We start from the raw sequence: 57,671 nt of genomic DNA, 5'->3' as shown, positions 1-57,671 counted from the left end.
CGGTGCCGCCGCCGTCGGGCCTCGCTGCGCCACCGCGAGAGCCCGAGCCCGCGGTGGAGGCGGACCAACCGGGCACGCGCTTGAGCGGTGTGCCGACGTTCGGTGGGTCCCGGCTCGACCGCCTGCGGGCGTGGCTGTACGTACGGTGCGGCCTGGAGTTGAAGACCGTCCTGGCCCTCGCGGTCGTGCTGGTGGTGGCCGCAGGGCTGGCCTTTCACCACTACTGGACGGGCCGGCCGCGAACCGTTCCCGTTCCACCCCCGCTGGCCGCTCCCGCCCCGCCCAGGCAGGCGGCCCGCGCAGCTCCGCAGGAGCTCACCGTGGATGTCGCGGGCAAGGTCGCCAGGCCCGGCCTGCGCAAGCTGCCCAAGGGCTCCCGGGTCGCCGACGCGCTGACAGCAGCGGGAGGAGCGTTGCCGGGGGCGAACACGACCATGCTCAACCTGGCCCGCCCCCTCACGGATGGTGAACAGATCCTGGTCGGTGTCGCCCCGCCTGCTGCCGGCCCGGCCCCGCTACCGGGCGAACCACAGGCTGGGGCCGCCCCCTCGACGCCGCTCGACCTCAACACAGCCACGGCCGCCCAGCTCGACGCACTGCCCGGAGTCGGTCCCGTGCTGGCCCAGCACATCATCGACTTCCGTACCCAGCACGGCACCTTCACCTCGCTTCAGCAACTCCGGCAGATCCCTGGCATCGGCGACCGCAAGTTCAGCACCATCAAGCCCCTGGTCCACCCATGAACGCCCGCACTGGACCCAGCGACGGCCGGCGCGCCGAGAGACGCACCCTTATTGCTCCGCCACGGCCCGGCATGACTGGAACTGCACCCGTCAGCTCAGCAGTCCGCCCGGCCGAGGCCGCCCCGGGACCGGGACACCGGACGGTGACGCTGCCGACCGCCGGTGAGGCACGGGCCGCGGTGCACGCGGAGGCCGCCTCCCCGCTCGGGGCGTCGCATCCGCGGCAGGAAGGGCCGCCGGACTGGCGGCTGGTCGGACCCGCCGTGTCGGTATGGGCCGCGGCGGCGGTGGCGCCCGGGTTCGGCCCCGGACGGGTCCTGGCAGTGGCGGGTGCGGTGGTGGCGCTCGGGGCAGTGCTGATCGGCCTGCGCAGGGGCCTGGCGCTGGCGGCAGCGGCAGCCCTGTTCTGCGGGGCGGCGGGCGCCGGGGCGGCGGTGCTGAAAGAGGCAGACGCGCGGCGCGGACCGTTGCCCGGGCTGGCGCGGGCGCGGGCCACCGCCGAGGCGGAGATCACGGTGACGGGGGACCCGTTCGAGGTCAGGCCGCATGTGCTGGGGGCGGTCAAGGCGCCGCGTACCGTGGTGATCCCGGCGGTGGCCCGGAAAGTGGGCAGGACCCGAATCCGGACCCCGGTCACGGTGTTCGCGCAAGGCGCCACTGCCGATGCCTGGCTGCGCCTGGTCCCGTCCACGCGGGTGGTGGTGAACGCACGCTTGGCCCCGCCGAACACGTTGCAGGCCCGGGGATCCCCGAGGATCACGGCCGGTCCGAGCGCCGTGCAGGGGATCGCGGCCCGGTTGCGGGCCGGGCTGCGGACGGCGGCGACGCCGTTGCCGCAGGACGCCCGGGCACTGCTTCCGGGGCTGGTGGTGGGGGACACGAGCGCGGTGACACCGGAGCTGAAGAACGCCTTCAAAGCGACCGATCTGGCGCATTTGACGGCGGTTTCCGGGGCGAACCTCACCATCATCCTGGTGCTCCTGATCGGCCCAGCGGGGATGGCGAGCCTGGCGGAGCGGCGGGGACTGGCCGCGGCGCTGGGGTTGCCGCTGCGGTGGACGGCGTTCCTGGGGGTCGGGCTGACCGTCGCCTTCGTCCTGGTGTGCCGGCCGGGTCCGAGTGTGCTGCGCGCGGCGGCCTGCGGGCTGATCACGCTGCTGGCGATCGCCACGGGCCGCCGTCGATCGCTGCTGCCGGCCCTGCTGACGGCGGTGATCGGGCTGGTGCTCTACGACCCGGATCTGGCGAGGTCGTACGGGTTCGCGCTGTCGGTTCTCGCCACCGGCTCCCTGCTGACACTGGCCCCCAGGTGGAGTCAGGCGCTGCGCGCCCGAGGGGTGCGGCCCCGCCTGGCCGAGGCGCTGGCGACGGCGGCCGCCGCGCAGGCGGTGTGCGGCCCGGTGATCGTGCTGCTGTCGGCCCGGCTCAGTCTGGTGGCGGTCCCGTGCAATCTGCTGGCCGAACCGGCGGTGGGGGCCGCCACCGTCATCGGGTTCGCGGCGATGGCGGCGGCTCCGTTCGCCCTGCCGGTCGCGCAGGTCCTGGCCTGGACGGCGGGGTGGCCGACGCTGTGGATCGCGGCGGTGGCCCGTCACGGGGCGGCGCTGCCGGGCGCGGATATCCGCTGGCCCGGGGGCTGGCCGGGCGCTGCGCTGCTCGTGGTGGTGACCGTTGCGGCGGTGGTCTGCGGGCGGCGGATCGTCGGGGTGGCGCGGCGGCCGTGGGCGGTGGTGGTGGGTGCGCTGGTGCTGCTGCTGTGGGTGGTCCGGCCGGTGCCGCTGCCGTTGCCGGCCTCGGGGTGGCCGCCGACGGGGTGGCGGATGGCGATGTGCGACGTCGGGCAGGGCGACGCGCTGGTGCTGGCGGCGGGGCCGGGCACCGCGGTGGTGGTGGACACGGGGCCCGATCCGGTCCTGGCCGACCGTTGTCTCAGGCGTCTGCGGGTCACTGCGATCCCGCTGCTGATCCTCACCCACTTCCATGCCGACCATGTCGACGGTCTGCTCGGGGTGCTGCGCGGGCGGCGGGTGGGCGCGATCGAGACCACCGTTCTCGCCGAACCGGCACCGCAGGCCGCCCAGGTCCGGCGCGAGGCGGTGGCGGCCCGGATCCCCCTGGTCCAGGCGGCGGCCGGTGAACAGCGCCGACTCGGCCCCCTGGAGTGGCGGGTCCTGTGGCCGCCGCCCACCGCGGACGACCTGCCCGACGACGGCCCGAACGACTCCAGCGTCGCCCTGCTGGTCCGCACCGGTGGCCTGACCCTGCTGCTGATGGGCGACCTCGAACCGCCCGCCCAGGAGGAACTGCTCACCACGGTGCCCGACCTGCCACGGGTGGACGTGCTGAAGGTCGCGCATCACGGTTCGGCGTACCAGGACCCGGCGCTGCTGGCGCGGCTCCACCCGCGACTGGCGCTGATCAGTGTCGGGGCCGGTAATCCCTACGGGCACCCGGCGGTGCGCACGGTCGGGGAGTTGCGGGCGCTGGGAGCGGTGGTGCTGCGGACGGACACCGACGGTCCGGTGGCGGTGGCGGGGGACGGCCCGGCGGGGCTGCGGCCGGTGGTGGCCGGGCACGGCGGCATATGAGAGGGCATCTAAAGAAACCGTTGTAAAGGAGTCTTTAGAAAGGTAGCTTGAGATGCATGACGGACAAGCCCGGGAACCGACAGGTACGACTGACCGATCCGCGCGCGCTGCGGGCGTACGCGCATCCGACGCGGATGGCGTTGGTGGGGCTGCTCAGGCGGGAGGGGCCGTTCACGGCGACGCGGGCGGCGGAGCTGACGGGGGAGTCGGTGGCGAGCTGTTCGTACCACTTGCGGATGCTGGCGAAGTACGGGCTGGTGGAGGAGGCGGACCCGGAGGGGCCGGGACGGGAGAAGCCGTGGCGGGCCACCGCGGAGTTCACGGACTGGCCCGGTTATTCCGCGGACCCGGCGGTGGCCCAGGCGGCCGAGGCGCTCACCCTCGCCGTCGCCGAGAACTACTTCCACCGCATGACCAGGGCCCTGGAAGCCCGCCGGGGCCTGTCCAGGCAGTGGCAGGAGGCCGAGCGGTTCAGCGACGTGACGCTGTACCTCACCCCGGAGGAGTTGGTCGGCCTCGGGCAACGGGTCGACGCCCTGGTGGCGGAGTACATCGACCGGGCCACCGATCCGTCGCTGCGGCCGGAGGGGGCGCGGAGGGTGCCGTATCTGCAGATCGCCTACGTCGACCTCGAGACACCGGACAAGGACGGGCCGGAGGAGCGGTCGTGAAGGCCGCGGTTCGGGTCCTGGGCGCCCGGGTGCCGCTGTTGCTGAGGGAGACGCAGTTCCGGCGCTATTGGACCGGGCAAGGCGTTTCGCTGCTCGGCGACCAGGTCACCTTCCTGGCGCTCCCGCTGGCCGCCGTGCTGGTGCTGCACGCCGGGCCCGCGCAGATGGGCTGGCTGTCGACGGCGGGGCTGCTGCCTGCGTTGCTGTTCTCGCTGCCCGCGGGGGCCTGGGCGGACCGCCGCGGCCGGCGCCGGCACATCATGATCGCCGCCGACCTCGGCCGGGCAGCGCTGATGGCGTCGGTACCCATCGCCTACGGGCTCGGTCACCTGACGCTCCCGCAGGTGTACGTGGTGGCGTTCGCGGTCGGCACGCTGGCAGTGGCCTTCGACGTGTGCGACGCGACCCTGTTCGTGTCGCTGATCCGGCCCGAGAGCTATGTGTAGGGCAACGCGCTGACGAACGGCAACAGGGCGTTCTCGTTCGTGGCCGGACCGAGCGTCGGCGGCCTGCTGGTACAGGTGCTGGCCGCACCCGTGGCGCTGGCGGTCGACGCGGCCTCGTATCTGGTGTCGGCGGGGCAGTTGTCCAGGATCGCCCCGGTGGAGCCGGAGGCCGCTGCCCCGAGCAAGGGGCACTTCACGGCGGGGTTGCGTTTCATCGGCCGTTCCCCGGTGCTGCGCGCGCTGGTGGCGTCGGCGGCCACCGTGAACTTCTTCAACTTCGTCTTCCACACCCTGGTGGTGCTCTACGCGGTGCGCGAGCTCGGTCTGAGTGCCGGAACGCTGGGTGTGGTGCTGGGCGCGGGCGCGGTCGGAGGAGTGCTCGGCGCGCTGGTCAGCGGCCGGGTGGTACGCCGGCATTGTGCTCGGCTTCGTCGGCTTCCCCGCACCACTGATCCTGGTGCCGCTGGCGGGCGGGCCGGAGCCGCTGATCTGGGCGGCGTTCTTCGGCTCGGAGTTCCTGTCCGGCCTCGGGGTGATGTTCCTGGACATAGCCAGTGGGTCGTTGCAGGCCGCCGTGGTGCCGGGGGCGCTGCGGTCGCGGGTGAGCGGCGCGTTCCGGACCGTGAACTACGGGATGCGCCCGCTCGGCGCGGCGGTCGGGGGCCTGCTCGGCAGCAGCCTGGGCCTGCGCCCCACCCTGTGGATCGCCACCGTCGGGGGTGTGCTCGGCGTCCTGTGGCTGCTGCCGTCGCCCATCCCGCGCATACGCGAACTGCCGGTCGCGGAGAGCCAGGGCCGGGAGGACGACCCGGGGGAGTCGTGGCAGCCCGCGCCGCAGTCCGCGTAGCGGCCCGGCGTCACGGCCGGCGGGACGCCAGGGCGTCGGGGCGAGGGGGACGCCCAGGGACAATGGCCGGGTGCGCGATACGACCCATGTCCTGGTGCTGCCCGACCGCGACGCCGCCGAGGAGGTCGCCGACCTGCTCGCCGCCCGCTTCACTCTGGACACCGAGCCGCTCCTGGTCCGCGACGCGCTCGCCGGGGAGGACGACGCGGAGGACGCCCAGTGGCTGATCGTGCTGGAGGACCCGCGCGACGTGCTGTCCCCCGCAGACCTCGACGCCATAGCGGCGGACTTCGACGGCTGGCTGGAGTAGCCGGCTTCGTATCCCCGCGGTACCTGTCGGTCGGCCTGCCTCCGCCGACGCCGGGCCCGTCATCCTGGATCCGACGCCCGACGCCCGACGCCCGACGCCCGACGCCCGACGCCGCCCCGGGCTCCCGGTGTCGTACGCCCGTGGGATGCTGGACGGCGATGGCCAGGAAGACCGCCCCCGACGACCTGCTCGCCCCGCTCACGCTTGCGGTGGGGCAGGAGGACCTGCTGCTCGACCGTGCCGTGCGCGAGGTGGTGACGGCTGCCCGGGCCGTCGACGCGGACACGGACGTACGGGACCTGACACCCGAGACGCTGCAGCCCGGTTCGCTGGCGGAGATCACCAGCCCGTCGCTGTTCGCCGAGCGCAAGGTCATTGTGGTGCGGAACTCCCAGGACCTGTCCGCGGACACGGTCAAGGAGGTCAAGGCATACCTGGGTGCTCCCGCCGAGGAGATCATCGTGGTGCTGCTGCACGCCGGCGGGGCCAAGGGCAAGGCGCTGCTGGACGCCGCCCGCAAGGCCGGGGCGCGGGAGGTGGCGTGCCCGAAGATGACCAAGCCGGCGGACCGGCTGGCGTTCGTGCGGGCGGAGTTCCGTACGCTCGGCAGGTCGGTCACGCCCGAGGCCGCGCAGGCGCTGGTCGACGCCATCGGCAGCGACCTGCGGGAACTCGCCAGCGCCTGCGCCCAGTTGGTGGCCGACACCGAGGGCACGGTCGATGTGGCGGTGGTCGCCCGCTACTACACGGGCCGGGCAGAGGCCACCGGGTTCGAGGTCGCCGACCTGGCGGTGACCGGCCGGGCCGCCGAGGCGCTGGAGCGGCTGCGCTGGGCGCTGTCCGTCGGCCAGCCCGCGCCCGGTATCACCTTCGCCCTGGCCTCCGGTGTCCGCGCCATCGGCAAGCTCGCCTCCGCCCCCCGCGGCGCCAACCCCGGCCAGCTCGCCCGGGAGCTGGGCATGCCGCCGTGGAAGATCGACCGGGTGCGGCAGCAGATGCGCGGCTGGAGCGCGGACGGCGTCTCGGTCGCACTGCGCGCGGTCGCCGAGGCCGACGCGGCCGTCAAGGGCGGCGGCGCCGATCCCGCCTACGCCCTGGAGAAGGCGGTCGTCACCATCGCCCGCGCCGCCCGTAGCTGAGAGCTGCAGGCACGACCGGCAGGCACGACGGCAGGTACGGCGGCGGCCCGGTGACGCGGGCCCGGCGCCGTACACGGAGAGCGGGGATCGGCCGCCAGGACTACTTCAGCTTGGCCAGCGTCGCCCGGGTCGAGGTCTTCACCCAGTCCGTCCCATCGTCGATGCTGGGCGGGGTCTTGCCGGCGCCGGTGTCGTACGAGGTGGCGTAGACGCTCCAGTTCATGGAGTACGTCATCCAGCCGTCCCGCACGGCGAGGGTGACGTAGCGGTCGCCGGAGCCGGAGGAGTCCACGGTGTCCTCGGTGACCAGATACGCCTCGTCGCCGAAGCCGCTGACCGGGACGACGTCGTACGACGTGCCGTGTTGCTTCCAGCCGAGCCAGGTGTCGGCGAACTCCGGTGCCGGGTCGGTCTTCTTGTGCAGGTCGACCTGGATGGAGAGGTAGGCGTCGGAGTAGCTGGACCCGGACATCTCCAGCCCCTCGTTGCACGACATCTCGTCAAGCGTGTCTCCCTTGGCGGTGTACGTGGTGGGGGAGTTGTCGGCCTGCGGGTACTTTGCGCGGAAGGCGGACACGTCGGCGGTCGCGCACAGGTCGTTCTTGAGGGTGTAGCCGCGCAGGTCCGCCGACGAGCCCGAGTCGTTGCGGGTGAGCAGCACCCCGCCGCCCCACGCCGCCGACGCCACCAGGGCGCCGGCAAGCGCCCACAGCACCGCCCGCCGTCCCCGGCCACCGCCCGCCGGCGCGCCCGCGGTCGGCGCGGGCCACCCGGGCATCCCCGGCGTACCGGACCCGCCCGACGGCGGCGCTGCTCCGTAATAGCCCTGCGACCTGTACGGACTGTCCTGGGGGCCGTAGGCGCCGTCCTGCGGCGCGTACGGATTGTCCTGCGCGTACGGATTGTGCTGGGCCGGTACCGGCGCTCCGTACCCACCCGGCGCGGAGTACGGCGACGGCGCGGGCCCCGGCGGCGGCGACCCGGGTGCGCCGGACGGCGACGGCGACGAGGACGGTGACGAGGGCGAGGAGGACGACGAAGACGCGCTCGGCTGGTCAGGCGGAGTCGACATGAGCCGAGAGTAGCCCCGCCACCCCCGACAAGCCCTTGTCACAAGGGAATTGGGGCCGCGGGAGCCGAGCCGGACCGGCGGCCGGGCGGGCGGGACCGGCCGGGGCCGCGGCAACCCCGGAAAGCACCCGGAAAACACCGTTGCCCGCCCGGGCGAACCCGGGCGGGCAACGGAGGAGCTCCTGTCACCCTCCCCCGGCTCCCCCCGAACGCCGCAAGCACGCGTGGCGAACGTCCGCGTGCGGCGCGCAACTGGCTGGCCGGGCGATGCCGGTCCGGGCGGTAGAGGGGCCGCTGAATCCGGTTTCCGGCGGTGCCGACCCGTGGGGGTGGCCCGAGGAAGGGCCCGGGGACCTGAGAGAGCAGGACCCGGGGGAAAGACCTGGAGGAACTGAAGAAAGGAGAAGAAGGATCAGCCCTGGAGCGCGGAGACCGACTGAGCCAGCGCCGACTTCTTGTTGGCGGCCTGGTTCTTGTGGATCACGCCCTTGCTCACGGCCTTGTCGAGCTTCTTGGCGGCCAGGCGGGCGGCGGCGGTGGCCTTCTCGGCGTCGCCGGTGGCCACGGCCTCGCGGGTACGGCGGATCGCCGTCTTCAGCTCGGACTTGACCGCCTTGTTGCGCTGGCGGGCCTTCTCATTGGTCTTGTTCCGCTTGATCTGGGACTTGATGTTCGCCACGAAAGAGCCTCATCGATTGGTCTACGGTCACGGTGAGCGCGCCTCGAACGAGCCGGCCCCCGGCCGCTCGGGGAGCGGGCACAGGGAGCCACCAGGCGCAGCAGCTCAGGTTACCAGCCGTGCTCGGCCCCTCCCAAACCGGCGCAGGGCCCGCGCCATGGGACTATGGGAAGCGACACACGCGTCTGAAGAAACCTCTAGAAACTGGACCCTGCGTGCCCGCGATCCCTTCTCATGTGCCGCACCACGTGCCGGAGCCCAGCCGTACCGATCCGGCGCTGATCCGCAATTTCTGCATCATCGCCCACATCGACCACGGCAAGTCGACGCTGGCCGACCGGATGCTGCAGCTCACCGGTGTCGTCGACCAGCGGCAGATGCGCGCTCAGTACCTCGACCGGATGGACATCGAGCGTGAGCGGGGCATCACGATCAAGTCGCAGGCCGTCCGGCTGCCATGGGCGCCGACCACCGGCGACCAGGCGGGACGTACCCACATCCTGAACATGATCGACACGCCGGGCCACGTCGACTTCACCTACGAGGTGTCCCGGTCTCTGGCCGCCTGCGAAGGCACGATCCTGCTGGTCGACGCGGCTCAGGGCATCGAGGCGCAGACCTTGGCCAACCTGTACCTGGCCATGGAGAACGACCTGACCATCGTGCCGGTGCTGAACAAGATCGACCTGCCGGCCGCGCAACCGGAGAAGTTCTCCGAGGAGCTGGCCAACCTCATCGGCTGCGACCCCTCCGACGTGCTGCGGGTCTCGGCGAAGACCGGCGTGGGCGTCGACGCGCTGCTGGACCGGGTGGTACGGGACGTGCCGGCGCCGGTCGGCGTCGCGGACGCGCCCGCCCGCGCGATGATCTTCGACTCGGTGTACGACTCCTACCGCGGCGTGGTCACGTACGTCCGCGTGGTGGACGGGCAGCTCACCAAGCGCGAGCGGATCCGGATGATGTCCACCGGCGCCACCCACGAACTGCTGGAGATCGGCACCAACTCGCCAGAGATGCTGCCCGCCGACGGTCTGGGCGTGGGCGAGGTCGGTTATCTGATCACCGGAGTGAAGGACGTCCGGCAGTCCAAGGTCGGTGACACCATCACCGCCCAGAGCAACGGCGCCATCGAACCGCTCGGCGGTTACAAGGACCCCAAGCCCATGGTGTTCTCGGGGCTCTATCCGCTGGACGGCTCGGACTACCCGGAACTGCGCGAGGCCCTGGACAAGCTCCAGCTCAACGACGCGGCGCTGGTCTACGAGCCGGAGACGTCCGCGGCGCTGGGCTTCGGCTTCCGCTGCGGCTTCCTCGGCCTGCTGCACCTGGACGTGATCCGCGAGCGCCTGGAGCGCGAATTCGGCCTCGACCTGATCGCGACCGCGCCCAACGTGGTGTACCGGGTGGTCATGGAGGACGGCGCCGAGCACACCGTCACCAACCCGAGTGAATTCCCCGAGGGCAAGATCGCCGAGGTCTACGAGCCGGTGGTGCGCGCCACCGTGCTCGCGCCCACCGAGTTCATCGGCGCGATCATGGAGCTGTGCCAGAACCGGCGCGGCTCGCTGCTCGGCATGGACTACCTCTCCGAGGACCGGGTGGAGATCCGTTACACCCTGCCGCTCGCCGAGATCGTCTTCGACTTCTTCGACCAGCTCAAGTCCAAGACCCGCGGCTACGCCTCGCTGGACTACGAGCCCACCGGCGAACAGAACGCCGACCTGGTCAAGGTCGACATCCTGCTGCACGGCGACAAGGTGGACGCGTTCTCGGCCATCACCCACAAGGAGAAGGCGTACGCCTACGGAGTGCGCCTGGTGGCCAAGCTGCGCGAGCTCATCCCGCGGCAGAACTTCGAGGTGCCCATCCAGGCCGCCATCGGCTCCCGGGTGATCGCCCGCGAGACGGTACGCGCGATCCGCAAGGACGTGCTGGCCAAGTGCTACGGCGGTGACATCTCCCGGAAGCGCAAGCTGCTGGAGAAGCAGAAGGAGGGCAAGAAGCGGATGAAGATGGTCGGCAGCGTCGAGGTGCCGCAGGAGGCCTTCATCGCGGTGCTGTCCACCGACTCCGAGGGCGGCGACGCCAAGGCGAAGAAGTAACCAGGACGGGAGACTCGGGGAGGCGCCACCCGCCGAATCCGGCCACCGGGCCCACGATGTGTGCAGATTCTGTACGCGCCGTGGGCCCGTGGTGTGTACGGATCACCCGTACGCGCGACATCGGGCAAATGCGACGGCCTCACCCTCTTACGTGCTCGCCACTGGCCCTCTACGCTGATCCGGCGGATAGTTACTGGTGAGTTAAGAACGCCCGTGCGCGGAGGTTGGCGTGAGCGAGACCCAGACGTTGATCCAGAATCGGCCGCCGTCCGTGGCCACCCTCTTCCTGGAACGCGTGGCCGCGACGCCGGATGCCGAGGCCTACCGCCGCCCGGTGCCCGCGGAGAGCGGCGAGGGGCCCGATGGCTGGAAATCACTCACCTGGGCGGAGGCCGCGGCCCGCGTGTACGCCATCGCCGCCGGGCTGATGGACCTCGGGGTACGGCCGGAGGAGCGCGTCGCCATCGCCGCCGAGACCAGCGTCGACTGGATCCTCTCCGACCTCGGCGTGCTGTGCGCCGGCGCGGCCACCACCACCGTGTACCCCACCACGAACGCCGACGAGACCGCGTTCATCCTCGCCGACTCCGGCAGCCGGGTGCTCATCGCCGACACCGCCGAACAGCTCGCCAAGGTCCGCGACCACCGCGCCGAGCTGCCCGACCTCGCCCACGTGGTGGTCATGACGCCGGGCGACGCGGCGGACCCCGGCGACGGCTGGGTGCTGTCCCTGGACGAGCTGGAGAAGCGCGGCGCCGCCTACCTCGAGCAGCACCCCACCGCGGTGACCGACGTGGTCGGCTCGCTCACCAAGGACCAGCTCGCCACCCTCATCTACACCTCCGGCACCACCGGCCGGCCCAAGGGCGTGCGGCTGCCGCACGACGCCTGGTCGTACATGGCCCGCGCCATCGAGGCCATCGACCTGCTCGACGAGAACGACGTGCAGTATCTGTGGCTGCCCCTCGCGCACGTCTTCGGCAAGGTGCTCACCGTCGGGCACATCGCGGTCGGGCACGTCACGGCCGTGGACGGGCGGGTCGACCGGATCGTGGCGAACCTGCCGGTGGTACGGCCCACGTACATGGCCGCCGTACCGCGCATCTTCGAGAAGGTCTACAACGGGGTCGCCGCCAAGGCCCGCGAGGGCGGCGCCGCCAAGTACCGGATCTTCCAGTGGGCCACCGAGGTCGCCCGCGACTACGCCCGGACCACGCAGAACAGCATGCGGCTGACCGGGATCGCCAAGGCCCCGGCCGGCCTGCGCGCCAAGCACGCGGTCGCCGACCGGCTGGTCTACGGCAAGCTGCGGGAGGCGTTCGGCGGGCAACTGCGCGCCTGCGTGTCCGGCTCGGCAGCGCTCGCCCCGGAGATCGGCTACTTCTTCTCCGGCGCCGGCATCCACATCCTGGAGGGCTACGGGCTCACCGAGTCCAGCGCGGCCAGCTTCGTCAACCCCGGGGAGGCGTACCGCACCGGCACGGTCGGCAAGGCGCTGCCCGGCCTGGAGGTACGGATCGGTGAGGACGGAGAGATCCTGCTGCGCGGGCCCGGCATCATGCAGGGCTACCACGGGCAGCCCGGGCTCACCGCGGAGGTGCTGGAGCCGGACGGCTGGTTCCACACCGGGGACATCGGGGAGCTCTCGCCCGACGGCTTCCTGAAGATCACCGACCGCAAGAAGGACCTGATCAAGACCTCGGGCGGCAAGTACATCGCCCCCGCCGAGGTCGAGGGCAGCTTCAAGGCGGTGTGCCCGATGGTCAGCAACGTCCTGGTGCTCGGCGGGGGACGCAACTTCTGCACCGCGCTGATCGCCCTGGACGAGCCGGCCATCCTCGGCTGGGCCGCCGAGAACGGGCTCGAGAGGCGCCCGTACGAGGAGGTCGTCGCCACCGATGAGGTGCGCGACCTCATCACGGGCTACGTGGACCAGCTCAACGAGGGGCTCCAGCGCTGGCAGCAGATCAAGAAGTTCCGGATCCTGCCGCGCGACCTCGACGTGGAGCACGGCGACCTCACGCCCAGCCTCAAGCTGAAGCGGCCGGTGGTGGAGCGGGAGTTCGCGGGGCTCATCGAGGAGATGTACGCGGGGGCGCGGGAGGCGTGACGGTTCGCTTTTCCGTTGCGTCGCCGTCCTTCCCGGCTTGGGTTCGTCCTCTCGCTCGGCTTCTTCCCGGGTGAACTGTCCGGTGGTGGGGGCGGGTTCGGCACCGCCGGTCCCCGCCGCGGGGCTTCCCGCCGTCGCGGCGGTTCACGGGGGCTGCCGCCCCCGCGGGCCCCGTCGCGTGCGGGGCCGCGCCCCGCCAGGGCCGCACAGGCGGAAAAAGGTGAACCGTAACCCACCCCGTAAGGAGAAATCGCACGGGTCGGGGGTAATTCACGCGGATGAGGGGCCCGGGCGTAACTGAGCGCACGCGGGGCGGGACGGTGTGTCACGCTCGGCGATGTGAGCCCACCCACCGTTAGCAGGACAAGTCTGCGGGGCAATGAGAAGGCCGCGGGCGAGGCACGGAGGTTTTTGCGGAGCACGCTGGCCGCGTGGGCGGCGCCGTGCTTCGGGGAGCGGGTGGTGGACGACGGCACCCTGCTGATCAGCGAGCTGGTGACGAATGCCGTCGTGCATGCCGGCACGTCCGTGGACGTGGTGTGCCGCCTGGACGCCGGACTGGTCATAGAAGTGTCGGATCATCATCCGGCGCGGGTGGTCCGGGAGGACCGGGGGGACGAGGGCGGCCGCGGCCTGCACCTGGTGGCGGCGCTCTCCGACGAGTGGGGCATCACCTACCGCCGGGACCGCAAGACGGTCTGGTGCCGCATCGACCTGGACCACGAGGAGGAGGAGACGGCGGTCGTACCCCCGCGGCGGGCGCCGGAGGCGCAGCTGCTGGCGCCCGCCCTGGTGCCGGCCCGCAGCCGCAGCGACGCCGAGTGGATCAGCCGCGGCTCGGCCTCCTTCCTCGCCGAGGCGTCCGACCTGCTGGCCGGCCAGCTGGACGAGGACAACGTCGCCTCGCTCGCCGCCCAGCTCCTGGTGCCGCGGCTGGCCGACTGGTCCGCGGTATGGCTGCACCCGACCGGCGGCGTGCCCCGGCTGTCCCGGGTCTGGCACTGCTCGGAGGCCCGTATCGACGCCCTGCACACCGCCCTGGAGAAGGCCCCGCCGGAACCGACCACCAGACCCGGCGCCCGGCGCACCGACTGGCCCGCGGCCGAGGACGCGCCGGACGAGGAGGGCGGCGCGCTGACCGTGCCGCTGATCGCCGCCGGCCGCTGCCACGGCACCCTGCTGCTGGGCCGCGCCGGGCAGGAGGGCCTGTCCGACGACCTGATCCACTTCGTGGAGGACTTCGGCCGCAGGGTCGCCCTCGCGCTGAGTACCGCGCGGCAGTACGCCCGCCAGGCCATGATCAGTACGGTGCTGCAGCGCGGCCTGCTGCCGCCCGCGACGGGCCGGATCCCCGGCGTGGAGCACGCGGTGATCTACGAGCCGCTGGCCGGCGACTGGGTCGGCGGCGACTTCTACGACCTGTTCCCGGCCGGCGACGGCCGCTGGTGCTTCGCCCTCGGCGACGTCTGCGGCAACGGCCCCGAGGCCGCCTCCCTGACCGGCATCGCCCGCCCGGTGCTGCGGCTGCTGGCCCGCGAGGGCTACGGCGTCTCCGACGTCCTGGACCGCCTCAACAAGGCGCTCGCCGACGAGGCCGCCACCGCGCTGATCGGCGAGACCGCCGCCTGGGACGGTGGCCCGCCGCGCTTCCTGTCCCTGCTCTACGGCGAGATCGTCCCCTATGCGCCCGGTTACGGCGCCCGCTGCACCCTCGCCTCGGCCGGCCACCCGCTGCCGCTGGCGCTGCGCCCCGACGGCGCGGTCCGCACCGCCGCGGCGCCCCAGATGCTGCTCGGCATCTCCGACAATGCCCGCTACACCAGCGAGTCCTTCGACCTGGCGCCCGGCGACACCCTGCTGTGCGTCACCGACGGGGTCACCGAGCGGCGCCGCGGCCGGCGCCAATTCGACGACGACGACGGCCTGGCCGCCGTACTGCGCGGCTGCGCCGGCCTGAGCGCCGAGAAGGTTGCCGAAAGGATCCGGCAGGCGGTGTACGACTACGACGACGCGCCCCCCACGGACGACCTCGCGCTCCTGGTGCTGCGGGCCCAGTGACGGTCGCCCGCGGCGTGTGGTGCCGCCCCCGGCGTACGGCGACGGCCACGGAGCACGGCGGCGCCCCGGGCCCGTACCGGATCCGTACCGGCCGCGGCCCGCGCACCCGCGGCCGTACCGGATACTGGAGAAATGCCTTCCGTACTGCCCGACGGTGAACCCGTGCCCGCCGACGGCGCCCTGCCGGCGCAGGCGCTGGACGGGGCGGCCGACCGGCCGCTCGGCTTCTACCTGCATGTGCCCTACTGCGCGACCCGCTGCGGCTACTGCGACTTCAACACCTACACCGCGACCGAGCTGCGCGGCTCGGGCGGGGCGCTCGCGGCGCGGGAGAATTACGCCGACGTGCTGATCGAGGAGGTCCGGCTGGCCCGCAAGGTGCTCGGGGACGACCCCAGGCCGGTGCGGACGGTCTTCGTCGGCGGCGGTACGCCCACGCTGCTGCCGGCCGCGGACCTCGGGCGGATGCTGGGCGCAATTGCGGCGGAATTCGGGCTCGCACCGGACGCCGAGGTGACCACCGAGGCCAACCCGGAGTCGGTGGACCCGGCCTACCTCGCCGGGCTGCGGGCGGCCGGCTTCACCCGGGTCTCGTTCGGCATGCAGAGCGCCAGCCCGCACGTCCTGAAAGTGCTCGACCGCACCCACACCCCCGGCCGCCCCGAGGCATGCGTCGCCGAGGCCCGCGCGGCCGGCTTCGAGCACGTCAACCTCGACCTGATCTACGGCACGCCCGGAGAGTCCGACGCGGACTGGCGCGCCTCCCTGGACGCGGCAACAGGCGCCGGGCCCGACCACGTCTCGGCGTACGCCCTGATCGTGGAGGAGGGCACCCAACTGGCCCGGCGGATCAGGCGCGGCGAGGTGCCGATGACCGACGACGACGTGCACGCCGACCGCTACCTGATCGCCGACGAGGTGCTGGCTGCGGCCGGCTACTCCTGGTACGAGGTGTCCAACTGGGCCACCACGGACGCCGGGCGCTGCCGCCACAACGAGCTGTACTGGACCGGCGCGGACTGGTGGGGCGCCGGACCCGGCGCGCACAGCCACGTCGGCGGGGTGCGCTGGTGGAACGCCAAGCACCCCGGCGCCTACGCCCAGGCCCTCGCCGAGGGCCGCTCCCCGGGCGTGGGCCGGGAGATCCTCGACCCCGAGGACCGCCGCGTCGAGCGCGTCCTGCTGGAACTGCGGCTCGCCGACGGCTGCCCGCTGGACCTCCTCAAGCCCGAGGGCGCCCGCGCCGCGGCCCGCGCGGTAAGGGACGGCCTCCTGGAGCCCGCTCCTTACGCCGAGGGGCGCGCCGTGCTCACCCTGCGCGGCCGGTTGCTCGCCGACGCCGTCGTACGCGACCTGGTGGACTGACCGCCCCGGCCGTACCCCGAGCACGTACGAAGCGGTACGAAGCGCGCCGCCCGAAACCCGCCGCCTGGCGACGGATACGCCCGGACGGAACCCGGCACCCCGGTTGCCGCTCTTACTCAGCGCTCCGGCGTCGCACAGACGCACGCGGGGCGTGGGTGAGGGGAAGAAGCGGAGCGGTGCGCGAAGCGGGCGGCGGACACGACGGCGGCACGGCCGACGACTCCACCACCCTCGGTACCGATCTCGGTACGCCCCGTGGCGCGCGCCCGGCGATCCGCCGCCACCTGGTGCTGCTCACCGCATGGACGGTCCTGTGGTTCCTGATCGTCGAACCCAGCGGCGGCGTCTCCTGGCACTACCTGCGCCAGGGCCAGCAACTGCTGTTCGACGGCGGCCCGGGCGGCGGCCTGTCGCTCTACGCCCACCACCCCGAACTCCAGATCGGCCCGGTCAGCCTGCTCGTCGCCCGGCTCTTCGCGCCCTTCCCCGACCACCTCGGCCGGCTCCTGGCCGAGGTCACCATGTCCGCGCTGGGCCTGGTCATGCTCGTCCTGGTGGGCCGCACCGCCGCCTGGGACCAGCGCGGCACCGGCACCAACCACCGCCGGCTCCAGCAGCGCATCCTGGTGGCGGGCCTGGCCTTCATCCCCATGTGGGTGGAGGTCTCGGTCCGTTTCGGCCACCTGGACGACGTGCTCGCCCTGTTCTTCACGACCCTCGCCGTCCACGCCCTGGCCCGCGGCCGTCCGCTCGCGGTGGGCGTCTTCCTGGCGCTGGCCGTGGACTCCAAGCCCTGGGCGCTCGGCTTCCTGCCGCTCGCCCTGGCCCTCCCGCGCCGCCTGTGGGCCCGGACCCTGCTGTGCTGCGTGGCGCTCATAGCCGCCGCCTGGCTGCCGTTCTACCTCGGCAATCTGAGCACCATGGCGGCGGCCAAATTCACCATCCCGAACCAGCCCGCCTCCGCGCTGCGCTGGCTGGGCGTCTCGGACCCGGCCACCCCCTGGTGGGACCGCCCGGCGCAGTTCGCCTTCGGCATGCTGCTGGGCGCGATCGCCGTCCGCCGCGGCCGCTGGGCCGCCGTGGTGCTGCTCGGCGCCGACGTACGCATCCTGCTGGACCCGAGCGTCTACACGTACTACACCGCCTCCGTACTGCTGGGCACCCTGCTGTGGGACGCGGTCGGCCAGCGGCGCCTGGTGCCCTGGTGGAGCTGGATCGCCTTCGTGTCCCTCTACGGCGGGACCCTGCTGATCCCCTCCGCCTCGGCCCGCGGCTTCGTACGGCTCGCCTTCGTCGTGGTCTCCAGCGCCTACGTCCTGCTGTGGCCGGTCCGGCGGACCGACCGGCGCCGCGCCCACCGAGCCGGAGGAGGCGTCCCCGGCCCGCGCAACCCTCGGTCGCCGGTCGCCCCCGGTGACTCGGCCCGGTGACTTCAGGCCTCGGTGACGAAGTCGATCAGCTCCTCGACCCGCCCCAGTAGCTCCGGCTGGAGGTCCTTGTACGAGTGCACCGCCCCCAGGATGCGCTGCCACGCCTCGCCCGTGGTCAGGTCGTCCCAGCCCAGGGCCCGGCAGACGCCGGTCTTCCAGTCCTGGCCGCGGGGGACGCGCGGCCACTCCCGGATGCCCAGCGAGGACGGCTTGACCGCCTCCCACACGTCGATGAAGGGGTGCCCGACGACCAGCACGTCCGAGCCGGTGACCGAGGCCGCGATCCGCGACTCCTTGGAACCCGGCACCAGGTGGTCGACCAGGACGCCCAGCCGGGCGCCGGGCGCGGGGGAGAAGGCGGCGACCAGGGCGGGCAGGTCGTCCACGCCCTCCAGGTACTCCACGACCACGCCCTCGACCCGCAGATCGTGGCCCCAGACGCGTTCGACCAGCTCGGCGTCGTGGCGGCCCTCCACGTAGATGCGCCCCGCCCGGGCCACCCGCGCCTTGGCGCCGGTCACCGCGATCGACCCGGAGGCCGACAGCAGCGGGCCGCGCGGGGCGGGTGCGGCCGAGGGGCGCACCAGAGTGACGACCTCGCCGTCGATCATGAAGCCGCGCGGCGTCATCGGGAACACCCGCAGCTTCCCGTGCCGGTCCTCCAGCGTGACCGTGAAGCCCTCCGGGGTCCGCTCCACCCGCGTCACCGCCCCGCAGAAGCCGGTGTCCACCTCCTCGATCACCAGCCCCGCCTCGGCGGCGACCTCCGGAGGCGGCGCCGACTTCTTCCACGGCGGCGTCAGATCGGGGTCGTAGCTCCTGCTGCGCATACCGCAGATCGTAGGGGCCGGCCCCCCGCCGCGGGCCGAAGCGCCGCGAAGTCGAGTGCCACAGGCGACAGTGCCGGCGGCCCGGGCGCCACCGGGCGAGGCGCGGAATGCGACGCCTTACGACGCGAGGCGAATCGAGCGCCGCGAATCGAAGCAGTACGAATCGAGCGCCGCGAAACGACGCCCTGCAGAGCCGACGCCCTGCGAAGCCGCCGCCTAGGAGGCGAACCGCTCCGCCAGGGCCGCCCGCTGGGCCCGTACGAACCGGGCGTCGACCACCGCGCCGTGCCCCGGCACATAGCGCCCGGTTTCGCCGCCGATCGCCAGCAGTGCGTCCAGGGCGGCGGGCCAAGCGGCGGGCACCGCGTCGGCGTCGGCCTGCGGCTCGCCCGACTCCTCGACCAGGTCGCCGCAGAACATCACCACCGGGTCGCTGGCACCGGCGCCGGGAACGACCACTACCAGGTCGTGCGCGGTGTGCCCGGCGCCCGGGTGCACCAGGCGCACCGGCCGGTCGCCCAGGTCCAGGGTGAGTTCGCCGCCGACCGGGTCGGTGGGCCGTACCAGCGCCGCCGCGGCCTCCTGGGCCTGCGCCGGATCGGTGCCGTATCGCACGGCGCTCTCCCGCAGCGCCTCGCGCTCCCGCAGCAGGTAGTCGTCGAGCCCGCGCTGCCCGTACACCCGCGCGCCCGGGAAGGCGGCGGCCCCGAAGACATGGTCGAAGTGGCCGTGGGTGAGCACCAGGTGCGTGACCTCGCGGCCGGTCAGCGCCTCGGCCTGGGCGCGCAGCTCCGCGCCCTCGCGCAGGGTGGACCCGGTGTCGACCAGCAGTACGCCCTCCGCGCCGACGACGAGACCGATCGTCACGTCCAGGTGGGGCAGCCGGCGGCGGGCGACCCCGGGAGCCAGGTGCTCCCAGACCGAGGCCGGGGAGGCGTGCTCCCCGGCGTTCTCCGCAGATTCCACAGGGCGACGCTATCGGCCCCCGCGGCCCGATGCCCGCCTCGCCTCCCCCGTGCCGTGCCCGGGATTCCACGGGGCCGTCACCCGGCTCCCGCGGGCCTCATCCGTGCCTCCAGTCCGGCCCGGCACACGGCCGGCACACGCCCGCACGGCCCCGTGCACCCGGCCCGGCAACGGCCGTTCGGCAGTCGGTCTTGCCCTGCCCTTGGCGCCTCGCCGTACACTGACTCTCGGAAAGCTGGCACTCGAAACGGAAGAGTGCCAGGCCAGGGGCGTCAGGGCCCGAGGAAGCGCAAGGCTGGAGGTGCGCGATGCTGAGCGAACGCAGACTCGAAGTGCTGCGTGCCATCGTTCAGGACTACGTCGGCACCGAGGAGCCGGTCGGGTCCAAGGCGCTCACCGAGCGGCACAAGCTCGGCGTGTCGCCGGCCACGGTACGCAACGACATGGCGGTCCTGGAGGAAGAGGGCTACATCGCCCAGCCGCACACCAGCGCGGGCCGCATCCCGACCGACAAGGGCTACCGGCTGTTCGTCGACAAGCTGGCCGGCGTCAAGCCGCTGTCCGCGGCCGAGCGCCGGGCCATTCAGAACTTCCTGGACGGCGCGGTCGACCTCGACGACGTGGTCGGCCGTACGGTACGGCTGCTGGCCCAGCTCACCCGCCAGGTCGCGGTGGTGCAGTACCCGTCGCTGACCCGTTCCTCGGTGCGGCACGTGGAGCTGTTGCCGCTGGCGCCGGCCCGGATCATGCTGGTGCTCATCACCGATACCGGACGCGTGGAACAGCGCAACATCGACTGCCTGGCACCGGTCGGCGAGACCGTGCTGGCCGACCTGCGTGCCCGGCTCAACAGCCGGGTCGTCGGCCGCCGCTTCGCCGACGTACCGCCGCTGGTCCAGGACCTGCCGGAGAGCTTCGAGGTCGACGACCGGCCGGCCGTCTCCGGTGTCCTGGCGACCCTGCTCGAGACCCTCGTCGAGGAGACCGAGGAACGGATCATGCTGGGCGGCGCGGCCAATCTCACCCGCTTCAACCACGACTTCCCGCTGACCATCCGGCCGGTGCTGGAAGCCCTGGAGGAGCAGATGGTGCTCCTGAAGCTGCTCGGCGAGGCCAAGGACTCGACCATGACGGTACGCATCGGGCACGAGAACTTTCACGAGGGACTCAATTCCACTTCCGTGGTGGCGGTCGGCTACGGTTCCGGCGACGAGGCAGTCGCCAAACTCGGCGTGGTCGGACCGACCCGCATGGACTACCCGGGAACGATGGGAGCGGTACGCGCAGTGGCACGTTACGTCGGACAGATCCTGGCGGAGTCGTAAGTGGCCACCGACTACTACGCCGTCCTCGGAGTGCGCCGGGACGCCGGACCGGACGAGATCAAGAAGGCGTTCCGCCGGCTGGCCCGAGAACTGCACCCGGACGTGAACCCGGACCCGAAGACGCAGGAGCGGTTCAAGGAGATCAACGCCGCCTACGAGGTGCTCTCCGACCCGCAGAAGAAGCAGGTCTACGACCTCGGCGGCGATCCGCTGTCCGCCGCGGGCGGCGCGGGCGCGGGAGCCGGCGGCTTCGGCGCGGGCTTCGGCAACTTCAGCGACATCATGGACGCCTTCTTCGGGCAGTCCTCGCAGCGCGGGCCGCGATCGCGCACCCGCCGCGGCCAGGACGCCATGATCCGGCTGGAGATCGAGCTCGACGAGGCCGCGTTCGGCACCACCAAGGACATCCAGGTGGACACCGCCGTGACCTGCGGCACCTGCAACGGCGAGGGGGCCGCGCCCGGCACCTCCGCGCAGACCTGCGACATGTGCCGCGGACGCGGCGAGGTCTCCCAGGTCACGCGGTCCTTCCTCGGCCAGGTCATGACCTCGCGGCCGTGCCCGCAGTGCCAGGGCTTCGGCACCGTGGTGCCCACGCCGTGCCCGGAGTGCGCGGGCGACGGACGGGTCCGCTCCCGGCGCACCCTCACCGTCAAGATCCCGGCGGGTGTCGACAACGGGACCCGGATCCAGCTCGCCGGCGAGGGCGAGGTCGGGCCCGGCGGCGGGCCGGCCGGTGACCTCTACGTCGAGATCCGTGAGGTGCCGCACCCGGTCTTCCAGCGGCGCGGCGACGACCTGCACTGCACGGTCACCATCCCGATGACCGCCGCCTCCCTGGGCACCAAGTGTCCGCTGGAGACCCTGGACGGCATGGAGGAGGTCGACATCCGCCCGGGCACCCAGTCCGGCCAGTCCATCCCCCTCCACCAGCGCGGCATCACCCACCTGCGCGGTGGCGGCCGCGGCGACCTCATCGTCCACGTCGAGGTGGTCACCCCGTCCAAGCTCGACGCCGAACAGGAAGAGCTCCTGCGCCGCCTCGCCAAGCTCCGCGGCGAGGAGCGCCCCACCGGCCAGTTCGCCCCGGGCCAGCAGGGCCTCTTCTCCCGCCTGAAGGACGCGTTCAACGGTCGCTGACCGTTCCGGAGCCGGGGGCGGGACCGTCCCCCGGCTCCGCCGCGACGGCGCTGAACGGCGTGGGGTCCGAGATCTATAGGGTGGAGCCATGCCGGCTCTGGAAGACTTCTCGACGTACCCGATCATTCAGGCGCCGATGGCCGGCGGCGCGTCGAACGCGCAGCTCGCGGCTGCCGTGGGTACCGCGGGAGGCCTGGGGTTCCTGGCCGCCGGGTACAAGACGCCGGAGGCGATGTACGAGGAGATCCGGCACCTGCGGGACCTGACCTCGCGCCCCTTCGGGGTGAACCTGTTCATGCCGCAGCCGGGCACGGCCGACCGCTCGGCGATCGCCGTCTACGCCGAGCAGCTCGCCGGAGAGGCCGCCTGGTACGCCACCGCGCTCGGCGACCCCGACCAGGGCAACGACGACGCCTTCGACGCCAAGGTGGCGATCCTGCTGGAGGACCCGGTCCCGGTCGTGAGCTTCACCTTCGGCTGCCCGGACCGCGCGGTGCTCAAGGCGTTCGCGAAGGCCGGCACGTACACCGTGGTGACCGTGACCTCCCCGGCCGAGGCGCAGGCCGCCCAGTGGGCGGGCGCGGACGCCTTGTGCGTGCAGGGCGTGGAGGCCGGCGGCCACCAGGGCACGCACCGCGACGACCCGCAGCTCGACGGCGCCGGAGTGGGCCTGCTCACACTGGTCGCGCAGATCCGGGAGACCGTCCCGCTGCCGCTGATCGCCGCCGGCGGCCTGATGCGCGGCGGCCAGATCGCCGCGGTGCTGGCCGCGGGCGCCGACGCGGCGGCGCTCGGCACCGCCTTCCTCGTCACCCCCGAGTCCGGCGCGAGCCCACTGCACAAGCAGGCCGTCACCGACCCGGTGTACACGCGTACGGTGCTGACCCGGGCCTTCACCGGCCGCCCGGCCCGCGGCCTGCTCAACCGCTTCATCCGCGAGCACGGCCCGTACGCCCCGCCCGGCTACCCGCAGATCCACCACCTCACCTCGGGCCTGCGCAAGGCGGCCGCGGCCGCGGGCGACCCGCAGGCCATGGCGCTGTGGGTCGGCCAGGGCCACCGGCTGGCCCGTGAGCTGTCCGCCGGCGCCCTGGTGGAAACCCTCGCCGCCGAACTCCACGCCGCCCGGGAGCCCTCCGCGTGACCGCCCCTGTCTTCCTGGTCGACCCCGCCGCCCTGACCGGCTCGCCCGCCCGGATCGCCCTCACCGGCCCCGAGGGGCGGCACGCGGTCTCGGTACGCCGGCTGCGCCCCGGCGAGGAGATCGTCCTCTCCGACGGGGCCGGCCGCGGCGCCCTGGGCACGGTCGCCGCCGTGGAGGGCAAGGACACTCTCGAGGTCGACGTCCACGAGGTCCGCGACGAGCCCGAACCCGCCTGCCGGATCACCGTCGTCCAGGCCCTCCCCAAGGGCGACCGCGGCGAACTCGCCGTCGAGACCATGACCGAGGCCGGTGTCGACACGATCGTGCCCTGGCCCGCCGCCCGTTGCGTCACCCAATGGCGCGGCGAACGCGGTGACAAATCCCTCACGAAGTGGCGCGCCACCGCCCGGGAAGCGGCCAAGCAGGCCCGCCGCCTCCGCTTCCCCGAGGTCACCGGCCCCATGACCACCCCCCAGGTCGCCGCCCTCCTCGCCGCCGCCGACTTCGCAGGCGTCCTCCACGAAGAGGGCGCCGCCCCCCTGGCCACTGCCCCCCTCCCCCCCACCGGCACCCTCGTCCTCGTCGTCGGCCCCGAAGGCGGCATCGCCCCCGACGAACTCACCGCCTTCGGCTCCGCCGGTGCGCCTGCTTATCGCCTCGGGCCGACCGTTCTGCGCACGTCCACGGCCGGTGTGGCGGCGACGGCTCTCCTGCTGACGCGGACCGGGCGGTGGGGCTGAGCTTTTCCGTTCACTCGACGGTGTAAGGGCGCGGTACCCGGTCCAGCGCCTCTGGTACGGTCTCGGCGGTGGGGACCGGGAGGGCGAGTTCGACGCAGCGGTCGTAGATCTCGCGCAGGGGGCGGCCGGATTCGCGGCTGAGGTGGAGGAGATGGGCGAGGGCGATGGTTCCGGTACGGGTTAGCGGGCGGCGGCTCGTGTCCTTGAGTAATCGCAGGCTCCAGTCGTCCCTGGGGTCCGGCAACGGGCCGTCCTCGACCGCGAAATGATGGGCCACCAACCAGTTGGCTACCTCCTCCGGCGGAATGCCGAGTACCCGGCTCTCTTCGCTGATGAATGCTCGAGTGAGGGGAACGAGGCGGAGAAATGCGCGCGGGATGGCCCGCCTATACTCATACTCACTCTCTGCTCGAGCCAGCAGGATCGTGTCGTGTGGGCTTGGCGCCGGCAGTTCTTCGGCACAGGTATATCCGTAGGCCGACAACCTGTGCGCTATGGTGCGGGGATCCTGGCCGAGTTGATCGCTGCGTTCGTACACTGTGTAAAGGCTGACAATTCCCTCGCGTGGCAGCAATGGGTGCTTGCCCTCCGCCTTCTCGCTCAGCAGGGCTGCCTCCGCTGCGATGTCCTGCGGTTCTTCCGTGTTCCCAGGAACGGCTGGTCCCAGCCTCCGAAGTCTTTCCACCACTTCCCGGAACGGAATTCCGAAGCGGTGTGCGGCAACGACCGGCACACTTGGCGAAACCGGTTCGCGTTCGTCCACCCAGGGCGCGAATTTGTCAAAGGTGCCGTCCCGCCAGGGGTCGTCGGCCAGCGCGGCACGCTGCCGGTCCCGCAGCGCGGCCAACTGCCGTACGGCATCGGTCGCGCGGTCCCGCAGCGGCTCCGCGGTCCACTCCGGCCCGAGCCGCTGCCACACCGGGGACCCGGCGGCCAGCGCCTCCCAGCGGTCGGGTTTCCCGTCGCCTGGTGACGGGCTTTTGCCGTCACCTTGCGCCGGTTTCGCGGCGGAGGACCCCCACAGCTTCTCCAGCCGGGGCGCAGCCAAAGCCGCCGCCGGGGCGCCCGCCGGGAGCCGGGCGTACACCGCGATCAGCAAGTGCAGCGAGTCCAGCGAGCGCGGCCGGGACGTGCCCTTCAGCCAGCCGTCGATCGTGTGCGGCTTGAGCGCCGCACCGCCGTATTCACCGCCATGCGCCAGCGGTTCCGAACGGGCCGCCAGGGACGCGGTGCTGGGTGCGCCCGCCGCCTCGTGCAGTTTCCCCAGCAGCCGGGTGAACTCCCGCCGCTCCCGCTCCCGCTCGCCGTGCTCCGCCACCCCAGCTCCTCGCCCACGCCCACCCCGGCCTGTCCGAGTCGGGCGAGTCGGCCGACTCGGAGGATTCACCGTAGCGCCCTGACCGGCGCGGACGCGGCGACAACGGCGAACCGGCCGAGCGCCGCCGCCCGCGCCTCCGGCACGGTTCCGGCAGGGCCCCGGCCACGGGACCCGCGGACCGGAAAGGGGGCAGGACGATGCCGACAGCAGCGGTGATCGGCGGCCTGGCGGTGACGGGCCTGGTCGTGGTGGCGACCGCGGCCGTACTGATCGTGCGGTACGCCCTGGCAGGCACCTCGAGCGCCGACCGGGCCCGGATCCTGGCCGGAGTCGCCGAGGTGGTCCGTGCGATCCGGGGGCGCAGGTGATGGGAGATGCCACGTACCGGACGCGACGTACCTGTCCGGCGCCTCCGGCGTACCCAGCCCCACGTCGCCCGGACGTGGCGCACGCCCGTGCGATCCGCGGACCCGTGTGCGACCCGCATTCCGGAGGGTCGCGCGTCGCACGTACGTCGTACGTCCGCAGTCCGTACTTCGACGGGGAGTTGATCCTGGTTAGGGTGGCGACGTGACGCACCCTTCGCCCTCTTCGTCGTCTCCGTCGCCGGCCGCGGCGGAGCAGCCCGCAGTGCGGGCCCAGCGCCGGCCGCACCCCTCGTACCTGCGCAATCCGCACCCGCACGGCGGGCTGATCGCCTTCACCGCCGAGGACGACGTGTGGGTGGCGCCGCTGGACGGCGGGCGGGCCTGGCGGGTCAGCGCGGACAACATGCCGGTGGGCCGGCCCCGGGTGTCGCCGGACGGCGAGCTGGTGGCGTGGACGTCGGCCCGGGACGGCGCCCCCGAGGTGCATCTGGCGCCGCTGGACGGCGGGCCGTCGCGACGGCTGACGTACTGGGGGAACGTCAGGACGGCCGTGCGCTGCTGGACGCCGGACGGCGACCTGGTGGCGACCTCGGCCGCCGGGGAGGCGTCGCTGCGGCGCACCTGGGCCCGGCGGCTGCCGCTGGACGGCGGGCCCGCGGTCAAGCTGCCGTACGGGCCGGTGGGCGACGTCGCGTACGGGCCCGGCGGCGCGGTGCTGCTCCAGTCGGCCACGATGAGCCGTGAGGCCGCGTACTGGAAGCGTTACCGCGGCGGCACCGCGGGCAAGCTGTGGCTGGACGCCACCGGCGAGGGCGGCTTCGAGCGGGTGCACGCCGGTCTCGACGGCAACATCGAGTGCCCGATGTGGGTGGGGGAGCGGATCGCGTTCCTGTCCGACCACGAGGGCGAGGGCGCCCTCTACTCCAGTCTGCCCGACGGCACCGACCTGCGCCGGCACAGCCCGCTCGGCGGCTGGTACGCCCGCCAGGCCGCCACCGACGGCACCCGCGTCGCGTACGTGGCCGGCGGCCGCATCCACCTGCTGGACGGGCTGGACGACCCGGACGCCGAGCCGTACGAGCTGACGGTGACCCTGGGCGGCCAGCGCACCGATCTCCAGCCGCACCCGGTGCGCGCCTCCCAGTACCTCGGCGAGGCCCGCCCCGACCACACCGGCCGGGGCAGCGCGGTGGAGATCCGCGGCACCACCCACTGGATCACCCACCGCGGCGGCCCCGCCCGGGCACTGGCCGCCGCGCCCGGCGTGCGCACCCGGCACCCGCGGGTGTTCTCGCAGGGCGACGACCAGCACGTGGTGTGGGTGACCGACGCGGAGGGCGACGACGCGCTGGAGGTCGCCCCGGCGGTCGGGCCGGCGGCCGGCACCGCGCCGCGCCGGCTGGCCGCGGGACGGCTCGGCCGGGTGCACGACATCGAGGTCTCCCCGGACGGTCACCACATCGCCGTCGCCTCCCACGACGGCCGCGTGCTGCTGGTCGGCACGCAGACCGGTGAGGTGCGCCAGGTGGCCGAGGGGGACGACGGCGACGCCTCCGGGCTCGCCTTCTCGCCCGACTCGGCGTGGCTGGCCTGGTCGCACCCCGGGCCCGGCTCGCTGCGGCAGATCAGGCTCGCCGCGACCGCCGACCTGACAGTGGTGGATGCCACCCCGCTGCGGTTCACCGACTTCGCGCCGGCCTTCACCGCCGACGGCCGGCACCTGGCGTTCCTGTCCGAGCGGGCCTTCGACCCGGTCTACGACGCGCACGTCTTCGACCTGTCCTTCCCCAACGCCTGCCGCCCGTACCTGATCACGCTCGCCGCCGCCACCCCGTCCCCGTTCGGGCCGCAGCGGCACGGGCGGCCGTACGACAGCGACGACGAGCCGGAGAGCGCGGCAGAGGACACCGAGAGGGCGTCCGAGGCGGAAAGCGGCGGCGAGGGCGCGGAACGGCCGCGCACCCCGGTCACCACCGTGGACGCCGAGGGGATCGCCGACCGGATCGTGGCCTTCCCGGTCGAGGCCGGGCGCTACTCCGGCCTGCGCGCGGCCAAGGGCGGCGTGCTGTGGCTGCGCCACCCGCTGGTCGGCACCCTGGGCGCGGCCCTGTCCGGACCCGACGCGCGCCCGCCCGGCACCGCGCTGGAGCGCTACGACCTCGTGCAGCTCCGTATCGAGGAGATCGCGGGCGACGCCGACGACTTCTCCGTCACCGGCGACGGCAACAAGGTGCTGATCGGCAACGGCGGCACGCTGCGGATCGCCCCCGCCGACACCAAGACCGGCGAGGAGTCCGACAGTTCCGTCACCGTCGACCTCAGCCGGATCCGCGTCACCGTGCGCCCTGTCGAGGAGTGGCGGCAGATGTACGACGAGACGCACCGGCTGATGCGGGACAACTTCTGGCGGGCCGACATGGGAGGCGTCGACTGGGCCGCCGCCGGGGACCGCTACCGCCCCCTGCTGGACCGCGTCGCCACCCACGACGACCTGGTCGACCTGCTGTGGGAACTGCACGGCGAACTGCGCACCTCGCACGCGTACGTCTCCCCGCCCGGCACCTGGCGCGACCCGCTGCGCCGCCAGGGTCTGCTCGGCGCGGACCTGTCCCGGGCCGAGGACGGCACCTGGCGGATCGACCGGGTGCTGCCCGGCGAGTCCTCCGACCCGCAGGCCCGCTCCCCGCTGGCCGCGCCCGGCGTCGCGATCAAGGCCGGGGACACGCTGCTCGCGGTGGACGGCCACCCGGTGGACCCCGTCACCGGACCCGGCCCGCTGCTGGTCGGCACCGCCGGCAAGCCCGTCGAGCTGACCGTGGCGCCCGCCGCCGGCGGCCCGGTCCGGCACGTGGTCGCCGTGCCCCTCGCCGACGAGGAGCCGCTGCGCTACCACGACTGGGTGGCCGACCGCCGGGCCCACGTCCACCGGGAATCCGGCGGCCGGCTCGGCTACCTCCACGTGCCCGACATGGTCGGCAGCGGCTGGGCCCAGCTCCACCGTGACCTGCGGGTCGAGGTGGCCCGCGAGGGCCTGGTCGTCGACGTCCGCGAGAACCGCGGCGGCCACACCTCCCAACTGGTCGTGGAGAAGCTGGCCCGGCGCATCGTCGGCTGGGAACTGCCGCGCGGCGCCCGCCCCTTCAGCTACCCCCAGGACGCCCCCCGCGGCCCCGTGGTGGCGGTCGCCAACGAGTTCTCCGGCTCCGACGGCGACATCGTCAACGCCGCCGTCCGCGCCCTCGGCATCGGCCCCGTCGTCGGCACCCGCACCTGGGGCGGCGTCATCGGCATCGACAGCCGCTACGAACTGGTCGACGGCACCGGCGTCACGCAGCCCAAGTACGCCATCTGGCTCGACGGCTTCGGCTTCGCCCTCGAGAACCACGGCGTCGACCCCGACGTCGAAGTCGTCCCCGCCCCCCAGGACTGGGCCGCCTCCCGCGACCCCCAACTCGACGCCGCCATCACCCTCGCCCTCACCACCCTCACCACCCACCCGGCCAAAACCCCGCCCGAGCTGCCGTAATCAGCCGAACCGGAGACGGGGGCGCCCCTGACGCGGGGCGCCCCGAGGGGCGCGGGTGGACGGGTGCGGGGAGAGCAGCGCCCCGCCAGGGGCGCGGGGCTGTGCCTGATATGCGGCTGGCGCCGCGTGAGCGCGATCAACCACAACGAACGCGCACCCGGCAAGAAACAGAACCCCCCCGAGCTCGTTCCCGCCCAAGCGAAAGGAGCCGTACGATCATGCGCGCCCACCCCGGGTAGCATGCGGAACGAACCCCGACCCCATCCCGGAAAGGTCCCCCGATGGCGGGAGAACCCCAAGCCGACTGCCTGTTCTGCAAAATCGCCGAGGGTGAGGTGCCGGCCACCATCGTCCGGGAAACGAACACCACCGTGGCGTTCCGCGACATCAACCCCCAGGCACCCACGCACGTGCTGGTGATCCCGCGCGTCCACTACCCCGACGCGCTGTCGCTGGCCGCGGCGGAACCCCAGGTGACCGCCGACGTCCTCCGCGAAGCGGGCGAGGTGGCGATCCAGGAGAAGGTGGATACCACCGGTTACCGCATCGTCTTCAACACCGGCCCGGGCGCCGGCCAGACGGTCTTCCACGCCCACGCCCACGTCCTGGGCGGCCGCGACCTGCAGCGCCTGGTCTGACCGCGGACGGCCCCCGTACCCGATGTCCGCGCGCGAACTGATCGTCCTGGGCACCGCCAGCCAGGTCCCCACCCGGCAGCGCAACCACAACGGCTACGTGCTGCGCTGGGACGGCGAGGGCATCCTGTTCGACCCCGGCGAGGGCAGCCAGCGCCAGATGCTGTACGCCGGGGTCGCCGCGCACGACCTCACCCGGATCTGTGTCACCCACTTCCACGGCGACCACAGCCTGGGGCTGGCCGGGGTCGTCCAGCGGATCAACCTCGACCGGGTCCCGCACCCGGTGACCGCGCACTATCCGGCGAGCGGGCAGCCGTACTTCGACCGACTGCGGTACGCCACCGCGTACCATGAGTCCGCCGACCTGCGCGAGGACCCGGTCACGGACGACGGCCCGCTCGCCACCACCGCGTCGTTCACGCTGTCCGCGGTGCGCCTGTCGCACCCCGTGGAGGCGTACGGCTACCGGCTGGACGAACCGGACGGCCGCCGCCTGCTGCCGGAGAAGCTGGCCGCGCACGGCATCGCCGGCCCCGACATCGGGCGGCTCCAGCGCGAGGGCATGCTGCGCGGTGTGGCCCTGGCCGACGTCAGCGAGCCGCGCCCGGGCCAGAGCTTCGCGTTCATCATGGACACCCGGATGTGCCCGGGGGTGCCGCAACTCGCCGAGGGCTGCGACCTGCTCGTCATCGAGGCCACGTTCCTGGACGAGGACGCCGGGCTGGCCGCCGATCACGGCCACCTGACGGCCGGGCAGGCCGCCGCCGTCGCCCGCGACGCCGGGGTGCGGCACCTCGTCCTCACCCACTTCTCGCAGCGCTATCCGAGCCCGGAGCCCTTCGCGGCCCAGGCCCGGGCCGCCGGCTTCACCGGCGACCTCACCGTCGCCGAGGACCTGATGCGGGTCCCGGTCCCGAAACGCCGCTGAGAGGCGCTCCTCAGCCCCGGGCCGGCCAGCCCGCGGCGTCCAGGATGCGAGCGGCGGCCGAGGCGGTGTCGACCAGGGGGTGCAGGGCGAGGGCGCGCAGGGCGGCGGCGCGCGAACCGGTGCTCGCCGCGTCAATGGCCGCGCGTTCGACCGCTTTCACGGTCAGCATGAGGCCGGCCTGGTGGTCGTCGGGCGGGGCCACGGGCAGCGGCCGGGCACCGAAAGCGCCCACCTCGCAGGGCACTTCGACCACGGCGTCCGCGTCGAGGACGGGCACGGCGCCGCCACCCGGAACGTTGAGCACCAAGGTGGCGGGTCGGTCGTGGGCGATGGCCCGCATCAGGGCGAGCGCCACGTTCTCGTAGCCGCCGCCGTCCAGGTCCTGGGCGTCGCGCTGCCAGCCGCCGCTGGCCGCCCGGTTCTCCGCCAGGTACGTCGCCTCGCGCTCGTGCCGCACCCGCTGCCACAGCGCGTACGCCTCGTCCTCCGGCAGCCCGTCGGCCTCGGCGAAGAAGCCGCCCTGCTGCCGGTCCAGGAACTCCCCGCGGGTGGCCGCCGCCGAGCGCACCGCGTGCAGGGTCTCGCGCCGGAAGTAGTAGTAGTGCAGGTACTCGTTGGGCAGGCTGCCGAGTGCGGCGAGGAAGGGGGCGCCGAACAGCCGGCCCTCCTCGAAGCCGGCCAGTGCGCCGGGGTCGGCCAGCAGGCCCGGCAGCAGGTCGCGGCCGCCGACGGTCAGCCGCCGCAGCCAGCCCAGGTGGTTCAGGCCCAGGTAGTCGTAGCTCAGGTCCGGGGCGTCCGGGTCGGCGCCCGCCGCGCGGGCGGCCCGCCGGATCAGGCCCACCGGGGAGTCGCAGATGCCGATCACCCGCGGGCCGAGCACCCGGGCCATCGCCTCGGTGACCATCCCGGCCGGGTTGGTGAAGTTGATCACCCAGGCGCCGGGTGCGACCGCCCGGACGCGTTCGGCCAGGGCCACCGCCACCGGCAGCGTGCGCAGGCCGTACAGCACCCCGCCGGCGCCCACCGTCTCCTGACCGAGCACCCCTTCGGCCAGCGGCACCCGCTCGTCGCGCATCCGGCCCGCGGTGCCGCCCACCCGGATCGCCGAGAACACGAAGTCCGTGTCCCGCAGCGCCTCGTCCAGCCCGCCGGCCACCCGTACCGGCGGCCCGGCGCCGTCCGCCGCGCGCCGCATGGCGGCCAGCACCCCGGCGACCACCCGCACCCGGCGGGCGTCGGTGTCGTACAGCACCACCTCGCGCACCTCGGGCTCGTTCCGCAGCGCGCCGTACACCAGCGGCACCCGGAACCCGCCGCCGCCGATCACCGTGAGCCTCATCCGGTCCTCATCCGATCCTGTCCCGTGCCCGTCCGGTCCACATCCGACCGCCTCCGTCCGCGTTCGATCCGCGTTCGGTCCGTGTCCGACCGCTTCCGCCCGCGTCCAGCGCGCGTCGCGATCGCGGCCGATCCCGGTGTCCGGCCCAGGAGCAGTCTGCCGCGCCCCGCGTCCACCGGCGCACGGTCCCGGCCGCCCGCGCACCCGTGCGCCCCCCGGCGCACACATGCCACTGACGAGCGCCCGGCGGCAGCCATCCGTGAGAGTGTGAAGCATGGACGACCAGCCCGTGCTCGACCCACTGGCGGCTCTCCGCGTCCTGGGAGACCCGGCGACCGACGTCTACCTGACCGGCACCGTTTTCCTCGACATCATCTTCACCGGCCTGGACCGCGCGCCGGTGCGCGGCACCGAGTCCTGGGCGCGCGGCATGGGTTCCAGCCCCGGCGGGATCGCCAACATGGCCACCGCGCTGGCCCGGCTGGGCCTGCGCACCACACTGGCCGCGGCTTTCGGCGACGACATGTACGGCGACTACTGCTGGGACAGCCTCCGCAATGGCGAGGGCATCGACCTGACCCTCTCGCGCCGGGTGCCGGGCTGGCACTCCCCCGTGACCGTCTCGATGGCGTACGAGGGCGAGCGCACCATGGTCAGCCACGGCCACCAGGCGCCGCCGCCGGAGGAGGCCGTGCCGACCTGCCCGCCGCCGGCCCGGGCCGCGGTGGCCGCGCTCGGGCACCGCGGGCACGAGGGCGAGGGCGACCCGGACTGGATCGCCGACGCGGCCTCCTCGGGCACGCTGATCTTCGCCGACGTCGGCTGGGACGAGACCGGCCGCTGGGACCCCGAGGACCTGGCCGGCCTGCGCCATTGCGCCGCCTTCCTGCCCAACGCGGCCGAGGCCATGAACTACACCCGCACCACCACCCCGCGGCAGGCCGCCCGCCGGCTCGCCGAACTCGTGCCGCTGGCCGTGGTCACCCTCGGCACCGACGGCGCCTGCGCGGTGGACTCGGCCACCGGGGAGACCGCCGAGGTGCCCGCCCTGGACGTCGCGGCCCTGGACCCGACCGGGGCCGGCGACGTCTTCGTGGCCGGCTTCGTCACCGGCACGCTGGCCGGCTGGCCGCTCACCGACCGGCTGGCCTTCGCCTCCCTGTGCGCGGCGCTGTCCGTCCAGGAGTTCGGCGGCTCGCTGTCCGCGCCCGGCTGGATCGAGATCGCCAGCTGGTGGACGCAGGCCAAGGCGTACGCGGGGGAGGTGCCCACCGGCCTGGAGGCGCTGGCCCGCTACCGGTTCCTGGAGGACCTGCTGCCGGCCGGCACCCGCCCCTGGCCGCTGCGCCGCGCGGTCCCCACGATCGGCTTCCGCCCGGCGCCCTCCTGAGCCCATGCCTTGTTGAGGAAGGCGCCTGCCTGAGTCCGGGTCCTTCGTGAGCCCGACGCCTTCCCGAGCCCGGGTCTTCTCAAGAGCCGACCGCGCGGTCTCAAGAACTCCCCGTCGCTGAACCCCCGGCGACGCCTCCGTCAACCCCCGCCGACGCCGTCCGGTCCGGCCGCCGGGGCCTCCTTGCGCCCGTGCGTTCCTGTGGACAATCCCCTCGGCCGGGACGGGCCGAGGTCGTACCCTTGGAAAACCAAGGCCCACCCCGGGCGCACCGACCACCAGAAGGCGGGATGAGCAGGCCCTAGCGCCGGCCCATGACTCAGACACCCACGAAGCAGCAGCCGCAGCCGCCGCAGGCGCGGGCCCATTTCGTCGTTCCGGCCAAGCACCCCATGGTGACCGTCCTGGGTTCGGGGGACGCCCTCCTCCGCGTGATCGAGAACGCCTTCCCGGCGGTCGACATCCACGTCCGGGGCAACGAGATCAGCGCGGTGGGCGACGCCCCCGATGTGGCCCTGGTCCAGCGCCTGTTCGACGAGATGATGCTGGTGCTGCGGACCGGTCAGCCGATGACGGAGGACGCGGTCGAACGGTCGATCGCCATGCTGCGGGCGGGCGCCGCCGCCGGTGCCGAGGGCGCGGAGACCCCCGCCCAGGTCCTCACCCAGAACATCCTGTCCAGCCGCGGCCGCACGATCCGCCCCAAGACGCTCAACCAGAAGCGGTACGTGGACGCGATCGACCACCACACCATCGTCTTCGGCATCGGCCCGGCCGGCACCGGCAAGACGTATCTGGCGATGGCCAAGGCGGTCCAGGCGCTGCAGTCCAAGCAGGTCAACCGGATCATCCTGACCCGCCCCGCGGTCGAGGCCGGCGAGCGGCTGGGCTTCCTGCCCGGCACCCTCTACGAGAAGATCGACCCGTACCTGCGCCCGCTGTACGACGCGCTGCACGACATGGTGGATCCCGACTCGATCCCGCGGCTGATGGCGGCCGGCACCATCGAGGTCGCGCCGCTGGCGTACATGCGCGGCCGTACCCTCAACGACGCGTTCATCATCCTGGACGAGGCGCAGAACACCAGCGCCGAGCAGATGAAGATGTTCCTGACCCGGCTCGGCTTCGACTCCAAGATCGTGGTCACCGGCGACATCACGCAGGTGGACCTGCCCGGCGGCGTCAAGAGCGGCCTGCGCCAGGTGCAGGACATCCTCAAGGACGTCGACGACGTCCACTTCTCCCGGCTCACCAGCACCGACGTGGTCCGCCATAAGCTGGTCGGACGCATCGTGGACGCCTACGAGCGGTACGACAACGCCACCGCCGACGGCGGCGGGGACCACCGCGACGGCAGCCGCGCCAGGACCGACCGAAAGTAGCCGACCACCCCCATGGCGATCGACGTCAACAACGAGTCCGGCTGGGATATCGACGAACAGGCGGTGCTCGACGCCGCCCGCTACGCCCTCCAGCGCATGCGCATCCACCCGCTCTCCGAGCTGTCGGTGATCGTGGTGGACGCGGAGGCGATGGAGCAGTTGCACCTTCAGTGGATGGACCTGCCCGGGCCCACCGACGTGATGTCCTTCCCCATGGACGAGCTGCGGCCCGGCAAGGAGGACGAGGAGCCCGCACAGGGCCTGCTCGGCGACATCGTGCTGTGTCCGGAGGTCGCGAAGAAGCAGGGGGAGGAGGCGCCGACCAAGCACTCCATGGATGAGGAGCTCCAGCTCCTGACCGTGCACGGCGTCCTCCACCTGCTCGGCTACGACCACGACGAGGCGGACGAGAAGGCCGAGATGTTCGGCCTGCAGAAGGCCATCCTCGACGACTGGCGCACCGAGCGCGGCCTGCTGGGGCCCTCGCCCGCCCCCACCACCCACTGACGGCGGGGCGAGGCACAGAAAGACCCGCGCATGATCGTCTCCGCAGTCCTGCTGGTGATCGTCGCCTGGCTGGCCGCGTGCGCCGAGGCCGGCATCGCCCGCGTCTCCCGCTTCCGCGCCGAGGACGCGCTGCGTTCCGGCCGCCGCGGCGCCGCCAACCTGCTCGCCGTCAGCTCCGACCCCACCCGCTACCTCAACGTCGCACTGCTGGTCCGGGTGGGGTGCGAGACCGCCGCCGCCGTCCTGATCACCGTGGTGTGCGACCGCACCTTCGACCGCACCTGGCAGGTGCTCGCGGTCGCCATCGGCGTCATGGTGCTCGTGTCCTACGTGGCGGTGGGCGTCTCGCCGCGCACCATCGGCCGCCAGCACCCGATGAACACCGCGACCGCGGCCTCGTACGTCCTGCTGCCGCTGGCCCGGGTGATGGGCCCGATTCCCGGCCTGCTGATCCTGCTGGGCAACGCGCTCACTCCCGGCAAGGGCTTCAAACGCGGCCCGTTCGCCAGTGAGGCAGAACTGCGGGCCATGGTCGACCTCGCCGAGTCCGAGTCGCTGATCGAGGACGAGGAACGGCGCATGGTGCACTCGATCTTCGAACTCGGCGACACCCTGGTGCGCGAGGTGATGGTGCCGCGCACCGACCTGGTGATGATCGAGCGGTTCAAGACCGTCCGGCAGGCCATGACCCTGGCCCTGCGCAGCGGCTTCTCGCGGATTCCGGTCACCGGCGAGAGCGAGGACGACGTGGTCGGCATCGTCTACCTCAAGGACCTCGCCCGCCGCGTCCACATCAACCGCGAGGCGGAGTCCGACCCGGTCTCCTCGCTGATGCGCCCGGCCGCCTTCGTCCCCGACACGAAGAACGCCGGGGACCTGCTGCGCGAGATGCAGCACGACCGCAACCACGTCGCGGTCGTCGTCGACGAATACGGCGGCACGGCCGGCATCGTCACCATCGAGGACATCCTGGAGGAGATCGTCGGCGAGATCACCGACGAGTACGACCGGGAGACCCCGCCGGTGGACGAACTCGGCCGCGGCCACTTCCGGGTCACCGCCCGCCTCGACATCGGCGACCTGGGGGAGCTGTACGGGGTGCTGCTGGACGACGACGACGTGGAGACCGTCGGCGGCCTGCTGGCCAAGGCGCTGGGCCGGGTGCCGATCCCGGGCGCCACTGCCGTCGTCCCGCTCCCCGAGGACGGCTCCGGCACCCACCCGGCTGCCCTGCGGCTGACCGCCGAGACCCAGGCCGGCCGCCGCAACCGCATCGGCACGGTCCTGGTCGAGCCGGTCGGCGAGGACGACGGCGGTACGGAGGCGGGTTCCGCGGACGGCGAGGGCGCGTCCGGGGCCGGGCCCTCGGCGGAGGGCGGCGAGGCGAGGGACGACCGCGAGGACTGAGCCGTCCGGCGCACCGGTCCCGGTGGCCGGGACTGGGCCCGGCGGATTGCCGTACGTGCGCCGGACGGGTTACGGCGGGCCCTTGCTGGCGTGTGCTGGCGCGCGGCGGACCTGCGGGCGGCGACAGTGGGCACCCCGGCCGGGCCGCGGCCCGCGGGGTCCCGTCAGCCCCTTCCTGCTCCCGGAGTACCGATGAAACGCGCTTTCCCAGTGGCCGTCTGCGCGGCCACGCTCCTGCTGACGACCGCCCTGAGCGGGTGCGGCAGCACCAAGTCGTCGTCCGCCTCCTCGCAGGCCAGCGACACCGCCTCGGCCGGCTCGTCAGCGTCCCCGTCCACCCAGGAGGCCGCGGCCACCGCCTCCGGCAGCCCGACCGCCTCCACCCAGGCCACCGTGACCACCCGCGCGGTGGGCAACCTCGGCACGGTCCTGGTCGACGGCAGGGGCCGCACCCTCTACCTCTTCAAGGCCGACACCACCAGCAAGTCCACCTGCAACGACGGCTGCGCGGTCGCCTGGCCGCCGCTGCTCACCACCGGCAAGGCCAAGCAGGGCCAGGGCGTGCAGTCCGGGCTGCTGGGCACCAGCATGCGGTCCGACGGCGGCACCCAGGTGACGTACAACAAGCACCCGCTGTACATGTTCTCCGGCGACTCCAAGGCGGGCGACTCCACGGGCCAGGGCCTCACCCAGTTCGGCGCCCAGTGGTTCGTGGTGAACACCGCGGGCAACGCCGTCACCCGCTGACCGCTCCCGGCCGTCGGCCCTGCGCCGCCGGCGCGGGCAGCACCTCCGGATCGTCCGCCTCTGAGGCGGCCCGGGGCGCGAAGCCCGCGGCGGCGCAGGCCGCGCCGACCGCGGCCCGCCGCCGGAGCCGTACGGGCCGACGCATCCGTGACCAGGGGTGACCGGACATGCGCGGGGCGCGACCCTCGCCTAGCCTGAGCGGTGAAACCTCCGTATTCGGAGTATTCCGAGGCGACTTCGAGGTGATCCGCCGTGCTCTTCCATGTCCCCGTCGTCATCGCCCTCGCCGCGATAACCCTGTTCCTGCACCGCAAGGGCTCGATGAAACCCACCCACGGCCTGGCCTGCGGCGCCTTCGGCTTCTACCTTGCCGACACCAGCTTCGCCGGTTCCATCCACGCGGCCAGTGCCGATCTCTTCGGCATGATCGGCCAGCTCGGTCTTTAGCGCCGCTTCCTGCGGGCCGCTGCCCGCCGCCGCGCCCTGTGGACAACCCGCGCAGGGGTTCGGGCGGACGCCCTATGATCAACGGCTATGAGCCAAGAGCCGCAGTCCGCCGCCGACCTCGACCCCGAGGACCGCAAGCTCGTCACGCTGGCCCGGTCCGCCCGCGCCCGCAACGCCGTGCCCGAGGGCGCCGCCGTACGGGACGAGACCGGCCGTACGTACGTCGCCGGCAGCGTGGACCTGGCCTCCCTGAAGCTCACCGCCCTGCAGACCGCCGTCGCCATGGCGGTGGCCAGCGGCGCGACCTCCCTGGAGGCGGCCGCCGTGGTCACCACCGCCCAGTCCCCGGCGGACGCGGACCGCGCGGCCGTCCGTGACCTGGGCGGCCCGGCCACCCCGCTGATACTCGCCGGCCCGGACGGCCAAGTGACGACGACGGTCACGGCGGGCTGACCGGCGCCGACCGCCCCGAGCCGGCTACCCGGACCGTACGGACCTTTTCACCCCACCGTGCTCAGAGCGCGTCCGGCCCGCGTTCCCCGGTCCTGACCCGTACCGCCGCGTCCACCGGCACCGCCCACACCTTGCCGTCGCCGATCTTTCCGGTGCGGGCAGCCGCCACCAGCGCGTCGATCACCCGGTCCGCGTCCGCGTCCTCGACCAGCACCTCTATCCGGACCTTCGGCACCAGGTCCACCCGGTACTCCGCGCCGCGGTACACCTCGGTGTGGCCGCGCTGGCGCCCGTACCCGCTGGCCTCGGTGACGGTCATCCCGTGCACCCCCAGCTCCTGCAGCGCCGTCTTGACGTCGTCGAGCTTGAACGGCTTGACGACCGCGGTGACCAGCTTCATCGGTGGGGGCTCCTCGAGGTCGGGGCACGGCGTGCCGGCGTACGGCTCAGCCCGACACGGGCGGCGCCGGCGCCTGCGCGGGAGGCGCGGCGACACCGGACCCGCCGTCGCCGCCGGAGTACGATCCGGGACGTACCGCGGAGTGCGACCCGATGAGCGCCCCGGCGTGCGGCGTGCCGTGCGTGAGCACGCCGTGATCGTAGGCGGTCTCGGCGTGAATGGTCAGGTCGAGACCGGTGCGTTCCTCGTCCTCGCCCGCCCGGAAGCCCATCAGCCGGTCCACCGCCTTGCCGATCGCGTACGTGACGGCGAAGGCGTACGCCCCGACGGCCGCCACCGCGACGGCCTGCCGGCCGAGCTGCCCGAGCCCGCCGCCGTAGAACAGCCCCTTGGGACCGCCGGTCATGGTGGCGCTGGCCAGCAGCCCGATCAGCAGAGTGCCGACGACGCCGCCCATCAGGTGCACGCCCACCACGTCCAGCGAGTCGTCCACGCCCCAGCGGAACTTCCAGCTCACCGCGTACGAGCACAGCACCCCCGCGGCCAGCCCGACCACCACCGCGCCGAGCAGGTCCACGCTGCCGCACGACGGGGTGATCGCGACCAGGCCGGCCACCGAGCCGGAGGCGGCGCCGAGCGTGGTGGCGTGCCCGTCGCGGCGCTTCTCCACCATCAGCCAGCCCAGCAGGCCCGCGCACCCGGCGGCCTGGGTGTTGAGGAAGGCCGCCGCCGCGAGGCCGTTGGCGGCCAGCGCCGACCCGGCGTTGAAGCCGAACCAGCCGAACCACAGCAGCCCCGCGCCCAGCAGCACCAGCGGCAGGTTGTGCGGCCGCATCGCGTCGCGGCCGAAGCCGAGCCGCGGTCCCAGCACCATGGCCAGCGCCAGCCCGGACGCCCCCGAGCACACCTCCACCACCGTGCCGCCGGCGAAATCCAGCGCGTGCAGCCGGCTCACGATCCACCCGCCGGGCCCGAAAACCCAGTGCGCCACGGGGACGTATACGGCCACGGTCCACACGAGCACGAACACCACCCACGCCCCGAACCGCGCCCGGTCGGCCACCGCCCCGCTGATCAGCGCGGCCGTGATGACCGCGAAGGTGAGCTGGAAGGCCGCGAACAGCAGAGTGGGCACGTGTCCGGTGACCGACGCCGGGCCGATGCCGTGCATCCCGATGTGCCGCAGGTCGCCGATCAGGCCGATCCCGCCGGCGTCCGGGCCGAACGCGAGGGTGTAGCCGGCCACCAGCCACACCACCGTGACCAGCGCGATCGACACGAAACTCATCATGATCATATTGAGTACGCTCTTGCTGCGGACCATGCCGCCGTAGAAGAGCGCGAGCCCCGGGGTCATCAGCAGGACGAGCGCGGTCGCGGCGAGCAGCCAGGCGGTGTCGGCCGGGTTCGCGGTGGGGGAGCCGGCGGAGGCGAGCAGCACGGAGGGGTCCCTTCGGTCGGCGACAGCACTTGAGCGTCAGGGGTGCGCGTTTCCGAATGTGGACCTGCGTGTTTCCGTGGTGTTTCATGTTGCGTCGGAGTTTCCGGACCCTCACGGCCCGGCAGGCGTGCCCGCGCCCCCCTGCTCATCGGGGAGAATGAACGCCATGAGCGCTCGTACTCCCGCCACCGGGACCTCGCATCGGTCCGGTTTCGCCTGTTTCGTCGGCCGGCCCAACGCCGGGAAGTCCACTCTCACGAACGCTCTGGTGGGCCAGAAGGTCGCCATCACCTCCAACCGGCCGCAGACCACCCGGCACAGCGTGCGCGGCATCGTCCACCGGCCCGACGCGCAGCTCGTGCTCGTGGACACCCCCGGCCTGCACAAGCCCCGCACCCTGCTGGGGGAGCGGCTCAACGACGTGGTCCGCACCACCTGGGCCGAGGTCGACGTGATCGGCTTCTGCCTGCCCGCGGACCAGAAGATCGGCCCCGGCGACACGTACATCGCGCGCGAACTGGCCGGGATCAAGAAGACCCCCAAGGTCGCCGTCGTCACCAAGACCGACCTGGTGGACGCCCAGCAGCTCGCCCAGCAGCTCATCGCCGTCGACAAGCTCGGCCAGGACCTGGGCATCGAGTGGGCCGAGATCGTGCCGGTCTCCGCGGTGGCCGGCGACCAGGTCGCGCTGCTGGCCGACCTGCTGGTCCCGCTGCTGCCCGAGGGGCCCGCGCTGTACGCCGAGGGCGACCTCACCGACGAGCCCGAGCAGGTCATGGTCGCGGAGCTGATCCGCGAGGCCGCGCTGGAAGGCGTGCGCGACGAACTGCCGCACTCCATCGCGGTCGTCGTCGAGGAGATGGCCCCGCGCGAGGGCCGCCCCGCCGACCGCCCCCTGGTCGACATCCACGCCAACCTCTACATCGAGCGCCCCAGCCAGAAGGGCATCGTCATCGGCCCCAAGGGCGCGCGGCTGAAGGAGGTCGGCTCCAAGTCCCGGCAGCAGATCGAGGCGCTGCTCGGCACGCCGGTCTTCCTCGACCTGCACGTGAAGGTGGCCAAGGACTGGCAGCGCGATCCCAAGCAGTTGCGCAGGCTGGGGTTCTGAGCGGGCCGGTGGTCCCCGGGTCCTTCGGTCGCAGGTTGTCGCCAGGTCCTGGGGCCCGGGACGGCGAGATCCTGAGGGCGCCCCGCGATCAGCGGGTCCCTGGCCGGGTGCGGGCCGGTTCCCAGTACGGGCTCGCGGCCTTCAGCGTGCGGTGGTACGGCGCGGTCTCGGTGCGGCGGATGCCGGGGAGCGCGGCGACCGGGCCGGTCAGATAGCGGTAGAGCGCGCCCGCGTCGCGGACCTGGAGCGAGGCGAACACATTGGCCGTACCCGTGATCGCGCCGGCGAAGGCCACCGCCGAGTGCGCGGCCAGCGCGGTGCCCACCTCCGCCAGCCTGGCCGGCTCCACCTCCAGCCACAGCGCGGCCCGCAGATCCGGCATCACCGCGTGGTCGAAGTCCAGGTCGTAGTAGAGCGCCCCGCAGGAGCGCAGTTCCGACAGCCGGCGCCGTACCGTCGACTGCGACCAGCCTGTCACCGCGGCGAGTTCGGCCGCCGGCGTCCGGCCGTCCCGGGCGAGCGCGTCCAGCAGCCTGGCGTCGCCGGGGCCCAGGTTCAGCGGGGTGGGCTCGGGCGGCTGCGCGAACGGGGGCCGGCGGGTGGGCGCGTCGGCCGGTACCAGCGCGGCGAGCTGCTCCGGGTCCAGGGGGCCCGAGCGGGTCACCGGGCTCAGGTCCTGCCCGAAGAAGACGTGCAGCAGGGCGTGCGCGGTCACCTGGACCACGCGCGGGGTGTGCGGCAGCTTCTGGAGCAGCAGGGTGTCCTCCTGCTCGCCGGGCGTCGCCGCGTGCGTCAGGCAGAAGATCTCCGTGCCCCCGGACAGCAGGCTCACACAGCGGGTGTCGGTGCGCCGGGCCATCGCCTCGCCGATCGACGCCGACGCGTCCGGCGTGCACCGCACCCGCAGGAACCACGGCGTCAGCCCCACCCGCAGCGGGTCCACCAGCCCCAGCACCCGCACCGTCCCCGAGGCGCGCAAGCGGGTGTAGCGGCGGGCCACGGTCTGGTCGGACACCCCCAGCACCTCGCCGATCCGGCGGAAGGGGGCCCGGCCGTCGACCTGGAGCGCGTGCACGACCTTCTGGTCCAGCTCGTCGAGAACGTCCAGCGGCGACCAGTCGGTGTCGGATTTCATCTCCCCAGGCTATGCCCTGTCGGATTCCGCCACGAAACCCGTGCGGGCTGTGGTAGGACCGGGCGTGTCGCCGAACCTGGACCGGAACTCATGAACCGTCCTCGTACGTTCGTCCGTGCGCGCACCGCAGTCGCACGTTCCCGAACCGGAAACGGAGCCCCACCCATGCGCAAATGGCTGCCCCTCGTGGCGATCTGCCTGGGCGCCTTCATCCTGCTCGTCGACGTCACCATCGTGAACGTCGCCCTGCCCTCCATGGCCGACGACCTCCACGCGTCCTTCTCCTCACTCCAGTGGGTGATGGACATGTACGCCCTCGCGCTCGCCGCCCTGCTGCTGGCCGCGGGGTCGCTCGCCGACCGGTTCGGCCACCGGCGGCTGTACGCGGCCGGTCTGATCGTCTTCGCCCTCGCCTCGCTGGCCTCCGCCCTGTCGCCCAACGCCGGCGCGCTCATCGCCGCCCGGGCCGTCCAGGGCGCCGGCGGGGCCGCGATGTTCGCCACCTCTGCCGCGCTGGTCTCCCTCACCTACCAGGGGCGCGACCGCGGGATCGCCTTCGGCGTGTGGGGCGCGGTCAACGGCGCCGCCGCCGCAGCCGGTCCCATCATCGGCGGACTGCTCACCCAGGGACTGGGCTGGCAGGCCATCTTCCTGGTCAACCTGCCGATCGCGGTCGTCGCCGTGGCGCTGACCCTGCGGGTGCTGCCGGCCGGCGCGGTCGGCCGCGGCCGCCTCGACGTGCCGGGCGCCCTCACCTTCACCGTGGCCGCGGCCGCCGTGACGTACGCCCTGATCCGCGGCGGCGAGCACGGCTGGTCGGGCAGCCTCACCATCGGCTCCTTCGTGCTGGCCGGGGTCGCTGCCATCGCCTTCGGGGCCGTCGAGGCGCGCTCCTCGCACCCCATGCTCGACCCCGCCCTGCTGCGCCGCCCGTCCTTCGCCGGCCTGCTCGGCGGCGCCCTGCTGCTCCAGGCGTCGGCCTTCAGCGGCCTCGTCTACACCACGCTGTGGCTGCAGAACATCCTGCACCTCAGCCCGATCCGCAGCGGCCTGGCCCTGATGCCGCTGGCCGGCGGGGCGTTCGTGGTGGCAGCCCTCGCGGGCCGCTTCACCCACCGCGTCGCGCCGCGCTGGCCGATCGGCATCGGCATCGCCCTCATCGGCGCCGGTTCCCTGCTGCTGTGGGCCCAGATATCCGGCTCCGCGGGCCAGACCTCCCTCTTCGCCGGCTTCGCCGTCATCGGCATCGGCGTCGGCCTGTCCACCCCCGTCCTGGTCTCGGCCGCCGTCGCCGCCGTCCCCCCGCAGCGCGCGGGCATGGCCGGCGGCGCGATCAACACCTTCCGCCAACTCGGCATGACCCTGGGCATCGCCCTCTTCGGCGCCATCTTCTCCGCCCGCCTGCGCGACACCCTTGCCAAGGGCGCCACCCCCCACGCCGCCTACGCCGCCGGCCTCGACCGCATCTCCCTCTACGCCGCGGCCGCCGGCCTCCTCGGCGCCCTCATCGTCCTCACCCTGGTCCGCAACCCCACCCACGAACCCCCGCCGACCTCGTCCCCCTCCCCGTCGGACCGCATCCCGCCCCAGGAGTCCCCGACGACCTCGGGCACCTCGCGCTGAGCCCCCGGGGTGGCCGGGGCACGGGCGTGCCTCACCCGGCCCGGTCCCCGGCGGCCAAGCGCTCCTCGATCCGGCGCCGCACCTCCAGCGCCCGGGGATCGGTGTACGGCGCGAGCAGGGCCAGCGCCTCGGCCCAGTGCGCCCGCGCCTGCTCCGGGTCCTTGGCGGCGATCGCGTCGGCGAGGTGGTCCAGTTCGACGGCGTGCTGCCAGGTGTCGTCCAGTTCGCGGTGCACGGCCGCGGCGCGGCGGTGGAAGTCGGCCGCCTCGTCGGGGCGTTCCAACGCGGTGTACGTCTGCCCCGTACCGCGCCAGGCCAGCGCCTCACGGCTGCGGTCGGCCAGGCGGCGGTGCAGCATCGCGGACCGCTGATACGACGTAAGGGCGTCGGCATGCTGCCCCGCGGCGCGCTGCACGTCGCCCAGGGTCAGTAGCCAGAAGCCCTCCAGCGCGTGGTCCCTGAGGTTCAGGGCGATCTCCAGGGCTTCCTCCGCGGCCTGCCGGGCCTGCGCCACGCGGCCCTGTTCGAGGTGGAGCGCGGCCGTGATGCGCAGGGCGTTGCCTTCCCCGCGGCGGTGGTTCAGCGCCCGGTGGGCGGCCAGGGCCCGCTCGGCTGCGGCCTCCGCCTCCGGCAGCCGCCCGGCGCTCAGATGCGTACTGGCCGTATTGGCGGTCGCATTGGCCGCCCACAGCGGTTCGCCCGCGTCCTGGAAGATCGCCGCGGCCTCGCCGATGGCGTCGGCGGCGCTGTCCAGCCGGCGCAGCCGCAGGTGGGTCAGGCCGATCAGATTGAGGATGCGGGCCTCGTCGAGCCGGCTGCCGCCGTCGCGGACCAGGCGAAGGGCCGCTTCCAGGTGGTCGAGCCCCTCGGCGAACCGGTTGACCGTCCGGTACGCCCGGCCCAGGTCGGTACGGAGCAGGACCTGGGCCCGTATGTCGCCGAGCCGTTCGGCCGCCTCGAGCCCCAGATGTCCCAGCCCGAGCCAGTCGTTCTCCGGCATGGAGGGCGGCCTCGCGTTCCAGAGCGCCGCTGCCAGCTTCCAGGCGAGTTCGTCCAGACCGGCCACGGTGGCGGCCCTTACCAGGTGCGGGAAGACGCCCTGTTCGCGTTCCGCCCAGTCCACGGCGGCGTGGTAGTCGGCGAACTCCGGGACGGGCGCGGCCGGCGCCGACGCGTCGTCCAGCGCGAGGTGTTCGGCGGCGGGGCTGATGTGTCCCTGGGCGGCGTCCGCGCTCAGCAGATACCACTCCAGCACGCGCCGCAGCGCCGCTTCCCGGTGTTCCTCGGGCTCGTCGGTCTGGGCCTGGCCGGTGGCGTACGCGCGCAGTAGATCGTGGAACTGGTAGCGGTCCGGCGCCGTCTGCTCCAGCAGGTGGGCCCCGACGAGATCGTCGAGAAGCTGCCGTACGCGGTGCGGCGGCAGATCGGCGAGAGCGGCTGCCGCAGACAGGCTGAATTCCGCCCCGGGGTGCAGGCCGAGGAGCCGGAACAGCCGGGCGGCCTGCTCGGGCAGGGCCCGGTACGACCAGGCGAACACCGTGCGGACCGCTTCGGCCTCCTCGTCGGAGCCCGTGCTGAGGGCGTCCCAGAGCGCCGATTCGTCGCGGAGCTCGGCGATCAGGTCGTCCAGCCGCATGTGCGGGTGGCTCGCGGCGCGCTCAGCGGCTATCCGCAGGGCCAGCGGCAACTGCGCGCACAACCGGGCCAGCTCCGTCAGCTTGGCGGTGTCGTCCTCGGGACGGTATCCGCTGGTGACCGCCCGCAGTAAAGCGACGGCCTCCGGCTCCGGCAGGACGCCGAGCGTCAGCCGTCGCGCCCCGTCCCGGACGGCCAGGCTCGACAGGCGGCTGCGGCTGGTGACCACGACCAGGCTGTTGCCGGTGCCGGGTAGCAGCGGCCGTACCTGCCCCACCGTCGCCGCGTTGTCCAGCAGGACCAGCACCCGGCGCTCGGCCAGCAGCGAGCGGTAGAGGGCGGCGGCGGTGTCGATGTCGCGCGGGATCTCGGCGGTGGGCACTCCCAAGCCGCGCAGGAAGCCGCGCAGCGCCTGGTCGGCGGTGACCGGCTCGCCGGGGTCGTACCCGCGCAGATTGACGAACAACTGCCCGTCGGGAAAGCGGTGCTTGATCTGGTGTGCCCAGTGCAGCACGAGCGAGGTCTTGCCCGCACCGGCCGTACCCGCCACCACGTTGACGGTCACCACGACCTCGGCGCCGTCCCGGTCGGTCAGTACGGCGTCCAATTGCCGCAGTTCCGCGACGCGGTTGACGAATCCGGGCACGTCGGCGGGTAACTGGCGGGGAACCGGCCCGCTGCCGCCGGGGGCGAGGCCGTGGTGGAAATGGATTCCCCCCGAGACATTTCCGGCCTGGACGACATCGCGGGACGACCCCGAGAGGTCATTGCGGGACTCTCCCGGGGTACCGCCCTGTGGGTCGGAAGTGCTAATCGTGTGCTCCTGGTTCGCTTTACGCCGCCTGTGGCGGGGGAAGTGGCTCCACCACCCGGGTGAAATAACGTCGCACATCGTCCGCGGTCGCGTACGCGTCGCTGATGAACGCCGCCCAGCGGCCCACCGTTTCGGGATCCGTGAAACGCATGGCGCCGTCGGGCGTGCCGGATTCGGTGTACACCACGCGATACAGCACCCGCCCGCCCAGGATGGTCAGTTCGGGCAGCATGCCCTCCGTCTCGGACGCGGCGACGGCAGAGGCGGGAAGCACCCGCACATGGTGCCCGCACTCCGCGCTCAGCCGGAGCCAGTGCAATTCCCATTGCACATACGGCGTCAGGGGCTCCTCGACGATCCGTAACCGGTTGAACGCGGAGCCCCGCCGGGCGTCGTCCGCGGCGCTCGCGACCAGCGCGTCACGCCGTGCATCGAACAGCCGCAGCGCGCCCTGCCAGTCACCGCGGCGCAGTGCGTCCCGGCTGGCGTCGCCGATCTCCTCGAAGTGCTGCAGTCGCTCCAGTTTCCAGGAGGCGCTGTTGCGGAGCGCAACGCGCCGTTCGCGGAAGTCGCGCTTGTAGTCGGCCCGGGCGAGGTATTCGCCGAGCTCGTGCGGAAGGGTGGGGGCGCGGAGATCAAGCATCGGGGATGTCCGTCTTCGCGGCGCTGAGCATGTTGCCCGGAATGACGACCAGCCGCTCGTCCGGTCCCAGCCGCACGCCCTCCGGAAGGCGTGCGGTGAGCGCGGAGGTCAGATCGCGGCCGATCACGGCGATGTCACCGTTGTCGAGCTGCCAGATGTCCGGGCACTCGTCGTCTCCGTTCGAGTTGCCGAGCTCTTGTGCAGACTTCCCCAACCGTCGTACGAATAACGCCGACGGATCGGCCTCCCACGCGCGAGCCATGGCTGCCTCCGGGCACCCCATATGTCACGGAACGTATGGAAACATGTTACCCGGAGTGGCAATGGGCACACCGCCGGAACCGGCCATTACCGGGACGGGTCGATGCCGGAATTGGCCGAAGGCAATCGGTCGGGGTCCGCGGTGGCTGAATTCGGCCGTTCAGGGTGAGTGGGCCGCTTTCGTGGGCCGGATGCGGCATCGTAGGCCGCGCGGTGCGCCGTGATCAGCTCATCGGAGTCTGGCGAGACAGAGAGGACGGACCGGACGATGACGGTGAAGATTCTGTTCGTGACCGGGGACGCGGCGGAGTCGCTCGAGGTCATGTACCCGTATCAGCGGTTGCTCGAGGAGGGGTACACGGTCGAGATCGCGGCTCCCACGCGCAAGAAGCTTCGGTTCGTGGTGCACGACTTCGAGGACGGCTTCGACACGTACACCGAGAAGCCGGGGTACACCTGGCCCGCCGACCTCGCTTTTTCGGAGGTGGACCCGACGCAGTACGTGGCGCTGGTGATTCCCGGGGGCCGGGCGCCGGAGTATCTGCGCAACGACCCCGATGTGCGGCGCATCGTCGAGCACTTCTTCGGCCAGAGCAAGCCGGTGGCCCAGATCTGCCACGGCCCGCTGATCTCGGCGGCCGCCGGGGTGCTGGACGGGCGGCGCACCGCCTCCTACCCCGCGGTGGAGCCCGACGTGCAGGCCGCGGGCGCCACGTACGAGAACAGCGACGCGGTCACCGACGGTCAGCTGGTGTCCGCCCGCGCCTGGCCGGACCACCCGGGCTGGATGCGCGCCTTCGTGGAACTGCTCCGCAAGACCGCTCCGCCGGCCTGAGCTCGGGTTACGCCCCCTCGCCCAGCACCGCCTGCACCAGCTCCCGCTGGGCCGGGGTCAGATGCGGATCGGCGCACTCCACGGTGCGCCCGTCGATCGTGATTTCGTAGTGGAAGCCGTCCGGGACCCCGTGCGCACCCGAGCGCGGGGCCTGGGCGGCGACCTCCCGGGCCAGCTCCTCCAGGCGCGCGCCGTCGGCGCGGCCCGCGGTGTCCAGGGCCGCGCGGCGGCCGATCCCGGCGAAGCCGCCGCTGCGGCTCACTTCGATGCGCACCCCACCACGATAACCACGGGTACGTCCGCGGCCACGGTGTTCACGCCTGCTGCGGCTGGCCCGGCTGTTGGCGCGGCACACCGGTCGGCGCGGCGCTGCCGCCGGCCGGCACCTGGACCCCCACCTGACCCCAGGCGTGGAGCACCGCGGCGAGCTGCTCGCCCTCGCCGTAGCGCGCCTTGGCGGCGGCCGCGGTGGCGGCGGCGAAATCGGCGAACTGGGCGCCGGTGGCGAGCGAACCGCCGGTCAGGGTGTCGTACCAGATCTGCCCGGCCTGCTCCCAGGCGTTGCCGCCGAGGGCGGTGGCCAGCAGGTAGAAGGCGTGGTTGGGGATGCCGGAGTTGACGTGCACGCCGCCGTTGTCCTGCGAGGTGGACACGTATCCGGCCATGGTGCCCGGCTGCGGGTCCTTGCCGAGCTGCGGGTCGTCGTAGGCGGTGCCGGGCTCCTTCATCGAACGCAGGGCGTGGCCGTTCACGCCGGGCGCCAGCAGCCCGGCGCCGATCAGCCAGTCGGCCTGCTCGGTGCTCTGCCCGAGCGTGTACTGCTTGATCAGGCTGCCGAAGACGTCCGACACCGACTCGTTGAGCGCGCCGGACTGGCCGAAGTAATCGAGGTTCGCCGTGTACTGGGTGACGCCGTGCGTCAACTCGTGGCCGATCACGTCCACCGGAATGGTGAAGTCGAGGAAGATCCGGCCGTCCCCGTCGCCGAACACCATCTGCTCGCCGTTCCAGAAGGCGTTGTTGTAGCCCTGCAAGTAGTGGACGCTGGCGATCAGCGGCAGCCCGGCGCCGTCGATGGAGTGCCGGCCGTACGCCTTCAGGTACGTCTCGAAGGTCGCGCCGAGCCCGTCGTACGCCCGGTTGACGGTGACGTCCTTGCTCGGCTTGTCGCCCTCGCCGCGCACTTTGCGGCCGGGCAGCGTGTCGTGGTGCTTCGCGTCGTCCACGGTCCGCTGCGGCGTGTCCGACGCGGTGCCCTGGGCGGAGACGGTGGGGCCCAGGACGGTGGTCAGCCGGCGACGGGTACGCTCGCGGGCGTCGTGCTCCAGCGTGCGGCGGGCGGCGGTGGACAGGTCCGGGTCCTGGGCCCTGGCGAGCCTGTCGAGTACATGCGGTGGCACGATCGTGCAGAAGACTCCCATATACGTAATGTGGCACGACTCGTACCCACTGTCACCGTTTTTGGCGGCTCGTTGACGAAAAGGAAGGAAGCATCGGGGTTTTGCTGGACAGCGGGCGTCGTCTTGCATACTGAGAGGAACTACGACGCGCCTGCGTGATCGCGGCGCGGTCGGTTATGGTCGGACCCATCATGCGTTTCGGGCTGCTTCTCCTTAGCTGCCGCGGCGAGGGCCTGTAGTCGTAGGCCGACCCCCTCCCCGCGGAGTTCGGTGTTGCCCAGCCGTCGGCCGGCCCCTTCCCGAGCGGATCCCGAGGAGCACGAGCCCAGATGACCACCCAGAACCGAGTCGGCCGCGCCACGCCCATCACCGCCGCGACCGTACGCCAGCGCCCCACCGCGATGCCGGTCCACAAGTACCGGCCGTACGAGCAGGTGGACCTGTCCGGCCGCAGCTGGCCGGACGCGCGGATCACCAAGGCGCCGCGCTGGCTGTCCACGGACCTGCGGGACGGCAACCAGGCGCTGATCGACCCGATGTCCCCGGCCCGCAAGCGGGAGATGTTCGACCTGCTGGTGCGCATGGGCTACAAGGAGATCGAGGTCGGCTTCCCCTCCTCCGGGCAGACCGACTTCGACTTCGTGCGCTCCATCGTCGAGCAGGACGCGATCCCCGACGACGTGACGATCTCGGTGCTGACCCAGGCCCGCGAGGAACTGATCGAGCGGACCGTGGAGTCGCTGCGCGGCGCCCGGCGCGCCACAGTGCACCTGTACAACGCCACCGCGCCGGTCTTCCGCCGGGTGGTCTTCCGCGGCACCCGCGAGCAGGTCCGCCAGATTGCGGTGGACGGCACCCGGCTGGTGATGGAGTACGCCGACAAGATCCTGGGCGACGAGACCGTCTTCGGCTACCAGTACAGCCCGGAGATCTTCACCGACACCGAGCTGGACTTCGCACTGGAGGTCTGCGAGGGCGTGATGGACGTCTGGCAGCCCGAGGAGGGCCGCGAGATCATCCTCAACCTGCCCGCCACCGTGGAGCGTTCCACCCCCTCCACGCACGCCGACCGCTTCGAGTGGATGTCGCGCCACCTCAGCCGGCGCGAGTACGTGTGCCTGTCCGTGCACCCGCACAACGACCGCGGCACCGCGATCGCCGCCGCGGAACTGGCCCTGATGGCCGGCGCCGACCGCATCGAGGGCTGCCTGTTCGGGCAGGGCGAGCGGACCGGCAACGTGGACCTGGTCACCTTGGGGATGAACCTGTTCAGCCAGGGCATCGACCCGCAGATCGACTTCTCGCAGATCGACGAGATCCGCCGCACCGCCGAGTACTGCAACCAGATGGAGATCCACCCGCGCCACCCCTACGCGGGCGACCTGGTCTACACCGCCTTCTCCGGCTCCCACCAGGACGCCATCAAGAAGGGCTTCGAGGCGATGGAGGCCGACGCGGCCGCCCAGGGCCGGACCGTGGACGAGATCGAGTGGGCGGTACCGTACCTGCCCATCGACCCCAAGGACGTCGGCCGCTCCTACGAGGCGGTGATCCGGGTCAACTCCCAGTCGGGCAAGGGCGGCATCGCCTATGTGCTCAAGAACGACCACAAGCTGGACCTGCCGCGCCGCATGCAGATCGAGTTCTCCCGGATCATCCAGGCCAAGACCGACATCGAAGGCGGCGAGGTCACCCCGGCGGAGATCTGGGCGGTGTTCCAGGACGAGTACCTGCCCACTCCGGACAACCCGTGGGGCCGCATCATCCTGCGCTCGGCGCAGACCTCGACCTCCAGCGACGGCACCGACGCGCTCACCGTCGAGGCCGTGGTGGACGGCGCGTCGACCGTGCTGACCGGCACCGGCAACGGCCCGATCTCGGCCTTCTTCGACGCACTGGCGTCCATCGGGGTCGATGCCCGGCTGCTGGACTACTCCGAGCACACCCTGAGCGAGGGCGCCTCCGCGCAGGCCGCCTCCTACATCGAGTGCGCGATCGACGGCCGGGTGCTGTGGGGGATCGGCGTGGACGCCAACACCACCCGCGCCTCGCTGCAGGCCGTGGTCTCCGCCGTCAACCGCGCGGGCCGCTGACGTCTTCTTTCGGGTGCGGTCGCCGGTCTCCAAATGACGTCACCGGTCCGGCGACCGGGTGAATCCGTCGCACCCGCGACCAACGCCGTACGGGCGTACCCCCGGCTTGTCCCTTCCCGGGACGGCCGCGGGGGTACGCCCCTACGCGCGCCGAGGCGTGCCCACGTGCGCCCTGCCGCGTGCTGGCGCCCCGTGAAGCGGGCCGAAGTGGGCGGATGCGGTCGCCGTACCGATCGAGACCGGCCATTGTGCACCGCCGCGTTGACCTCCTGTTGGCGCCCGGCTTTCGGCCGCGCCCGGAACGAGCCCGAATTGCCCCCGTACGCGGTACTGACTCCGCCCACCGGTGTGGCTAACATCACGGCAGTACGGCACCGTGGCCGGGCCTTCCTTCGCGCGCGTGCGGGCCGCTACGTGGTGCGTACCGGGACGAAGACGGCCGGAGGGTGCAGCGTGAAGAAGCCGGGGCTGTGTATCTGGGGTGTGCGAACCACCTGGCACACCGAGGACGACGGTGAGTTCTTCTGCGCCGACTGCGGCGGCGACCGTGCCTACCACCGCAGAACCGGCACCCGCAGGCTGACCGTGCTCAACGTGCCGCTGCTGACCCGCGGCCCGGCCGGCACCGTCATCGAGTGCACCTCCTGCCACCGGCAGTTCGGCGCCGACGCGCTCCTCCAGCCCACCACCACGCGCTTCTCGGCGATGCTGCGCGACGCCGTACACACCATTGCGCTCGCCGTGCTCACCGCCGGCGGCGCGGCGGGCCGCCCCGCCCGGGAAGCCGCCGTGGAGGCGGTCCGCTCGGCCGGCTTCACCGACTGCACCGAGGACCAACTGCTGGGCCTGCTCGCCGCGATCGTCGCCGACGAGGGCCGCTACCGGGCCTCGGACGAACTCGGCCCGGACTCCTTCGGCGAACCGGTCGACGGCTGCGGAAGCTGGCTGTCCATCGAGCTGCACGAGGCGCTGGAACCCCTCACCGACCACCTCCTGCCGCAGGGCCGCGAACGCGTCCTCCTTCAAGGCGCCCACATCGCCCTTGCCGACGGACCGTACCTGCCCGCCGAACGCGAGGTGCTCGAAGCGGTGGGGCGCTGCCTGTCGCTGCCGCAGAACGACATCGACCGACTGCTGGCTGCCGCTGCCGCGACGGCGTCATGAGGGCGGGGCGGGGGTTCGGGGGCGGCTGCTGCGAGGTCGGCTGCCCATGACCGCTGCCTGGCTACTCCCCGGGGAGTAACCAGGGCCGGGACGGTACGGCGGGAGTAGCGCCGTTTTCGGTCTCCGGCGCGACGAGAAGGGCCCCTTCGGGACGGAAATCTGGTGCCCCTGACACCAGCAGTTCCAAAGGGGGACCCGATGTCCAGTTCCAACGCGCCCAGGTGGCGGCGCGTCCTGCGCCTGCCACCCACCGCAGGCCGCCGCCGTTCCCTGCCCTGGGCCGTGCTCGCCCTGTGGATCGCCGTGCTGGCCGTGGCCGTGCCCTTCGCCGGCCGCCTGGGCGGCGTGAAACACGACGACAACGTCGACTACCTGCCGGCCGGCGCCCAGTCCACGCAGGTCGCCCGGATCGAGCAGACCCTGCCCGGCGGCGGCGCCACCGACCTGGTGCTGGTCTACCGCCGCCCCGGCGGCCTGACCGCGGCCGACCGCACCGCCGTCCAGCACACAACCGCCGCCCTGGACGCGGCCTACCACCTGGTGGGGCCGGCCCCGCGCCCCGTCGCCGCGTCGGACGGCGCCACGCTCATGGTGCCGCTGGCCGTCGCGGAGGACAACGGCACCTCGCAGGACGTCGTCAAGGCGATCCGTGCCCGCGTCGACCGGGACCGGCCGGCCGGGCTCACGGTGCTGGTCGGCGGGGCGGGGGCCGCCGACGCCGACGCACAGGACGTCTTCTCGAGCATCGACGGCACCTTGCTGCTGTCCACCGCCGCCGTGGTCGCCCTCCTCCTGATCCTCACCTACCGCAGCCCCGTGCTGTGGCTGGTGCCACTGCTCGTCGTCGGGGTGGCCGCCGGCACCGCGACCGCCCTGGTCTACGGCCTGGTCGAGGCCTTCGGGCTGACCGTGTCCAACATGAGCTCCTCGGTGATGACCGTCCTGATCTTCGGCGCCGGCACCGACTACGCCCTGCTGCTGATCTCCCGCTACCGCGACGAACTGCGCCGCACCGCCGAGCCGTACGACGCGATGCGCGCCGCCCTGCGCGGCGTCGGCCCCGCCGTCCTCACCTCGGCCGCGACCGTCGTCGCCGGACTGCTCTGCCTGCTGGCCGCCGACCTCAACAGCAGCCGCGGCCTCGGCCCGGTCGGCGCGGTGGGCATCATCTGCTCGCTCGCCGCGATGACCACACTGCTGCCCGCGGCCTTGGTGCTGCTCGGGCGCCGCGTCTTCTGGCCGCTGGTGCCGGAGTACGGGAGTCAGGCCCGCGGGGGTGGAGGACGCCTTGTCCGTGGCCTGCTCAGGAGGGGTGCGGGGCGCGAGGACGGGCACGGGCGCGGCGGGTCGTCGTCGCGCCCGGCCGGTACGGCGAGCGACGACGGGGCGGACCCGGGTCGGCGGGGGCCGCGAGGACGCGGTGTGTACGGGCGGATCGGCGCGATCGTCGTCCGCAGGCCGGTGGTGGTTCTGGCGGTGACGGGCGCCGCCGTCGCCGTACTGGCGCTGGGCATCGGCAACCTGCCGGGCGCGCTGCGGCAGGACGACAGCTTCACCGTCACCCCGGAGTCGGTCACCGCCGAGCAGGTGCTGCACCGGGCCTTCCCGGACCGCAGCACGCAGGCGCTCGCCGTGGTCGTGCCGAGCGCGCGGGGCGTGCACGCCGCCGCGGCGGTACGGGCCACCGCGGGGGTCGCCGGGGCCGTCACCGGACGTACTGGCGGCGGCTGGACCGAGATCTCCGTCTACCCGGCGGCCCGCCCGGACAGCCACGCCGAACACGCCCTGATCCACCGGCTGCGGGCCGTCACCGCCCCCGACGACGGCCTGGTCGGCGGGGCCGGCGCCCAGCGCATGGACACGGCGGCGACCTCCTCCAGGGACCAGAAGATCGTGATCCCCCTGGTCCTGGGCGCGGTCTTCCTCCTGCTCGCCGCCCTGCTGCGCAGCCTGGTCGCACCGCTGGTCCTCACCGCGGCCACCGTCGCCGTCTGGGCCGCCGCCCTCGGCATCGGCGGCTACCTGTTCGGCCCTGTCCTCGGCCTGCACGGCATGGACCCCGGCCTCCCCCTGCTCAGCTTCGTCTTCCTCGTCGCCCTCGGCGTCGACTACGGCATCTTCCTCATGCACCGCATGCGCGAGGAGACCCTCCACGGCGCCGGCCCCCGCCGCTCCACCGTCACCGCCCTCGAAGCCACCGGCGGCGTCATCGCCTCCGCCGGCGTCGTTCTCGCCGCGACCTTCACCGTCCTCGCCACCCTCCCCCTCGTGATGATGGTCGAACTCGGCCTCGCCATCGCCCTCGGCGTCCTCCTCGACACGTTCGTCGTCCGCACGTTCCTCGTTCCTTCCGCCACCACGCTCATCGGCTCGCGCCTCTGGTGGCCGTCGCGGCCGTTGGCCGACCCGTCCTGGGTTTCTGGGAAGGAAGGGGCCGGGGTGGGGGGAAGGGAACGGCGGGGGGATGCGGTGGTGAGGTGACCCGGGAGGCGCCGTGCTCGAAGGGGCGGGGTGCTGGGCCCGATGCGCGGCCGGCGCCGTGCGGGCGCGACCTGCCACGAAGGACCGTCACTCGGCAGCGAACCGGACCACCCCCTTCCGGTGCCGCCCCGGCCCACTCCGGGCAGACCCCGCACGACATTTCCGCAGGTCATCCCGCCGCACCGCTGAGTTATCCACAGGCCGAATTCGCTCACCCCACAGACCCTCGCAAATCCCCCAGGATGGAGCCATGTCCATCGGCATCGCGCTCAGACGAGCCCCCGTACCGCTCGCGGCACCTTCAACACCCGCCGCGCAGGCGACCCGCACCGCGCGGGTGGCCCCGCACGACGTGGCTCTGGCCGCGCTCGTGCTCGTGGTGGAGGCCGCCTTGGCGCTGCTGCTCCCCGAGGGCCCGGGCAGCAATCGCCCGGACTCGGCGGGCTGGCTGCTGCTCACGGCGGGCGCGGCCGTACTGGTGTGGCGGCGCCGCTATCCGATGGCCTGCCTGATCGGCATGGTCGCGGCGGTGGCGCCGTATCACTACCTGGAGAACATCCAGGTCGCGGTCATACCGTCCAGCATGGTCGCGCTGTATTCGCTGGCCCTCGCCGGGCCGCCGCTGCGCACCTTCCTGGTCGTGCCCAGCATGGTGATCATGATGGCCGTGGTGATGGCCACGATGGGCCGGCCGCACACGGGCACCGACGCGTTGCAGAGCGGCGGCTGGATCATCGCGGTCGCGGTGGTCGGCGAAGTGGTCCGCGTGCACCGCGCATACCTGGCAGCCGTCGTGGAGCGGGCCGAGCGGGCCGAACGCACCCGTGAGGAGGAGGCCGCGCGCCGGGTCGCCGAGGAACGGCTGCGGATCGCCCGCGACCTGCACGACCTGCTGGCCCACAGCATCACGCTGATCGGCGTGCAGACCTCGGTGGCCGCGCACGTCCTGGTCGCCGACCCCGACCGGCTGGACCGCGCGGCCGTCGCGGACGCCCTCGACGCGATCGCCGAGACCTGCCGGGAGGCCCGCGTCGAACTGCGCACCACCCTGCGGGTGCTGCGGGCCGACGAGAACGGGCCGCTCCCGGACCTGGCGGGCATACCCGCCCTCGTCCAGGCCGCCGAAGCAGCAGGCGCCCGGGTGGAGCTCGCCCTGGACGCGGGCCCGGGGCCGGTGCCGCCCGCGGTGGGGGCCGCCGCGTACCGGATCGTGCAGGAGTCCTTGACGAACGCCGTACGGCACGCGGAGGCGGCCGGCCCCGGCGTCACGGTCGCAGTACGCCGAGCCGGGCCTGCCCTGCGGCTGCTGATACGCGACGACGGGGGCAGCCCCGGTCCTGCGACGGGCGTGCCGTCCGCCTCAGTGGGGTCCGCACCCGGGCGCGGGGGTGCCGCCCCGGCGGGCGCGGCGCCGGCAGGGGCCGTCATACCCGGTGGGCCCGCACGCGGCGAAGGCTTCGGCATCGTCGGGATGCGGGAGCGGGCCCGCAGCGTGGGCGGCACCCTGACCGCGGGCCCACGCGCGGACGGCCCCGGGTTCAAGGTGACCGCGGACCTGCCCTTCCCGGGCCAGGCGGGACCGGACGGTCGGCCCGGCCCCGAACCCGGGCCGGCGGAAGCGCCGGCACCCGGGCCCACGGCACCCAGTTCCACCGGGTCCGGGCCCACCGGACTTGGGCCGGCCGAACCCGGGGCAGCCACATCGGACGTCACGACAAGGAAAACAGCCGACACGGGAGGGAGGGGATGACCCGGGAGGAGTCGATCCGGGTGGTGCTGGCCGACGATCAGACGTTGGTGCGGGCCGCGTTCGCGATGCTCGTGGAGTCCGCGCGGGACATGGAGGTGGTGGGGCAGGCGGGAGACGGCCGGGAAGCGGTGGAGCTGGCCCGCAGCGCTCGGGCCGACGTGGTCGTGATGGACATCCGGATGCCGGAGATGGACGGCATCGCGGCCACCCGGCGGATCGCGGCGGACGACGACTTGGCGGGGGTGCGCATCCTGGTGCTGACCACGTACGACGACGATGAGAACGTGGTGGCGGCGCTGCGGGCGGGGGCGTCCGGGTTCCTGGTGAAGGACACCCGGCCGGCCGAGATGCTGGCGGCGATACGCACGGTCGCCGCCGGGGACTCGTTGCTGTCGCCCGGACCCACCGCCCGGCTGATCGCGCGGGTGCTGCGGCTGCCGGACCGGCCGCCGGCCGGTGGGTCGGTGCCGGCCGGGCTCGCGGGGCTGTCCGAGCGGGAGCGGCAGGTGCTCACCATGGTGGCCCGGGGCCTGAACAACGCGGAGGTGGGGGAGGCGCTGGGCCTGAGTCCGCTCACCGCCAAGACGCACGTCAGCCGGATCATGGGCAAGCTGGGTGCGCGTGACCGGGCCCAACTGGTCGTCGCCGCCTACGAGTCGGGGCTCGTGGCGCCCGGCGGTGAGCACTGAGCGAGCACTGAGCGGGCCCTGCGCCGGTACTGAGCGGGCGGGGGG

General features: G+C 73.0%; 48 protein-coding genes and 1 pseudogene. 35 read left to right on the top strand and 14 right to left on the bottom strand.

Translation table 11 applies throughout. The features are described 5' to 3' along the window. The first annotated feature begins 89 nt into the window (after positions 1–89). The 7 genes and pseudogenes from ITX44_RS27835 to holA all read left to right on the top strand — a co-directional run bounded on the left by ITX44_RS27835 (position 90) and on the right by holA (position 6,744). Complete coding sequence (locus tag ITX44_RS27835) at positions 90–743, top strand: ComEA family DNA-binding protein (protein ID WP_307795515.1); 654 nt, start codon at positions 90–92, stop codon at positions 741–743. Between the two features lie 143 nt (positions 744–886). Beyond that, positions 887–3,331 (top strand): ComEC/Rec2 family competence protein, encoded by a 2,445-nt coding sequence (locus ITX44_RS27830; RefSeq protein ID WP_307795514.1) that lies wholly within the window; start codon positions 887–889, stop codon positions 3,329–3,331. 56 nt (positions 3,332–3,387) lie between these two features. Next, positions 3,388–4,002, top strand: coding sequence for a winged helix-turn-helix domain-containing protein (locus tag ITX44_RS27825; RefSeq protein WP_205360175.1), 615 nt, complete (start codon positions 3,388–3,390; stop codon positions 4,000–4,002). Further along, positions 3,999–4,805, top strand: a pseudogene (locus ITX44_RS42795) (MFS transporter); the annotation flags it as partial. The gene ITX44_RS27825 and the pseudogene ITX44_RS42795, both read left to right, overlap by 4 nt. Positions 4,806–4,866: 61 nt before the next feature. Beyond that, positions 4,867–5,295: an MFS transporter gene (locus tag ITX44_RS42790; RefSeq protein ID WP_307795513.1), complete on the top strand. Its 429-nt coding sequence runs from the start codon at positions 4,867–4,869 to the stop codon at positions 5,293–5,295. 70 nt (positions 5,296–5,365) lie between these two features. Further along, positions 5,366–5,605 (top strand): hypothetical protein, encoded by a 240-nt coding sequence (locus ITX44_RS27815; RefSeq protein WP_205360174.1) that lies wholly within the window; start codon positions 5,366–5,368, stop codon positions 5,603–5,605. A 158-nt stretch (positions 5,606–5,763) separates the two neighbouring features. Beyond that, a complete protein-coding gene (gene holA / locus ITX44_RS27810; protein WP_205360173.1) occupies positions 5,764–6,744 on the top strand; it encodes a DNA polymerase III subunit delta in 981 nt (326 codons plus the stop codon). 100 nt (positions 6,745–6,844) lie between these two features. Here the strand turns inward: holA and ITX44_RS27805 are convergent, their stop codons facing one another. Beyond that, complete coding sequence (locus tag ITX44_RS27805) at positions 6,845–7,459, bottom strand: hypothetical protein (protein WP_205360172.1); 615 nt, start codon at positions 7,457–7,459, stop codon at positions 6,845–6,847. 768 nt (positions 7,460–8,227) lie between these two features. Further along, on the bottom strand, positions 8,228–8,494 hold the full coding sequence (gene rpsT / locus ITX44_RS27800) for a 30S ribosomal protein S20 (RefSeq protein WP_205360171.1): 267 nt from the start codon (positions 8,492–8,494) through the stop codon (positions 8,228–8,230). A gap of 215 nt (positions 8,495–8,709) precedes the next feature. Between rpsT and lepA the strand changes: the two genes are divergently transcribed. The 5 genes from lepA to ITX44_RS27775 all read left to right on the top strand — a co-directional run bounded on the left by lepA (position 8,710) and on the right by ITX44_RS27775 (position 17,559). Then, the gene (lepA, locus tag ITX44_RS27795; protein ID WP_205360170.1) at positions 8,710–10,596 is read left to right on the top strand and encodes a translation elongation factor 4; all 1,887 of its coding nucleotides are present in this window, start codon (positions 8,710–8,712) and stop codon (positions 10,594–10,596) included. Positions 10,597–10,825: 229 nt separating this feature from the next. After that, a complete protein-coding gene (locus ITX44_RS27790; protein ID WP_205360169.1) occupies positions 10,826–12,706 on the top strand; it encodes an AMP-dependent synthetase/ligase in 1,881 nt (626 codons plus the stop codon). Positions 12,707–13,117: 411 nt separating this feature from the next. Next, positions 13,118–14,764, top strand: coding sequence for a SpoIIE family protein phosphatase (locus ITX44_RS27785; RefSeq protein WP_236061818.1), 1,647 nt, complete (start codon positions 13,118–13,120; stop codon positions 14,762–14,764). Positions 14,765–14,896: 132 nt separating this feature from the next. Then, positions 14,897–16,129 carry a radical SAM family heme chaperone HemW gene (gene hemW / locus ITX44_RS27780; protein WP_205360168.1) on the top strand — a complete coding sequence of 411 codons (1,233 nt, stop codon included), beginning with the start codon at positions 14,897–14,899 and terminating at the stop codon, positions 16,127–16,129. 272 nt (positions 16,130–16,401) lie between these two features. After that, positions 16,402–17,559: a hypothetical protein gene (locus tag ITX44_RS27775; RefSeq protein WP_307795528.1), complete on the top strand. Its 1,158-nt coding sequence runs from the start codon at positions 16,402–16,404 to the stop codon at positions 17,557–17,559. 2 nt (positions 17,560–17,561) lie between these two features. Here ITX44_RS27775 and ITX44_RS27770 read toward each other — a convergent pair whose 3' ends face one another. Together ITX44_RS27770 and ITX44_RS27765 are read right to left on the bottom strand one after the other, a co-directional pair. Beyond that, positions 17,562–18,389 carry a DUF3097 domain-containing protein gene (locus ITX44_RS27770; RefSeq protein WP_205360167.1) on the bottom strand — a complete coding sequence of 276 codons (828 nt, stop codon included), beginning with the start codon at positions 18,387–18,389 and terminating at the stop codon, positions 17,562–17,564. 216 nt (positions 18,390–18,605) lie between these two features. After that, positions 18,606–19,355: an MBL fold metallo-hydrolase gene (locus tag ITX44_RS27765; protein ID WP_205360166.1), complete on the bottom strand. Its 750-nt coding sequence runs from the start codon at positions 19,353–19,355 to the stop codon at positions 18,606–18,608. A gap of 308 nt (positions 19,356–19,663) precedes the next feature. Between ITX44_RS27765 and hrcA the strand changes: the two genes are divergently transcribed. The 4 genes from hrcA (at position 19,664) to ITX44_RS27745 (ending at position 23,704) form a co-directional block, all read left to right on the top strand. Then, entirely contained in the window at positions 19,664–20,680 is a 1,017-nt protein-coding gene (hrcA, locus tag ITX44_RS27760; protein ID WP_205360165.1) for a heat-inducible transcriptional repressor HrcA, read from the top strand. Continuing rightward, positions 20,681–21,820 (top strand): molecular chaperone DnaJ, encoded by a 1,140-nt coding sequence (dnaJ, locus tag ITX44_RS27755; RefSeq protein WP_205360164.1) that lies wholly within the window; start codon positions 20,681–20,683, stop codon positions 21,818–21,820. Positions 21,821–21,908: 88 nt separating this feature from the next. Further along, a complete protein-coding gene (locus ITX44_RS27750) occupies positions 21,909–22,964 on the top strand; it encodes a nitronate monooxygenase (RefSeq protein ID WP_205360163.1) in 1,056 nt (351 codons plus the stop codon). Further along, positions 22,961–23,704, top strand: coding sequence for a 16S rRNA (uracil(1498)-N(3))-methyltransferase (locus ITX44_RS27745; RefSeq protein ID WP_205360162.1), 744 nt, complete (start codon positions 22,961–22,963; stop codon positions 23,702–23,704). Before ITX44_RS27750 ends, ITX44_RS27745 begins: the two co-directional genes overlap by 4 nt. Positions 23,705–23,714: 10 nt before the next feature. Here ITX44_RS27745 and ITX44_RS27740 read toward each other — a convergent pair whose 3' ends face one another. Next, positions 23,715–25,022 (bottom strand): wHTH domain-containing protein, encoded by a 1,308-nt coding sequence (locus ITX44_RS27740; protein WP_205360161.1) that lies wholly within the window; start codon positions 25,020–25,022, stop codon positions 23,715–23,717. A gap of 197 nt (positions 25,023–25,219) precedes the next feature. On the opposite strand from ITX44_RS27740, the gene ITX44_RS27735 reads away from it, so the two are divergent. From ITX44_RS27735 to ITX44_RS27720, 4 genes are all read left to right on the top strand, one after another. Then, positions 25,220–25,390, top strand: coding sequence for a hypothetical protein (locus tag ITX44_RS27735; protein ID WP_205360160.1), 171 nt, complete (start codon positions 25,220–25,222; stop codon positions 25,388–25,390). 262 nt (positions 25,391–25,652) lie between these two features. Continuing rightward, the gene (locus ITX44_RS27730; protein ID WP_307795527.1) at positions 25,653–28,916 is read left to right on the top strand and encodes a S41 family peptidase; all 3,264 of its coding nucleotides are present in this window, start codon (positions 25,653–25,655) and stop codon (positions 28,914–28,916) included. A gap of 281 nt (positions 28,917–29,197) precedes the next feature. Then, positions 29,198–29,554 (top strand): histidine triad nucleotide-binding protein, encoded by a 357-nt coding sequence (locus ITX44_RS27725; protein WP_205360158.1) that lies wholly within the window; start codon positions 29,198–29,200, stop codon positions 29,552–29,554. Positions 29,555–29,576: 22 nt separating this feature from the next. Further along, a complete protein-coding gene (locus tag ITX44_RS27720; RefSeq protein ID WP_205360157.1) occupies positions 29,577–30,482 on the top strand; it encodes a ribonuclease Z in 906 nt (301 codons plus the stop codon). Positions 30,483–30,492: 10 nt separating this feature from the next. Here ITX44_RS27720 and ITX44_RS27715 read toward each other — a convergent pair whose 3' ends face one another. Continuing rightward, positions 30,493–31,821 carry a family 4 glycosyl hydrolase gene (locus tag ITX44_RS27715; RefSeq protein ID WP_205360156.1) on the bottom strand — a complete coding sequence of 443 codons (1,329 nt, stop codon included), beginning with the start codon at positions 31,819–31,821 and terminating at the stop codon, positions 30,493–30,495. Positions 31,822–32,095: 274 nt separating this feature from the next. On the opposite strand from ITX44_RS27715, the gene ITX44_RS27710 reads away from it, so the two are divergent. The 7 genes from ITX44_RS27710 (at position 32,096) to ITX44_RS27680 (ending at position 38,154) form a co-directional block, all read left to right on the top strand. Continuing rightward, positions 32,096–33,211: a carbohydrate kinase family protein gene (locus ITX44_RS27710; RefSeq protein ID WP_205360155.1), complete on the top strand. Its 1,116-nt coding sequence runs from the start codon at positions 32,096–32,098 to the stop codon at positions 33,209–33,211. A gap of 314 nt (positions 33,212–33,525) precedes the next feature. Further along, positions 33,526–34,593 (top strand): PhoH family protein, encoded by a 1,068-nt coding sequence (locus ITX44_RS27705; RefSeq protein WP_205360154.1) that lies wholly within the window; start codon positions 33,526–33,528, stop codon positions 34,591–34,593. A gap of 12 nt (positions 34,594–34,605) precedes the next feature. Then, a complete protein-coding gene (gene ybeY, locus ITX44_RS27700) occupies positions 34,606–35,100 on the top strand; it encodes an rRNA maturation RNase YbeY (RefSeq protein ID WP_205360153.1) in 495 nt (164 codons plus the stop codon). Between the two features lie 30 nt (positions 35,101–35,130). Further along, on the top strand, positions 35,131–36,507 hold the full coding sequence (locus ITX44_RS27695) for a hemolysin family protein (RefSeq protein ID WP_205360152.1): 1,377 nt from the start codon (positions 35,131–35,133) through the stop codon (positions 36,505–36,507). 192 nt (positions 36,508–36,699) lie between these two features. After that, positions 36,700–37,254, top strand: a complete 555-nt coding sequence (locus tag ITX44_RS27690) for a COG4315 family predicted lipoprotein (RefSeq protein ID WP_205360151.1) — start codon at positions 36,700–36,702, stop codon at positions 37,252–37,254. Positions 37,255–37,506: 252 nt separating this feature from the next. After that, on the top strand, positions 37,507–37,701 hold the full coding sequence (locus ITX44_RS27685) for a DUF2304 domain-containing protein (protein ID WP_205360150.1): 195 nt from the start codon (positions 37,507–37,509) through the stop codon (positions 37,699–37,701). Between the two features lie 87 nt (positions 37,702–37,788). Next, positions 37,789–38,154, top strand: a complete 366-nt coding sequence (locus tag ITX44_RS27680; protein ID WP_205360149.1) for a cytidine deaminase — start codon at positions 37,789–37,791, stop codon at positions 38,152–38,154. A gap of 61 nt (positions 38,155–38,215) precedes the next feature. On the opposite strand, the gene ITX44_RS27675 is transcribed toward ITX44_RS27680, so the two are convergent. Together ITX44_RS27675 and ITX44_RS27670 are read right to left on the bottom strand one after the other, a co-directional pair. Then, a complete protein-coding gene (locus ITX44_RS27675) occupies positions 38,216–38,554 on the bottom strand; it encodes a P-II family nitrogen regulator (RefSeq protein ID WP_205360148.1) in 339 nt (112 codons plus the stop codon). Between the two features lie 46 nt (positions 38,555–38,600). Further along, a complete protein-coding gene (locus ITX44_RS27670) occupies positions 38,601–39,992 on the bottom strand; it encodes an ammonium transporter (protein ID WP_372441013.1) in 1,392 nt (463 codons plus the stop codon). Between the two features lie 160 nt (positions 39,993–40,152). On the opposite strand from ITX44_RS27670, the gene era reads away from it, so the two are divergent. Beyond that, positions 40,153–41,103 (top strand): GTPase Era, encoded by a 951-nt coding sequence (gene era, locus ITX44_RS27665; protein WP_205360146.1) that lies wholly within the window; start codon positions 40,153–40,155, stop codon positions 41,101–41,103. A gap of 88 nt (positions 41,104–41,191) precedes the next feature. Here the strand turns inward: era and ITX44_RS27660 are convergent, their stop codons facing one another. Further along, positions 41,192–42,238, bottom strand: coding sequence for an Lrp/AsnC family transcriptional regulator (locus tag ITX44_RS27660; RefSeq protein WP_205360145.1), 1,047 nt, complete (start codon positions 42,236–42,238; stop codon positions 41,192–41,194). A 165-nt stretch (positions 42,239–42,403) separates the two neighbouring features. On the opposite strand from ITX44_RS27660, the gene ITX44_RS27655 reads away from it, so the two are divergent. Beyond that, entirely contained in the window at positions 42,404–43,861 is a 1,458-nt protein-coding gene (locus tag ITX44_RS27655) for an MFS transporter (protein WP_205360144.1), read from the top strand. Positions 43,862–43,892: 31 nt separating this feature from the next. Here the strand turns inward: ITX44_RS27655 and ITX44_RS27650 are convergent, their stop codons facing one another. The 3 genes from ITX44_RS27650 to ITX44_RS27640 all read right to left on the bottom strand — a co-directional run bounded on the left by ITX44_RS27650 (position 43,893) and on the right by ITX44_RS27640 (position 47,215). Beyond that, positions 43,893–46,142, bottom strand: coding sequence for an ATP-binding protein (locus ITX44_RS27650; protein WP_307795512.1), 2,250 nt, complete (start codon positions 46,140–46,142; stop codon positions 43,893–43,895). Positions 46,143–46,329: 187 nt separating this feature from the next. Then, positions 46,330–46,953: a DUF6879 family protein gene (locus ITX44_RS27645; RefSeq protein ID WP_205360142.1), complete on the bottom strand. Its 624-nt coding sequence runs from the start codon at positions 46,951–46,953 to the stop codon at positions 46,330–46,332. Continuing rightward, positions 46,946–47,215, bottom strand: a complete 270-nt coding sequence (locus tag ITX44_RS27640; protein ID WP_205360141.1) for a hypothetical protein — start codon at positions 47,213–47,215, stop codon at positions 46,946–46,948. Before ITX44_RS27640 ends, ITX44_RS27645 begins: the two co-directional genes overlap by 8 nt. Positions 47,216–47,482: 267 nt before the next feature. Between ITX44_RS27640 and ITX44_RS27635 the strand changes: the two genes are divergently transcribed. Next, a complete protein-coding gene (locus ITX44_RS27635; protein WP_205360140.1) occupies positions 47,483–48,049 on the top strand; it encodes a DJ-1/PfpI family protein in 567 nt (188 codons plus the stop codon). Between the two features lie 7 nt (positions 48,050–48,056). Here ITX44_RS27635 and ITX44_RS27630 read toward each other — a convergent pair whose 3' ends face one another. Both ITX44_RS27630 and ITX44_RS27625 read right to left on the bottom strand, forming a co-directional pair. Beyond that, positions 48,057–48,323, bottom strand: coding sequence for a protealysin inhibitor emfourin (locus ITX44_RS27630; protein ID WP_205360139.1), 267 nt, complete (start codon positions 48,321–48,323; stop codon positions 48,057–48,059). A gap of 40 nt (positions 48,324–48,363) precedes the next feature. After that, positions 48,364–49,470, bottom strand: coding sequence for a M4 family metallopeptidase (locus ITX44_RS27625; RefSeq protein ID WP_205360138.1), 1,107 nt, complete (start codon positions 49,468–49,470; stop codon positions 48,364–48,366). 308 nt (positions 49,471–49,778) lie between these two features. On the opposite strand from ITX44_RS27625, the gene leuA reads away from it, so the two are divergent. The 5 genes from leuA (at position 49,779) to ITX44_RS27600 (ending at position 57,626) form a co-directional block, all read left to right on the top strand. Beyond that, positions 49,779–51,542 carry a 2-isopropylmalate synthase gene (leuA, locus tag ITX44_RS27620; RefSeq protein ID WP_205360137.1) on the top strand — a complete coding sequence of 588 codons (1,764 nt, stop codon included), beginning with the start codon at positions 49,779–49,781 and terminating at the stop codon, positions 51,540–51,542. 474 nt (positions 51,543–52,016) lie between these two features. After that, positions 52,017–52,706, top strand: a complete 690-nt coding sequence (locus tag ITX44_RS41570; RefSeq protein ID WP_372441012.1) for a TerB family tellurite resistance protein — start codon at positions 52,017–52,019, stop codon at positions 52,704–52,706. A 198-nt stretch (positions 52,707–52,904) separates the two neighbouring features. Continuing rightward, complete coding sequence (locus tag ITX44_RS27610) at positions 52,905–55,187, top strand: MMPL family transporter (RefSeq protein WP_205360135.1); 2,283 nt, start codon at positions 52,905–52,907, stop codon at positions 55,185–55,187. A 250-nt stretch (positions 55,188–55,437) separates the two neighbouring features. Next, positions 55,438–56,937, top strand: a complete 1,500-nt coding sequence (locus tag ITX44_RS27605; RefSeq protein ID WP_205360134.1) for a sensor histidine kinase — start codon at positions 55,438–55,440, stop codon at positions 56,935–56,937. Then, the gene (locus ITX44_RS27600) at positions 56,934–57,626 is read left to right on the top strand and encodes a response regulator (protein ID WP_205360133.1); all 693 of its coding nucleotides are present in this window, start codon (positions 56,934–56,936) and stop codon (positions 57,624–57,626) included. The genes ITX44_RS27605 and ITX44_RS27600 overlap by 4 nt, the downstream gene beginning before the upstream one ends. Positions 57,627–57,671 lie beyond the last annotated feature (45 nt).

It is taken from the genome of Actinacidiphila acididurans (genome assembly GCF_016918855.1).
GTDB lineage: Bacteria > Actinomycetota > Actinomycetes > Streptomycetales > Streptomycetaceae > Actinacidiphila > Actinacidiphila acididurans.
The sequence above is the reverse complement of the archived record's forward strand: the minus strand, read 5'-3'. Positions and strand labels throughout refer to the sequence as shown.

What these genes read in the sequence shown, in the direction of transcription:
- ITX44_RS27735 (WP_205360160.1), top strand. Translation starts at nt 25,220, where the DNA reads ATGCCGACAGCAGCGGTGATCGGCGGCCTGGCGGTGACGGGCCTGGTC.
- ITX44_RS27625 (WP_205360138.1), bottom strand. Translation starts at nt 49,470, where the DNA reads ATGGGAGTCTTCTGCACGATCGTGCCACCGCATGTACTCGACAGGCTC.
- ITX44_RS27715 (WP_205360156.1), bottom strand. Translation starts at nt 31,821, where the DNA reads ATGAGGCTCACGGTGATCGGCGGCGGCGGGTTCCGGGTGCCGCTGGTG.
- ITX44_RS27710 (WP_205360155.1), top strand. Translation starts at nt 32,096, where the DNA reads ATGGACGACCAGCCCGTGCTCGACCCACTGGCGGCTCTCCGCGTCCTG.
- ITX44_RS27610 (WP_205360135.1), top strand. Translation starts at nt 52,905, where the DNA reads ATGTCCAGTTCCAACGCGCCCAGGTGGCGGCGCGTCCTGCGCCTGCCA.
- leuA (WP_205360137.1), top strand. Translation starts at nt 49,779, where the DNA reads ATGACCACCCAGAACCGAGTCGGCCGCGCCACGCCCATCACCGCCGCG.
- ITX44_RS27640 (WP_205360141.1), bottom strand. Translation starts at nt 47,215, where the DNA reads ATGGCTCGCGCGTGGGAGGCCGATCCGTCGGCGTTATTCGTACGACGG.
- ITX44_RS27635 (WP_205360140.1), top strand. Translation starts at nt 47,483, where the DNA reads ATGACGGTGAAGATTCTGTTCGTGACCGGGGACGCGGCGGAGTCGCTC.
- ITX44_RS27660 (WP_205360145.1), bottom strand. Translation starts at nt 42,238, where the DNA reads ATGAAATCCGACACCGACTGGTCGCCGCTGGACGTTCTCGACGAGCTG.
- ITX44_RS27605 (WP_205360134.1), top strand. Translation starts at nt 55,438, where the DNA reads ATGTCCATCGGCATCGCGCTCAGACGAGCCCCCGTACCGCTCGCGGCA.
- ITX44_RS27705 (WP_205360154.1), top strand. Translation starts at nt 33,526, where the DNA reads ATGACTCAGACACCCACGAAGCAGCAGCCGCAGCCGCCGCAGGCGCGG.
- ybeY (WP_205360153.1), top strand. Translation starts at nt 34,606, where the DNA reads ATGGCGATCGACGTCAACAACGAGTCCGGCTGGGATATCGACGAACAG.
- hrcA (WP_205360165.1), top strand. Translation starts at nt 19,664, where the DNA reads ATGCTGAGCGAACGCAGACTCGAAGTGCTGCGTGCCATCGTTCAGGAC.
- ITX44_RS27600 (WP_205360133.1), top strand. Translation starts at nt 56,934, where the DNA reads ATGACCCGGGAGGAGTCGATCCGGGTGGTGCTGGCCGACGATCAGACG.
- ITX44_RS27720 (WP_205360157.1), top strand. Translation starts at nt 29,577, where the DNA reads ATGTCCGCGCGCGAACTGATCGTCCTGGGCACCGCCAGCCAGGTCCCC.
- holA (WP_205360173.1), top strand. Translation starts at nt 5,764, where the DNA reads ATGGCCAGGAAGACCGCCCCCGACGACCTGCTCGCCCCGCTCACGCTT.
- ITX44_RS27680 (WP_205360149.1), top strand. Translation starts at nt 37,789, where the DNA reads ATGAGCCAAGAGCCGCAGTCCGCCGCCGACCTCGACCCCGAGGACCGC.
- era (WP_205360146.1), top strand. Translation starts at nt 40,153, where the DNA reads ATGAACGCCATGAGCGCTCGTACTCCCGCCACCGGGACCTCGCATCGG.
- ITX44_RS27695 (WP_205360152.1), top strand. Translation starts at nt 35,131, where the DNA reads ATGATCGTCTCCGCAGTCCTGCTGGTGATCGTCGCCTGGCTGGCCGCG.
- ITX44_RS27675 (WP_205360148.1), bottom strand. Translation starts at nt 38,554, where the DNA reads ATGAAGCTGGTCACCGCGGTCGTCAAGCCGTTCAAGCTCGACGACGTC.
- ITX44_RS27725 (WP_205360158.1), top strand. Translation starts at nt 29,198, where the DNA reads ATGGCGGGAGAACCCCAAGCCGACTGCCTGTTCTGCAAAATCGCCGAG.
- ITX44_RS27645 (WP_205360142.1), bottom strand. Translation starts at nt 46,953, where the DNA reads ATGCTTGATCTCCGCGCCCCCACCCTTCCGCACGAGCTCGGCGAATAC.
- ITX44_RS27750 (WP_205360163.1), top strand. Translation starts at nt 21,909, where the DNA reads ATGCCGGCTCTGGAAGACTTCTCGACGTACCCGATCATTCAGGCGCCG.
- hemW (WP_205360168.1), top strand. Translation starts at nt 14,897, where the DNA reads ATGCCTTCCGTACTGCCCGACGGTGAACCCGTGCCCGCCGACGGCGCC.
- ITX44_RS27690 (WP_205360151.1), top strand. Translation starts at nt 36,700, where the DNA reads ATGAAACGCGCTTTCCCAGTGGCCGTCTGCGCGGCCACGCTCCTGCTG.
- ITX44_RS27825 (WP_205360175.1), top strand. Translation starts at nt 3,388, where the DNA reads ATGACGGACAAGCCCGGGAACCGACAGGTACGACTGACCGATCCGCGC.
- ITX44_RS27770 (WP_205360167.1), bottom strand. Translation starts at nt 18,389, where the DNA reads ATGCGCAGCAGGAGCTACGACCCCGATCTGACGCCGCCGTGGAAGAAG.
- ITX44_RS27655 (WP_205360144.1), top strand. Translation starts at nt 42,404, where the DNA reads ATGCGCAAATGGCTGCCCCTCGTGGCGATCTGCCTGGGCGCCTTCATC.